At 59.1% G+C, this 57671-nt stretch carries 47 protein-coding genes, 4 tRNA genes and 1 pseudogene (1 of these 52 cut by a window edge); 35 read left to right on the forward strand and 17 right to left on the reverse strand.

Annotated elements, in window-relative coordinates:
* Positions 1–568 carry the 3' portion of a DUF6682 family protein gene (locus EIC84_RS00870; RefSeq protein WP_003066355.1) on the forward strand. 107 nt of this gene lie to the left of the window's left edge, so only the last 568 of its 675 coding nucleotides appear in the window; the start codon falls outside the window, past its left edge; the stop codon is at positions 566–568.
* An 8-nt stretch (positions 569–576) separates the two neighbouring features.
* Positions 577–2352: a hypothetical protein gene (locus EIC84_RS00875; protein ID WP_003066356.1), complete on the forward strand. Its 1776-nt coding sequence runs from the start codon at positions 577–579 to the stop codon at positions 2350–2352.
* Here EIC84_RS00875 and EIC84_RS00880 read toward each other — a convergent pair.
* On the reverse strand, positions 2349–2780 hold the full coding sequence (locus EIC84_RS00880; RefSeq protein WP_003066358.1) for a hypothetical protein: 432 nt from the start codon (positions 2778–2780) through the stop codon (positions 2349–2351). The two genes, EIC84_RS00875 and EIC84_RS00880, sit on opposite strands and share 4 nt — an antisense overlap.
* Positions 2781–2875: 95 nt before the next feature.
* Between EIC84_RS00880 and EIC84_RS00885 the strand changes: the two genes are divergently transcribed.
* The 20 genes from EIC84_RS00885 (at position 2876) to EIC84_RS00980 (ending at position 27052) form a co-directional block, all read left to right on the forward strand.
* On the forward strand, positions 2876–10669 hold the full coding sequence (locus EIC84_RS00885) for a PLxRFG domain-containing protein (RefSeq protein WP_003066360.1): 7794 nt from the start codon (positions 2876–2878) through the stop codon (positions 10667–10669).
* A gap of 195 nt (positions 10670–10864) precedes the next feature.
* On the forward strand, positions 10865–11635 hold the full coding sequence (locus tag EIC84_RS00890; protein ID WP_131361336.1) for a hypothetical protein: 771 nt from the start codon (positions 10865–10867) through the stop codon (positions 11633–11635).
* Between the two features lie 133 nt (positions 11636–11768).
* Positions 11769–12569, forward strand: coding sequence for a hypothetical protein (locus EIC84_RS00895; protein ID WP_003066362.1), 801 nt, complete (start codon positions 11769–11771; stop codon positions 12567–12569).
* A gap of 16 nt (positions 12570–12585) precedes the next feature.
* A complete protein-coding gene (locus EIC84_RS00900; protein ID WP_003066364.1) occupies positions 12586–13815 on the forward strand; it encodes a hypothetical protein in 1230 nt (409 codons plus the stop codon).
* On the forward strand, positions 13812–14690 hold the full coding sequence (locus tag EIC84_RS00905; protein ID WP_003066366.1) for a hypothetical protein: 879 nt from the start codon (positions 13812–13814) through the stop codon (positions 14688–14690). Before EIC84_RS00900 ends, EIC84_RS00905 begins: the two co-directional genes overlap by 4 nt.
* Positions 14684–15853, forward strand: a complete 1170-nt coding sequence (locus EIC84_RS00910; RefSeq protein WP_003066368.1) for a hypothetical protein — start codon at positions 14684–14686, stop codon at positions 15851–15853. The genes EIC84_RS00905 and EIC84_RS00910 overlap by 7 nt, the downstream gene beginning before the upstream one ends.
* Positions 15846–18113, forward strand: a complete 2268-nt coding sequence (locus EIC84_RS00915) for a hypothetical protein (protein ID WP_003066371.1) — start codon at positions 15846–15848, stop codon at positions 18111–18113. Before EIC84_RS00910 ends, EIC84_RS00915 begins: the two co-directional genes overlap by 8 nt.
* Positions 18114–18117: 4 nt before the next feature.
* Complete coding sequence (locus EIC84_RS00920) at positions 18118–18555, forward strand: hypothetical protein (protein ID WP_003066373.1); 438 nt, start codon at positions 18118–18120, stop codon at positions 18553–18555.
* A 1-nt stretch (position 18556) separates the two neighbouring features.
* Positions 18557–20377: a hypothetical protein gene (locus EIC84_RS00925; RefSeq protein ID WP_003066375.1), complete on the forward strand. Its 1821-nt coding sequence runs from the start codon at positions 18557–18559 to the stop codon at positions 20375–20377.
* Positions 20378–20429: 52 nt separating this feature from the next.
* Positions 20430–20795 carry a hypothetical protein gene (locus EIC84_RS00930; protein ID WP_003066377.1) on the forward strand — a complete coding sequence of 122 codons (366 nt, stop codon included), beginning with the start codon at positions 20430–20432 and terminating at the stop codon, positions 20793–20795.
* Positions 20788–21369, forward strand: coding sequence for a hypothetical protein (locus EIC84_RS00935; RefSeq protein ID WP_003066379.1), 582 nt, complete (start codon positions 20788–20790; stop codon positions 21367–21369). Before EIC84_RS00930 ends, EIC84_RS00935 begins: the two co-directional genes overlap by 8 nt.
* 3 nt (positions 21370–21372) lie before the next feature.
* Entirely contained in the window at positions 21373–21903 is a 531-nt protein-coding gene (locus EIC84_RS00940; protein WP_003066381.1) for a hypothetical protein, read from the forward strand.
* A 26-nt stretch (positions 21904–21929) separates the two neighbouring features.
* On the forward strand, positions 21930–22847 hold the full coding sequence (locus EIC84_RS26575; RefSeq protein ID WP_240701967.1) for a collagen-like protein: 918 nt from the start codon (positions 21930–21932) through the stop codon (positions 22845–22847).
* Positions 22844–24046, forward strand: a complete 1203-nt coding sequence (locus EIC84_RS00950) for a hypothetical protein (RefSeq protein WP_003066386.1) — start codon at positions 22844–22846, stop codon at positions 24044–24046. The genes EIC84_RS26575 and EIC84_RS00950 overlap by 4 nt, the downstream gene beginning before the upstream one ends.
* A complete protein-coding gene (locus EIC84_RS00955) occupies positions 24043–24612 on the forward strand; it encodes a hypothetical protein (protein WP_003066387.1) in 570 nt (189 codons plus the stop codon). The genes EIC84_RS00950 and EIC84_RS00955 overlap by 4 nt, the downstream gene beginning before the upstream one ends.
* 50 nt (positions 24613–24662) lie before the next feature.
* A complete protein-coding gene (locus tag EIC84_RS00960) occupies positions 24663–24956 on the forward strand; it encodes a hypothetical protein (protein ID WP_050788973.1) in 294 nt (97 codons plus the stop codon).
* Positions 24956–25591, forward strand: a complete 636-nt coding sequence (locus EIC84_RS00965) for a lysozyme (RefSeq protein WP_003066391.1) — start codon at positions 24956–24958, stop codon at positions 25589–25591. The genes EIC84_RS00960 and EIC84_RS00965 overlap by 1 nt, the downstream gene beginning before the upstream one ends.
* Positions 25579–26073 carry a hypothetical protein gene (locus EIC84_RS00970; RefSeq protein WP_003066393.1) on the forward strand — a complete coding sequence of 165 codons (495 nt, stop codon included), beginning with the start codon at positions 25579–25581 and terminating at the stop codon, positions 26071–26073. The genes EIC84_RS00965 and EIC84_RS00970 overlap by 13 nt, the downstream gene beginning before the upstream one ends.
* Positions 26070–26471: a hypothetical protein gene (locus tag EIC84_RS00975; protein WP_003066395.1), complete on the forward strand. Its 402-nt coding sequence runs from the start codon at positions 26070–26072 to the stop codon at positions 26469–26471. The genes EIC84_RS00970 and EIC84_RS00975 overlap by 4 nt, the downstream gene beginning before the upstream one ends.
* Positions 26472–26515: 44 nt before the next feature.
* Complete coding sequence (locus tag EIC84_RS00980) at positions 26516–27052, forward strand: hypothetical protein (RefSeq protein WP_003066396.1); 537 nt, start codon at positions 26516–26518, stop codon at positions 27050–27052.
* A gap of 13 nt (positions 27053–27065) precedes the next feature.
* Here EIC84_RS00980 and EIC84_RS25890 read toward each other — a convergent pair whose 3' ends face one another.
* Positions 27066–27239 carry a hypothetical protein gene (locus tag EIC84_RS25890; protein ID WP_160162813.1) on the reverse strand — a complete coding sequence of 58 codons (174 nt, stop codon included), beginning with the start codon at positions 27237–27239 and terminating at the stop codon, positions 27066–27068.
* 168 nt (positions 27240–27407) lie between these two features.
* Between EIC84_RS25890 and EIC84_RS00985 the strand changes: the two genes are divergently transcribed.
* A complete protein-coding gene (locus EIC84_RS00985; RefSeq protein WP_237704457.1) occupies positions 27408–28202 on the forward strand; it encodes an AlpA family phage regulatory protein in 795 nt (264 codons plus the stop codon).
* Between the two features lie 191 nt (positions 28203–28393).
* On the opposite strand, the gene EIC84_RS00990 is transcribed toward EIC84_RS00985, so the two are convergent.
* A complete protein-coding gene (locus tag EIC84_RS00990) occupies positions 28394–29158 on the reverse strand; it encodes a LuxR C-terminal-related transcriptional regulator (protein WP_370456482.1) in 765 nt (254 codons plus the stop codon).
* Between the two features lie 592 nt (positions 29159–29750).
* Here EIC84_RS00990 and EIC84_RS26140 point away from each other — a divergent pair.
* The 3 genes from EIC84_RS26140 to EIC84_RS01020 all read left to right on the forward strand — a co-directional run bounded on the left by EIC84_RS26140 (position 29751) and on the right by EIC84_RS01020 (position 33306).
* Positions 29751–30374: a hypothetical protein gene (locus EIC84_RS26140; RefSeq protein ID WP_237704459.1), complete on the forward strand. Its 624-nt coding sequence runs from the start codon at positions 29751–29753 to the stop codon at positions 30372–30374.
* A 250-nt stretch (positions 30375–30624) separates the two neighbouring features.
* Positions 30625–31191 (forward strand): hypothetical protein, encoded by a 567-nt coding sequence (locus EIC84_RS26145; protein ID WP_003066408.1) that lies wholly within the window; start codon positions 30625–30627, stop codon positions 31189–31191.
* Positions 31192–31953: 762 nt separating this feature from the next.
* Positions 31954–33306, forward strand: a complete 1353-nt coding sequence (locus EIC84_RS01020) for a hypothetical protein (RefSeq protein WP_131361338.1) — start codon at positions 31954–31956, stop codon at positions 33304–33306.
* A 994-nt stretch (positions 33307–34300) separates the two neighbouring features.
* On the opposite strand, the gene EIC84_RS01025 is transcribed toward EIC84_RS01020, so the two are convergent.
* A complete protein-coding gene (locus tag EIC84_RS01025) occupies positions 34301–34609 on the reverse strand; it encodes a hypothetical protein (protein ID WP_131361340.1) in 309 nt (102 codons plus the stop codon).
* A gap of 332 nt (positions 34610–34941) precedes the next feature.
* Between EIC84_RS01025 and EIC84_RS01030 the strand changes: the two genes are divergently transcribed.
* Positions 34942–35244 carry a hypothetical protein gene (locus tag EIC84_RS01030; RefSeq protein ID WP_003066420.1) on the forward strand — a complete coding sequence of 101 codons (303 nt, stop codon included), beginning with the start codon at positions 34942–34944 and terminating at the stop codon, positions 35242–35244.
* A gap of 246 nt (positions 35245–35490) precedes the next feature.
* Here EIC84_RS01030 and EIC84_RS01035 read toward each other — a convergent pair whose 3' ends face one another.
* The 3 genes from EIC84_RS01035 to EIC84_RS01045 all read right to left on the reverse strand — a co-directional run bounded on the left by EIC84_RS01035 (position 35491) and on the right by EIC84_RS01045 (position 37789).
* Positions 35491–36684, reverse strand: a complete 1194-nt coding sequence (locus tag EIC84_RS01035; protein ID WP_003066422.1) for a diguanylate cyclase — start codon at positions 36682–36684, stop codon at positions 35491–35493.
* Positions 36685–36971: 287 nt separating this feature from the next.
* Positions 36972–37283 carry a hypothetical protein gene (locus tag EIC84_RS01040; protein ID WP_223305633.1) on the reverse strand — a complete coding sequence of 104 codons (312 nt, stop codon included), beginning with the start codon at positions 37281–37283 and terminating at the stop codon, positions 36972–36974.
* Between the two features lie 155 nt (positions 37284–37438).
* Positions 37439–37789, reverse strand: a complete 351-nt coding sequence (locus tag EIC84_RS01045; RefSeq protein WP_131361342.1) for a 3'-5' exoribonuclease domain-containing protein — start codon at positions 37787–37789, stop codon at positions 37439–37441.
* A 599-nt stretch (positions 37790–38388) separates the two neighbouring features.
* Between EIC84_RS01045 and EIC84_RS01055 the strand changes: the two genes are divergently transcribed.
* The 3 genes from EIC84_RS01055 to EIC84_RS01065 all read left to right on the forward strand — a co-directional run bounded on the left by EIC84_RS01055 (position 38389) and on the right by EIC84_RS01065 (position 40644).
* Positions 38389–40287 (forward strand): SurA N-terminal domain-containing protein, encoded by a 1899-nt coding sequence (locus tag EIC84_RS01055; RefSeq protein WP_003066426.1) that lies wholly within the window; start codon positions 38389–38391, stop codon positions 40285–40287.
* 65 nt (positions 40288–40352) lie between these two features.
* Positions 40353–40428: transfer RNA gene (locus tag EIC84_RS01060), tRNA-His, on the forward strand.
* 140 nt (positions 40429–40568) lie between these two features.
* Positions 40569–40644: transfer RNA gene (locus EIC84_RS01065), tRNA-His, on the forward strand.
* Positions 40645–41250: 606 nt separating this feature from the next.
* Here EIC84_RS01065 and EIC84_RS01070 read toward each other — a convergent pair.
* The 4 genes from EIC84_RS01070 to EIC84_RS25895 all read right to left on the reverse strand — a co-directional run bounded on the left by EIC84_RS01070 (position 41251) and on the right by EIC84_RS25895 (position 44575).
* Complete coding sequence (locus EIC84_RS01070) at positions 41251–41694, reverse strand: DUF1641 domain-containing protein (protein WP_003066428.1); 444 nt, start codon at positions 41692–41694, stop codon at positions 41251–41253.
* Between the two features lie 34 nt (positions 41695–41728).
* Positions 41729–42919, reverse strand: a complete 1191-nt coding sequence (locus EIC84_RS01075) for an FAD/NAD(P)-binding oxidoreductase (RefSeq protein WP_003066430.1) — start codon at positions 42917–42919, stop codon at positions 41729–41731.
* 71 nt (positions 42920–42990) lie between these two features.
* The gene (locus tag EIC84_RS01080) at positions 42991–43626 is read right to left on the reverse strand and encodes a TetR/AcrR family transcriptional regulator (protein WP_237704460.1); all 636 of its coding nucleotides are present in this window, start codon (positions 43624–43626) and stop codon (positions 42991–42993) included.
* A gap of 799 nt (positions 43627–44425) precedes the next feature.
* Positions 44426–44575, reverse strand: a complete 150-nt coding sequence (locus EIC84_RS25895; RefSeq protein WP_003066434.1) for a hypothetical protein — start codon at positions 44573–44575, stop codon at positions 44426–44428.
* Positions 44576–45513: 938 nt separating this feature from the next.
* Here EIC84_RS25895 and EIC84_RS25900 point away from each other — a divergent pair.
* From EIC84_RS25900 to EIC84_RS01090, 3 genes and pseudogenes are all read left to right on the forward strand, one after another.
* On the forward strand, positions 45514–45666 hold the full coding sequence (locus tag EIC84_RS25900) for a hypothetical protein (RefSeq protein WP_003066436.1): 153 nt from the start codon (positions 45514–45516) through the stop codon (positions 45664–45666).
* A gap of 259 nt (positions 45667–45925) precedes the next feature.
* Positions 45926–46106 (forward strand): annotated as a pseudogene (locus EIC84_RS26265) (CsbD family protein).
* A 184-nt stretch (positions 46107–46290) separates the two neighbouring features.
* Positions 46291–46367: transfer RNA gene (locus EIC84_RS01090), tRNA-Met, on the forward strand.
* A gap of 530 nt (positions 46368–46897) precedes the next feature.
* On the opposite strand, the gene EIC84_RS01095 is transcribed toward EIC84_RS01090, so the two are convergent.
* A tRNA-Pro gene (locus tag EIC84_RS01095) sits at positions 46898–46974 on the reverse strand.
* Positions 46975–47045: 71 nt separating this feature from the next.
* A complete protein-coding gene (gene infA / locus EIC84_RS01100; protein WP_003056533.1) occupies positions 47046–47303 on the reverse strand; it encodes a translation initiation factor IF-1 in 258 nt (85 codons plus the stop codon).
* A gap of 411 nt (positions 47304–47714) precedes the next feature.
* On the opposite strand from infA, the gene asd reads away from it, so the two are divergent.
* Positions 47715–48578 (forward strand): archaetidylserine decarboxylase, encoded by an 864-nt coding sequence (asd, locus tag EIC84_RS01105; protein WP_003066437.1) that lies wholly within the window; start codon positions 47715–47717, stop codon positions 48576–48578.
* Positions 48579–48643: 65 nt separating this feature from the next.
* On the opposite strand, the gene EIC84_RS01110 is transcribed toward asd, so the two are convergent.
* The 3 genes from EIC84_RS01110 to map form a co-directional block, all read right to left on the reverse strand.
* Complete coding sequence (locus EIC84_RS01110) at positions 48644–48904, reverse strand: hypothetical protein (RefSeq protein WP_003056528.1); 261 nt, start codon at positions 48902–48904, stop codon at positions 48644–48646.
* Positions 48905–48978: 74 nt separating this feature from the next.
* Positions 48979–51621, reverse strand: coding sequence for a [protein-PII] uridylyltransferase (locus EIC84_RS01115; RefSeq protein ID WP_050788977.1), 2643 nt, complete (start codon positions 51619–51621; stop codon positions 48979–48981).
* Between the two features lie 190 nt (positions 51622–51811).
* On the reverse strand, positions 51812–52624 hold the full coding sequence (gene map, locus EIC84_RS01120) for a type I methionyl aminopeptidase (protein WP_003066441.1): 813 nt from the start codon (positions 52622–52624) through the stop codon (positions 51812–51814).
* Positions 52625–52803: 179 nt separating this feature from the next.
* Here map and purL point away from each other — a divergent pair, with 179 nt between their 5' ends.
* On the forward strand, positions 52804–56814 hold the full coding sequence (purL, locus tag EIC84_RS01125; protein ID WP_134737287.1) for a phosphoribosylformylglycinamidine synthase: 4011 nt from the start codon (positions 52804–52806) through the stop codon (positions 56812–56814).
* A 132-nt stretch (positions 56815–56946) separates the two neighbouring features.
* On the opposite strand, the gene EIC84_RS01130 is transcribed toward purL, so the two are convergent.
* A complete protein-coding gene (locus tag EIC84_RS01130) occupies positions 56947–57213 on the reverse strand; it encodes a hypothetical protein (RefSeq protein ID WP_003069720.1) in 267 nt (88 codons plus the stop codon).
* Positions 57214–57671 lie beyond the last annotated feature (458 nt).

Here is a 57671-nt window from a genome sequence, read left to right on the forward strand (position 1 = left end):
GGACGAGGCAGCCGTGCGCGGCCGCCTGCTGCTCGATGACAGCACACCGGCGGTGACCACCATTGCCGTGAGCGCGGGTCAGGCCTCGTATCAGCTCCATGCCAAAGTTTATGAAATCGCGCATCTGCACTGGCAGCCAAGCGCGGCAGGCCATCGAGCCAAGCCGGTGGAGCTGGTGACGCGGGAGTGGCTGGACCGTCATCACCCGGATTGGCGCGTGTGCTTGGACAGCGATGCGATGTACGCCATCCAGACCGAGGGCGCGCTGCGCCTGGTGCCCACACCGCGCGAGGCTGGGGTGCTGACGCTGGAGGCCTATCGCCTGCCGCTCAAGCCATTGGCCAACGATCCGGACAAACCGGAGATCCATGCGGCCAGCCATCCCTATCTGGTGTATTGGGCACTGCACCGGGCTTTCAGTCAGCCCGATAGCGATGGGTTCGACCCACAGCGCGCGGCCACGGCCGAGGCGGCCTTTACGGGCTACTTCGGCGCGAGGCCCGACGCTGATCTGCGCCGAGCCACTCGGCACGATGTTCCCCAGGTCAATGCGACCTACATTTTTTAAGGTGCCGCATGTTCGGACTGTCCAAACCCATCCCCAAAGACAAGGGCGCGAAGCTGGCACAGGCCCAGAACCAGGCACCCGACAGCATTCCTGGCATGTTCAAGCCGGGTGAATTCGTGCTGCCACCTGATACTGTGCATGCCATGGGCGGTAAGCAGGCACTTCAAGGTGTGGTGGATGCCACGCATACACCAGTGGCTGCATATGGCCTGAATGCCCCGCGCGCCAGCGGCCCGCTATCCAAGGCCGCGCCAAAGCTGGGGCTCAAGCCCGAAGTGTTCTTTGCCAATGGCGGCGCGCCAGAGGACCAGCTGCGACAGCCCGGCCTGGGCTTGACGCCAAGCGCCTCCCCAAGCCCGAGCAATACTTTCCCTGGCAACCGTCTGCCGGGCAACAGCGGTTTCAGCAGCGCGCCACCCAGCGCGCCCGCGGCCAGTCCCACACCAGCGCCAGCTGGCATGACGGACGGTCAGCGCGCTGATGCTTTGGCCCAGATCCCAACTGGTGGCCCCAAGGCACCTGCCGCTGATGGCTCGCAGGACTCCTGGAGCAATACGGAGGCGGGGCGCAACGTAGGCAACGCCGTGGCTGCCTTGCCAGGGCTGGGTGGAGTAGGGCGTGTTGCAGCGACCGGCGGCGCGATCAGTCGCGGCCTCAACGCTGCATCCACCGCAGTGAACAACGCCGGCCGCGCGGTCAATGCTGCTCCTGCCATTGCTGCAGGACTCTATGGCGGAGCTTCGCCGGCCGCGGCTGCATCGCTGGCTGCTTCTCCACCCGCCACATTCTCTGCCGGCGCCGGCCGGGGTACATCCAATCCTGCTCTTGTGAGCCCGAACGCATCGACTCCTCAAGCAGGTTCAACGGCGGACGCTCCGAGCAACCAGCTGATGGACGGCGTGTACAGCCATGGGCGCGGCCAGTACAGCGACCAAGCAGGCGGCATGGGCTTCCCGGCCGGATTCACGGGCAAGCCCAATGCGCGGAACATGGCTGCCGCTGACAATCTGGCGGCCTCTAATGCTGCAACTGCTGTTGGTAGTCAACCCGAAGATGGCGGGTTTGGGCTCCGTGCTCCCGCAGTTGCGCACAGCGGTAACGACTGGGCTGCGCGCCAGCGGCTCAAGAATCTGGAGACTTCGGCCAGCTCCATCATGAACACCCAACGCTGGGGCGGAAAAGGCGCGGCCCACAACCCGGCAGCACAGAACTTCTTGGACGCAAGTCGCGCCGACCTGGCCGCCCAGGGCAAGGTGCCCGATATGCAGCTGCGCACCAATGAAGTCAATGCCAGCATGCAGCGCGCAGCCATGGCCGAGGCCGGGGCTGATCGCAGAGCTCAAGGGCAGATCGGTCTGGGGCTGGGTCAGTTGGCCCTAGGTGCCCAGCGCAACCAACTCGATGCCCAGCGCATCAACAACGACGAGCGCCTGCGCGCGCCTCAGATCCGGGCGGCCGAGCGTATGGGGCAGATGCAAGAGGATCTGCTGAATGCCCAGACTCCGGAAGAGCAAGCTGCGATTGCGGCTCGGATTCGCGCCTACTCAGGCAAGAATGAGGGGCGCTGGAAGGCCGTCGCGCTGCAAGGTGGCACGGATGCTCAGGGCAACAAGACTGAGAGCATTCTGGGTGCTGTCAATGAACTTGACGGCGAAATGAAGCGGATGGACAGCTCTAGGAAGCCACCTGCTGTGGATAGCCCAGAGGTGCAGGCCATCAGAAACAACACGGCGCTGACAATCGAGCAGCGCCGCGAAGAACTCAGAAAGCTGGGTTTTAACTAGCGCGCAGGTTGATAGGCGGGGGCGTCTTTCAGAATCTCGTCTATCTGACTGCCCTGCTGCGGTTGTGCTGAAGGAGTGCGTTGAGTGTTAACTGCTGCAGGGATTGAGGCTTGATAGGACGCTTTTGAAGTGCTCGGCTTGCTAGACCACTGTCCAATCAGTAAAAGGCCAAGGAGCACCCAAGCGAGCATAAAGAAGCTGTTGGGCCAAGCGCGTTTGGCGCGCTCCGACATAACCACTGCGTAAATTCCATAGACAACAAGCGCCAGAACAAACGGGGCAGCCCAAGTGACTAGCCACATACCGATAGGTTGTGAGTCGTAGTAAATCAGTGGATTTGCCAGCGCCACAATCACCATGCCGATCAAGTGCCGAGCAAAGATGACAGGCGTGGGTGAAGTCTGTGCGGTCGTTGTTGCTGTCTGCATGCTTTCCTCCATTAAGGAACTGTAGCAGAGCAGGTTTTTGGAACATGCCCCCGCTAGGGTTCGACGTAAGGGCTGGGGTGAGGTGTCATTGGCAAATGAGTGACATCGACAACATCCTCAATGGCGCGCCCGCACACCAGCCCGGCGCTGCTTTGCCTTCCAATAATTCTGCGACGCAGAAATCTGGGATCGATGAAATCCTGAAAGATGCCCCACCTCCGGATCGCGGCATTAAGGGCTGGGCGCAGGATCTGGCCGCATGGGGCTTGAAGGGGGCAATAGCCGTACCAGAGGCCGCTGTCGGAGTTGCGGACTTGGTTTCTGGCGGCAAGGTGGGCAAGGCGTTAGAGAACGAAGGTGGCAGCTTTGGACTGCGCTTCAAGCAGGCAAAGGAAGTTGCCAACGACTTTCACTCCGACACCTTCAAAGCGAAGCAGCGGGAATTCCAGAGCGCCGATGGCATCGTCGATAAGGCAAAGGTTGCCCTGCAAAACCCCGATTTGATTGCAGGCGCTGTTGTCGAATCCTTGCCGGCAATGGCCGCAGGTGGCGCAATCGGGCGGGGCGCCATGGCTGCCACCCGCCTGGGCCAGATGGGTGCCAAGGGCGCGGCCATCGCTGGCGCTGCTGGTGAGGGCGTGGTGGGCGCTGGCTCCGCCGCTGAGCAGATCCGCCAGGAGACTGCAGACGGCGAGTTGACCGCCAAGCAGGCCGCGCTGGCCGCCGGTACCGGTCTGGCTACCGGTGCGCTGGGCTTTGCTGGCAACAAGGTTGCCAACCGTCTGGGCATTGGCGATGCGGACATGATGCTGGCCCAGGGCACCAAAGGCATGGCCAAGGATGCCGCAGAGCGCGCCACGGCCGCAGCCGTCAATCCCCTGGCACAGCCAGCACACAAGAGCATCCTGCGCCAGATGGGTGAGGGCGCGATTACCGAGGGCGTGCTCGAGGAGCTGCCCCAGTCTGTGTCCGAGCAGATCCTGCAGAACGAGGCATTGGGCAAGTCTTGGAGCGAAGGCCTGGATGACGCCATTGTGATGGGCATCCTGTCGGGAGGCGCCATGGGCGCGGGCGCGGCTGGCTATCGTGGCTTCAAGGACAAGCAGATCGATGGTGCGGCGGCCAATGCCAGGAACGCCGCTGCCAATGCCCCGGGCGCGGCCCCTGGGCAAGATCAGGCATCCGCTGCTGCTGCCGTGTCGCCCGCTGCATGGACGACCTCGGCTGGCGCGGCTGCCGAGATGGAGCCCGGCACAGCTCCGGCATCGCCGGCCAATGCTCCAAATCTGGATTATGAAACCCTGCCCGGCGCGGCGCCCGAGGCCCAGGGCAATGAAATCGACTTCACGCGCGACTTTCCTGCCCCCGAGTGGGGTACGGAGTTGGGCGCTGCTGGCCAGCAGCCTGCCGAGACAGCCGCACCAGAGCTGACCCCTTCTCAGGCCATGGGTCTGGATCCGAACGCGGGTGCACTTTCCAAGGCTGCGGCCATGGCCGTGGACTCCGGAGCTTCCCCTGTGGTGCAGTCCCAGGTGGCGCCCATGGCAGAGCAGCTGACCGAGCAGCAGCAGGCCGCCCCGCAGGTGCCTGCTGGCGTGGACCCGGATACCGGCGAGGTATCGCTGCAAGCCCAGATGGACGAGCTCAAGAGCCGCATTGCCTTTATGCAGCAGCAGGGCGCGGCCCAGGGCTGGGACGGCAATAGGGCTGCCCAGCGCAATGCACTGCAGACCCAGCTCACCCGACTGGAGCTGCAGGCCGCCGGCGGTCAGGGGCGCGGCGCTTCGACCGCTGGTGCGCCTGCGCCCGTGCAGCTGACAGGCATCAACCAGATCCTGGCCAAGCAGATCCCCGACATGAACGAGCAGGAGCTGCAGCAGGCCATTGCCCATTACGGGCCCACCCACAAGCGCACCAAAAAGCTTGAGAAAGCGCTTCAAGCGCTTGCGCAGAAAACGCTAACAGCTATTGAATCAGGAGCGAATGCCAATGTCTCTGAAGCCGATAAAGCCCAGCAAGGCAGCGCGCAACCTGCGCAAACAGGAGCAGCGCAAGCTGGCCAAGATGCAGGCGAGGGGCTAGGCAATGGCACCACCCCAGCTGCGAACCATGGAGCGCAAGAGCAGGGCGCGAGCCTTGCGAAAGCTCAAGCGCAAGTCTCGCAAGCAGCCGGCGCGGCCCAAGCGGCCGTAGGCAAGGCGGCGCAGATCGCGCGTGAAGGCAATGCCGAGCGTGAAGCCCAGCGCCAGCGCCAGCTCGATGCCAGCGAACGCTGGACGCGCATGACCACGGCGGAGCGTCAGGCTGTCGCGGCCACGGCCCCTGGTCTGACCGTCATCGCACGCAAGAACGTGCACACCCGGGCATGGCCGGACCTTGGCGAGAAGATCCGCGAAAAGCTGCTGGATTCGCTGGTAGCACCGCTGGTAGATCCCACAAGTAAAGCGCCTGCAGCTATTGAAAATGCAGCAAAGCCTGCGCCAAAAGCCGTTTCCGGAGACGCCCTTCCGAAGCCTGCGGCGCAGCCCGTGGGCGATGAAAAACCGTTCGCGGCAGAGACAGGCACGCTGGGTATCCCGCGCGCCGAGATGCCGCAGGTGCCCACGGCCAACCATGGCGGCCTGGTCAAGCACCTGAATGCCCAGGGCATTGCGCACGAAACCACGACCGTGGATGCGGCGCAGCTCAAGCCGACCCAGGCTGAATACTCCCCGTCCAAGGTGGAAGCGGCCAAGAGCGCCACGGGCGACCGCGCGGTGATTGTCTCCAGCGATGGCCACATCATTGACGGCCATCATCAAGCCGTCGCGGCAGCCGAGGAGGGCAAGCAGGTCAAGGCCATCGTTCTGGATGCGCCCGTGGAGAAGGCGCTGGCTGCCGTGAAGGCTTCGCCCAGCGCCAATACCGAAGCAGCGTCAGAACGCTACGAGTACCCAGCCATAGGAAATACCAAGCCTGCCCAATATGAGCTGCAGAAGGCAGCAGTTGACTATCTCAATGGCGATGTGGGTAAGTCGGAGCTTGTCACCAAGGCGGCGCAGGCCTTGCGTGACGGTGTAACCCTTGGGCAGGTGCACGCCCTGTATATGCGGACCTCGGATTTCACCACTGGCGATGGATATGCCGCGGTTCGCGCATCCAGCCCTGAGATGGCAAGGGCGTTGGACATCGTTCAGGACGGAAAGGTATCCAAGTGGGCAGCAGTCAAGCAGATTGCAGCGCTTGGGCTCAAGGGCTCCCAGCTCAAGGCCGTAACGCAAGACGGGTATGTGTTTGGTAAGGACTTTTCAGACGCTGACCTTGAGGTGATGCAGGCCAACGTGGCGCCTGCGGCACCCGTGTCTGCGCCCAAGTCGGTACCGCAACGCATGAGGGACGCCAAGGCTGCCAAGGAGGCAACGACTAAGCCCGCACCCAATGGCGGACAGCGCAAGCAGGATCTGACTCCGGCGCAGGAGCTGGTACAAGGACAGATTGAGAATCGTGAGCGCCAGAGGAATGAGGCGTGGGCCAGGGTCAAGCAATTGCGTGCCGCCGTAAAAGAGGGCACTGCCAACCGGTTGCAGTTGCTCAAGGCCGAGGATGCCCATCGCCATTTGGTGCGCGAAGTGGAGGGCATGCGTGCAAAAGAGGATCCGCGCTTCCGCCGGCAGGAGTCCGAGCAACTGGCAGGCGCGGCCTTTGATGTGGCGAGCTTTCTTCAGAGCATGGATGAGGGGCAGTCGGCCAATGTCGCTGCAGCTGCTGCCCTAGCAGTGAACGTGCGTCCCAGCTATTCGCCGGCGGCCCGTGCCGAGGCAGTGCGCGCCGTCAAGGGCACTGCCGATGCCATCCGCCAGGCCTGGGCCAACGGTCCCGAGGTCATCGTGGCCTTTGACATGCAGGACGCTGTAGTGCCTGAGAGCGCGCGCCGCGCCGACCTGAAGCAGCGCAGCGGCGGCGCCCGAGGCGCTCCGGAGGGCTTCTATTACCAGGGCAAGGTGTACCTGATGGCGTCCAAGCTGAAGACGCCCAATGACGCCGCCCGCGTGCTGTTCCACGAGGCCTTGGGGCATCACGGCCTGCGCGGCCTATTCGGCAAGGACCTGGGCCTGATCCTGAATCAGGTGGCCACCATGCGCAAGGCCGAGGTGGACGCGAAGATTGCCGAGTACGGCCTGCGCCGCGTCAACAGGCTGGATCGCCGCATGGCTGCCGAGGAAGTGCTGGCTGAGATGGCGCAGAACACGCCGCAGATCGGGTTTGTGCGCCGCGCCGTGGCTGCAATCCGCACCTGGCTGCGCGCCAATGTGCCGGGATTCAAGTCATTGGCGCTGACCGATGATGAGTTGATCCGCAGCTTCATCCTGCCAGCGCGCGCCTGGGTGGAGCGTGGTGGTACTGACGGCGGTAACAAGGCTGACGCAACTTTCAGCCGAGAGGCTGCGCCCGAGCTACGCATCGCCACCAACTTCACCGAAGCGCGCGAGGCCGCGAAGGAATTCCAGGGCAAGGCACTGCGCAATGAGGAAACTGGCCTGGAAGCCCGTGTATCCCGCAATACCCTGGACAAGATGCTGAGCCGAAAGGCAGTGGAGCAGTCCACGAATGCGCGTGATCAGTCCATGGCTGTGGCCAATGTGGACCGGCTCTATGAAGCGGCATTGTTTGGGTGGAGCAAGGAGGACCGCGATAGCAACTCCAACCTGAAAGCGATTCATCGCTTTTTTGCTCCCATCGAGGTGGATGAGCGCATGCTGCTGGCGAAGTTGACGGTCAAGGAAACCGTAGACCCCACTCACGGTAACCCGCTCTACACAGTCGAAACCGTGGAGTTCAACGAAGAAACCCCCGCAGCTCAGTGGGTGGACGCATCTGCCAAGGCCGATGGCCAAGACCTGACTTCCATCCGCTCTGCGGGGGCACTGATAAGTCTAGCCGAAGGTCTGGAGCAGCGCAATGCAGCCGGTGGCGACAGTGCTACGGATGAGCCGATGTTCAGCCGCTCGCGCTTCATGGACCTCAAAGACAGCGCCCTTGACCAGCTGACCAAGACTTTCACGCACGAGGGAAAGGTATCGCTCTGGGACAAGTCCGTGGGTACCATGCGGCACCTGGCCGAGCGCGCGCCAAGCTTCAAGCCTGTCTATGAGTCTGCCCAGCAGAACATCGACGATGTGAGCATGCTGGCCAATGACGCGGCCGACATGGCGCCGCGCATCCTGCCGCGTGTGGAGTCGCTGGGCGACCTCAAGAAAAAGCCGGTCTCTGCTGCTGACAACAAGGCCGTGGCCCGGCCGCTGTTTGAGGGCACGCTGATCTGGGCGCGCGATGAGAACGGCAAGCCCACCCTGGTCGACGACCTGCAAAAGCGCTATGCCAATCTGTCGGCCCACAACAAGGCGGCCATGCTGCTCAAGCACGGCAAGATCAAATCTGAGGTGCTGGCCATGTGGCAGGGCCTGCCCGTGGCCCAGTTTGAAAAGAACATCAACGCGCGCTTTGAGAACAAGATGCTCAAGCCTGGCATTGTCTGGACCGATGCGGAGCTGCAGGCGCAGTTCGGTACCGATGCCAATCAGATCAGCCTGTACCGCGAGGCGCGCGCGGCCATTGATCGCTCCATCGACATGACGGCGCGCACCGACATGCTGCGCGTGGTGGGTGAGAAGTACGAGCCCATGCGCGATGCCGTGCTGGCGCAGCCATCCGTGGAGGCCGCAGCCCAGTTGCTGCTGGATACGCTGGAGCAGGATGCCAAGGCCGACCCAGACTCGCGCGACCGTCTGGCCGGATATATGCAGCTGATCAACCGCCGGCTGGATACGGCCGTGGATCTGCAGCAGGGCGGCTATGCCCCGCTGTCGCGCTTTGGTCGCTACACGGTGGATGTGGTGGATGCCAACGGTGAGCGCCTGTACTTCGGCATGTACGAAACTGCACGCGACTCCAACCGGGCCAAGATGCAGCTCGAGCACGAGTTCAAAGGCGCGACCGTCACCACTGGCACGATGAGTGCCGAGGCCTACAAGCTGTTTGCGGGCGTGACGCCGGAAACTCTGGAGCAGTTCGGGGAGATGCTGGGCCTCAAGGCCGAGGGCAACGAAGCCCAGGACAAGGCTTTTCAGGAGTTCCTGAAGCTGACCAAGAACAACCACAGTGCCATGAAGCGGCTGATTCATCGCAAGGGCATTGCCGGCTTTAGCGAGGATGTGGGGCGAGTGGTGGCCAACTTTGTCTACTCCAACGCACGCGCCGGGGCCATGGGCCTGAATGCGGGCAAGATGGAAACGGCCATCGGCAAGATCCCCAAGGAGCAGGGCGAGCTCAAGGATCTGGCCATGGGCCTGCGCGACTACATCCGCGACCCACAGGAGGAGGGGCAGGCCGTGCGCGGCATGCTTTTTGCGCAGTATCTGGGCGGCTCCATCGCTTCGGCCTTTGTGAATACGACCCAGCCCTTTGCGGTCACGCTGCCCTGGCTGAGCCAGTATGGCGGCATGAAGAAGGCCGGGGCTCAAATGGCCCGAGCACTTAACGATATGAGGCGCTCTTGGACGGATAAGGGCTTCAAGTACGAGGCCGATCTGGCCAAAGCCCTGCAGTCTGCCGAGGATGACGGCGTGGTCAGCCCCCAGGAAATCCACCAGCTGATGGCCCAGGCCCGCGGCGCGGGCATGCTGCGCTCGGGCGACGGCACCAAGGCGGGCGACCTGCGCGCCAAGGCCGGTAACTTGTGGGAGCAGGGCAAGGTGTTGTGGGGTCAGCCCTTTGCGCTGGCAGAGCAGTTCAACCGCCGTAGCACCTTTATCGCGTCCTACCGCATTGCCAAGGACCAGGGCATGGCTGACCCGGCGGGCTTTGCGCGCAAGGCGGTGCTGGAAACACAGTTTGTTTACTCCAAAGCCAACAAACCGAAGTGGGCACGCGGTGCGGTGGGCGGGACTTTGTTTACCTTCAAGACCTATTCGGTCAGCTATCTGGAACTGATGCAGCGCATGTGGACCCAGGGCGGCCCAGAGGGCAAGCGCGCGGTGGGTTGGGCCCTGGCAATGCTGCTTTTGATGAGCGGCGCCGGCGGCGTGCCCTTTATGGAGGATGCCGAGGACCTGATTGATGGCGCTGGCCAGATGATGGGCTACAACATCAGCGCCAAACAATGGCGCAAGGAGCTGCTGGCCAACGTGGTAGGCAAAGAGTTGGCCGAGTTCATGGAGCAAGGTATCTCTGGGCTGCCGGGCGCGCCCATCGATGTGTCCGGCCGCCTGGGCATGGGCAACCTGCTGCCCGGTACCGGACTGTTCCTGGAGAAGCCCAATCGTGAGCGGGACATGACGGAAATCATCGGGCCTGCTGGTGACCTGGTGGCGCGCGGCTTTTCTGGCGCGCGTGATGTGATCAAGGGAGTCGTGAACGGCGATGCTGCAACCGCTGGCAAGGGAGTTCTTGAATGGGCGCCCACGGCAGTGCGCAATCTGGCTAAGGGTCTGGACATGGTGGCCACGGGCATGTACCGCGATACCAAGGGCTACAAGGTGATCGATACGACCCTGGCCGAAGCCGCGGCCAAGGCTATTGGCTTCCAGCCCAAGAGCGTGGCCGAGGTGCAGGAGGCCAATAGCTTCATGCAGCGCAGCAAGTCGTTCTATACCCAGACCAGCTCTGACATCAAGGCGCAATGGGCAGACGCGCTATTCCGCAAGGACGAGGCCGCTGTGCAGCGGGTGCGCGAGCGCCTGGCTGCCTGGAACCGCGACAACCCCGAGCAGCCCATCGTAGTGAAGATGCCCGATGTGTGGAAGCGCGTGCGCGAGATGGGTAAGGACCGCAGCGACCGCATTGCTGACACGGCGCCCAAGGCTCTGCGCGCGCAAATGCGAAGTGTGGCAGCTGGATCAAGTATTTTGTAGGGCCGCTTAAATTGACGCGCACTGCGAACACCCCCCGCTTGTGGAGCGGAGTCCTCTGGCACTACACGGTTCTTCGCTTTTAGGACTCAACACAGATGCAGTTGAGGCAATGGTCTCACGGGATGAGCATTTAGCCTTGACGTCAGCGATAAATTTGACACTTTGGCATAACATTGAAGGCTGCTTGGGGGAGTTATGCCAATTTCAGAATGCGCGCTTTGTTTGCAAGTTAAAGACCTAAAGCGCTCACACGCGATACCGGATTCGGTTTTTAAAGTGATATTTAGAAAAAATAATGGGAAAGCTATTAGTTTTGATACTGATGATATTTCTCCTGTGGCGTATTCTACTGATAGCTGGTGGGAGCATCAGCTTTGTGAGTGTTGTGAAAGACACTTGAATCTTAGCTACGAAACTTACTCCCTCTCTGCTATTAGAGGCAAGAAAGGGAAAGTTGTTAAAAGTGAGCTTGGAGTGAGTATTTCAAATGTTGATGCGTTAAAGCTACAGCTATTTTTTTCATCTATTCTATGGCGCGCGGGAAAATCAAAAAATGACGCCTATAAGAAAATACGAATTCCAGATGATTTAGACGAAACACTTAGATCTCATATCCTTGCCAAGTCACGAATTCCGTTGAGAAAATTGACGGTAAGGGTATCAAGATTGATTGATCGCAGCAAAGACGGTGCCTTCAGTATGGATGTTCTGCGCAATTTTGTTTGCACCCCATTTGTTAGATGTACCTCTTTAGATGCCTTCGTTTTTTGCTTCCTTTTTGAAGGATTTTTTATTGAGTTATCCGTGCCGGGATATAAATTTAAAAAAATGTCAGAGTTTGGAGTCATAAATCCTAAAAATAAAATACTTATGATTCCTTATATAGATGTTTTTGATATACCAGAGATTGTTGGTGCTCTTTTGATGGGGTATAGGAAGAACAAAGAGGGTAAGGTGAATCTATAGAATAATTTTAGGAGCCTTCCTTTAACTAATTTTTACTCCAGTCCTTGGGGAGAAGCGGATCATAAGCACCCCTCTAGGGTTCGCCAGCGAGCCCTGATTCTTGGACATTGGCTGCAATCTCTGGAGAGCAGCCATGTCCAACACCGCATACCCCAAGGGTGCCGAGAAGATTCTTTCGGGCGCCATCAACTTTGCCGCAGCCACCATCAAGGTGGCGCTTGTCTCTGACGCCTATACCTACAGCGCAGCCCATGAGTTTCTGTCGGCCGTCACCCGTGTGGGTACCGACCAGACGCTGACGGGCAAGAGCGTGACCGGCGGCGTGTTCGATGCCGCGCCAGCGGAGTTCGGCATTCTGGCGCCAGGCAACAAGATCAAGGCCGTGGTGCTCTATATGGACACTGGTAGCCCATCGACCTCGCCACTGCTGTTCTATATGGACTCGGTGCAGGGCCTGCCCATGGATACCAACGGTGGCGAGGTTCGGGTGCCCTGGGATACCGGCCCCAACAAGATCGCGGCCGTGGGTCTGCCGTTCTATCCCAAGGCTGGGCAGCGCCTGCTCTCTGCCGAGCTGCCCTTGACCGGCGCGACGCTCAAGGCAGTCATGCTGCCTGGCAGCTATGTCTATGACCCAGCCCACGAGTTCCTGCCTGACCTGGGCGCGGTGGTGGGCTCGGCGGTCACCTTGACCGGCGTGACGGTGGCCGGTGGCGTGCTGGATGCCAACGATGTGGACTTTGGCGCGGTGGCTGCCGGCTCCACGGCGTCTTTCATCGCCCTCTATGCCGACACGGGCACGGCGGCTACTTCCCCGGTGGTGCTGTATTTGCCCAGCGTGGTGGGCTTCCCCATGACGACCAACGGCAGCGGCGTGGTGGTGCAGTGGTCGAACGCTGCCGCCAAGATTGTCAGCCTGCTGGGCACGGCGTAAGAGGGAGGGGAGCGCCATGGCCCGCAAGATGCTTTTTAGCAATAGCGCCGAAGCGGCGCTGCAGACCCCGTTACTGGACACCCCTCCACCGTATTACACCCTCTTGCCGGATGGCAGTCAGTATGAAGAGCTGCCGGAGTCCTGGGTTCCCGGTGATGGCAGTTACTACGTATTTGAGGTGAGTGATCCAGCGCATGCGGACCTGTTTGCAGAAGGTACTGGTCAGCTGGATCGCGCCCAGCCCGTCACGCTCACCCATGACAGCATGCCCGGTGTGTTTGAAATCGTGCATGTATACACCCGCTTTACCAATGTATTTGAGGTGTTTCGCGCCCAAGAGGGGACCTTGGTCAGGGCGTGGCCTGTTGGCACCAAGGTCAGCGCCAATGTGACTGCCGGCATGCTGGAGTCGTTCTTGCAAGACGATGGCACGGTGGCGCGCATTGGTGGCGAGAACCAGTCGGTATTGCTCGGTGCTGTGGTCGAGGCTGCCGAGAAGCGTCCCGCAGGAACCAACAGTTTTGTGTTCAGGTCACGTTCGCTCGTCGATTGGGCGGTGCAGTTCGGCGCCTACCCCGTACTGCAGCCCTTGCCAGCCCAGCGCCCGAAAGAAAGAGAGTACAGCGGTAACCATTACCGGATCTGGCAGGACCTGGCGCTGGCGCACGAGAGTACCGGAGGCTTTTGGCCGGCAGACATTGGGGTGCCCAAGGCTTGGGCTGCTGGTGGCTATAACAACTTCAAGCAAGGCGCAGTGTTCACGCCTTCCACGCCCAACGGCTATCAATACTGGGCCGATGTGGTGGTCGAGAAAGCGATTGATTCCCTGACCTTCAGCGAAGAACCTGCATTGATCCCCGGCGAAATTTTGTCGGTGCTTGATACCGATGACAACTCGCTGCGTGGGAACCTGGTGCCGCAGGTCATGCCGGTGGTGCAGAGCACCAACTTTCGCCACCCTCTGATGGTGACCGAGGTGGGTTTTATGGGGCGCGCGAGCATGGATGTGACGCAGATGCCCGTGGTTTCCATTGGTACCGAGGCCGATCCCACCCGCTTTGCCAATGCCGTGAGCCTGGATTCGCTGGTGGCCAGCGGCGACTTGAGCGTCCACCGCATCCCGATTGCAGCGGGTGGCGCGCTGGTCGAAGACATTAAAGTCACAGTCACTCAAGCCGGCGTCGGAGGCCCCATCCCTGGACGCTTCTATTGGCGCGGTGTCTTTATGGTGGATGGCGGGACATGAGTTATCCGCTCATCAATGGCGCTTCCATCAATAGCTCGGGGGGCTCGTCCGAAGCGCCGCTAGTACCTACGCGCGGCATTCCCATGGCGCTCAGCGGCACGCAAACCGCTGCGCGGGTACTGCTGGTGCCATCGGCCGACGCGCTGGCGCTGGGCGCACTCAGGATTCAGATCCCGATTCGGCCGTCTTCGCTGGCGCTGGCTCAGGGCGGCGTGCCCACGGCCAAGTTTCAGGCCACGCTGTACCCGGCACCCTTGCCCATGGCCGTCGAGGGGCAGGCCCAGCTGGTGCTGACGGTCTTTCCTGAGTCTGCCGACGCGCTGGCGCTGGGCGCGGCCAAGGTCAAGACCGGGACCGATGTGGAACTCAAGTCATGGGGCTTGGGCATGTGCGTGGCCGGCCAGGTGACCGCGACTCAGACCCAGCCGCAGCCCTCGGTGACCTACCAAGTGCCCGGGGCGCGCGCGATGCGCTACGGCGCGGCTGCTATCGAGCTTCCTTCCATTGTGCTCAAGCCGCAGGGCTCGGATGCATTGCGCATGGGCAGTGCCCGGATGGTGCAGGTAGCCAAGGCTGCACCGAGCCAGGCCATGGCCTTTGGTCAGCCGCGCACGGTACAGATCGTCAAGCCAGCCAGCGGGCACGCCCTGACTCTGGGGCGGCCGGGCGTTCGCGCGGGCTTGCGGCCTGTGGGCATCGCTCTGGCCGTGGGTGGCGTGCCTTCCGTCAGCCTGGCGCAGAGGGTGCTGCAGGTCGAGTCGGCAGATGCCCTGCAGCTGGGCTATCCGGGCCCGCTGGCCTACGCCTTCCATGTGCGCCAGAGCTTCGCCCTGGAGCTGAGCCGCCCGACCGTTGCAAGGACTCATCAATGCTGACCTTCAAGAGCTTTACCGGTATCAACAATGTGCAGCCCGAGCATCGCCTGAAGGCTTCGGACTTGCTGGCCGCCAAGGATGTGGACATTGGCCTGGATGGTGAGGTATCGCGCCGCGGTGGCTTCACGCGCCTGTCCGAGGTCTGCCATAAGAACCTTTGGCCTGCCGCCGGATTTCAGCTGGCGACGACCGAGGGTTCTCTTGTCTCCATTTCTGATGACGCAGGCACGAGAGTGCTTTGGCCCAATATCGGCACCGAGCGCGTCTGGTACTGCAATCTGCCCGATGGGCGCACGCTGTTTTCTACAGGGTTGCAGCGCGGCATCACGGACGGGCTGACGGCCCAGATGCTCACGGTGCCGGAGCCGGCCTCTCTGGGTGCCCTGGATTTTGCCTTTGGCGAGCTGGAGCCCGGGCAGTACCGCTATGGACTGAGCCATGTGCGTCTGAGCGACCACGCCGAGGGGCCGGTGAGGGTGTCCGAGCCGGTGTCGGTGTCTCAGGGTGGCCTGCGCCTTGATGGGCTGCCGCAGCTGCCGGGCCATGCCCTCAATGTCTACCTGAGCGGGCGCGACGGCGAAGGCATGTTCATTGCCGGTACTGCGGTGGAGCGCAGCTTTGAATTCGGCGGGCGCAATAGCTCTCTGGTGCTGCCGGCCCGCACGCTGGGCGCCCGGGTGCTGCCCGATGGCACGCTGATGGCCTTCTGGCGTGGCCGTGTGCTGGTGGCCCAGGGCAAGGTGCTGTGGGCCAGCCGGCCTGCTGTGCCGCATCTGAGCGACTGGCGTGACTTCAAGCCCATGACGGCTGACATCACGGCCTTGGTGCCCGTGGATACGGGGATCTATGTGGGCACGACCCAGGATCTGATTTTCCTGGGCGGGGAGACTTTCGACAGCCTGATCTATACGGCGACTATGCGCGGCCCGGTGGTGCTGGGCTCGGGCATAGCGGCGCCGGGCCACCGCCTGGCGCTGGGTGACGGTACCGGGGCGGGCGAGGCCATGCTGTGCATCGCGGGTGGCGAGGTGGTGGCTGGCTTTGATGGCGGGCAGACCACTAGCCTGACGGCCAACCGCTTCAAGACGGCTGCCAAGGAGGTGAGTGCGGCTTTCCGTGAGGTGAACGGCATTCCCCAGTACATGGCGGTGCCGCATGGCTGAGATGTTCAATCCCTTCAATCGCAGGGTGACGGGCGAGCCCTTCAATGGGCTGGCGCCGGTGCAATTGCGCGTAGAGGAGGGCACTGCTTCGCGCGACCAGGTGAGGGCGGTGCAGGATGCCTTCGCGCGCTTTGCGCGGCGGGCGACTTTTTCGCATGTGCCCAACCCCACCGAGAGCGGCGTGCTGGGCGATGGCAGCCCCTACCGTATCACCACGGTGGGCAATACCACCATCGTGCAGCTGTGGCCTGAGCAGCCGGATCTGGAAAGCGGGGATCGGGGCGTGCTGGTTCGCACTGCGGCCCAGCTGTACCTGGTCGGCTATCACGCCGGCCGCTGGCGCTACCGCAAGGTGAACAGCGCATTCGGCGGCACGGGGGCCTGGATCTCCAGCCGCAACCCGCGCTATTTCACGGACGCGGTGAGCCGAGGGGATCACATTGAAGAAATGCCCAACCGCAAGCATCGCCTGCGCGACTCTGTGGTGCAACAGCCCCGCAGCGCGAGCAGCATTGCTCTGGGCATGGCCTACGGGGATGCCAATGGAGGTCTGGGATTTATCGGTACCCATGGCGCCTATGTCCAGGCGGCACTGAACAAGCAGAGTGTGAGTGTGGCCGAGGCACCGCTTGTGTCCGATGCCTCCTTTGCCATCAGCCCGAATGACGTGTTTGCAGTGCCCGAAGTCGTCGCGACCTTTACGCCCGTGCTCCCTGCTGAGGCCGTGATTGCTGATGTGAACGGGGTGGCGCGCTGCAGCCGGCTGCGCGGCGGTACCGGCGTGAGTGTGGGCGTGGTGAGTCCCAATCAGAGCATCGGCCTGAATGAATTGCCGACCCTGGCGCAGAAAAAGTGGATTGCCGAGCAGGCACTAACCCACGAGCTGAAGCTGCGCATCAACTCGGCCGGCGGCTATGAGCTGGATACGGTGGCGGTCGGCTCTGCCAGCATGACGGTGGTGATACCGGCTGGCGTGAGCTTCCCGCCCACCGCTCCCCAATGGCGACAGTCTTCGCAGGGCTCCATGCGGTCGCGTCCATCCGGCTTATTCGTGATTCCGTTCCGCGAGGGCGGCATCGCCCCGGCGCAGGTGAATTTCACCAACCAGGTGGCCTGGGATTGGGTCTATCAGTATGAGTTCACCCGCAGCGCGCCGGTGCTGCTGGGCTATGGCTGGAGCGATGAGCGACAGGTCTTCAGCCTGAAGTCTCAGGACAGCCAGCATGTCACTGTGCGCCTGGATCGACCGGAGACGGATACGGAGGCCTTGGCGCGGGCAGACGGTATCTATTTCTACCGCTATATCAACGTCGAGAATATCGAATCTCCCCCGGAGGGTGGCAGCGTCAGTCTCTTGTTTCAGCTGCCCGAAGGCGAAGCAGGTACCGCTCTCTTGCAGGATTGGCGCGACTTCATTGCCAGTGCAGCGATCAGCCAGGCGGCGGTCAAGACGCGCAGCGGCCAGCTGGTTTCCAAAAAGCAGCTGCAGACGCCCTGGGGGGCGATAGCCCTTCTGGATGTCGATGTGCAAGTGGTCACCGAATATCGCTACGAGGTGCGCCACAACAACGAGCTGCTGCAGCCGGAGCTGTTCACTATCCGGGCCGTCGAAGGCATCGCGGCACGCAGGCAGTTGCTCTATATCGATCCCTTGCTGGAATTCGTGGCCTATTTGGAGGTGGTGACGCAGGCCTTTGTGCCTGCTGGTGTCAATGATGCGAGCACAGTCACGACCAGCGGCACCAAGGCGGCGGTAGTGTTTGAGCGCAAGGGGCAGGTGTTTTTTCGTCAGGCGCTTGCCGGAGTTTCCGAGGCATCGGTGACTGGCGGCAAAGGCTCTTGGCTGGACACCCAGGATCTGGAGCGGTCCGTGCCGCCTGAATACCAGCCCATGTCCGAGAAAGGGCAGCTTCCCGCAACGGGGCCCGAAGGGGAGCAACTGCTTGTGGGCTGCGATGTGCCTTATTACGTGCCCTCCTACGACGTGCCGCTGGAAGTCGTGACCAATGGCGCCGCGCTCACGCCCCAGAACTACCCCATTCCCTGGCCCAGTTTGGAGGCCCTGCCATCGCTGGCGGTGCGCGCCGCCATCGATCCTGGGAACTGGCAGGGCAGCAGTGCCGCTGGCGTTGTGGAGCTACTGCAGGAGGACAAAGTGATTGCGGCCTGGGCGCTACCGCCCCGAGGCTCGCCCGTGCCGCTGGCGTCCATCGCCCCCATCAACCCGGCCCAGATGACCGGATTCATAGCCTCCGCCTAGACCCATGAACACCATTGTTTGCAACACCTTGAGCGGCGCCATCACCGAGTACACGCGCCATGAATTTGATAGCGTCACGGCCACGCACTACGCGGGTGTGGATGGCCTTTTTGAATTTGGCGGCGACAACGATGCAGGCCTGCCGATCACGACCGAGCTGCGCCTGCCGGCCACGCTGCGCGAGAACACCCTGAAGCAGCAGATTGCCATGGTCTATCTGTCCATGCGAGGCCAGGGCGAAGCGCGGTTTACGGTGTACGGCCCTGGCCAGAGCTGGAGCTATCCCTTCCCACTGCGGGAGAGCGATCAGACGCGCTGCCCGGTGGGCAAGGGCATCCGCGAGAACTATCTGGGCTTCGGCCTAAGCACCCCAGACGGCCAAGCCTTCACGCTGGACCGCGTGGAGGTGATGAGCGTCAAGTCCAAAACACGGAGAGTTTGAGATGGCAGAGTTTGATTTCAACGGCCCGGCCGAGATTGTTCAGGATAAGTACCAGCGCTCTATCGCTCTGGCCGACCAGGCCTTGCGCGAGTCCAAGTCCATGCAGGACGCATTCAACAACCTGGTGCTGCCGACTCCTACCATCAGCGTGCGCTGGGGCACGATCGCGGCGCCATCCTTGCCCGAAGTGCCGGACCTGCCCGAGCTGCCCAAGGTCGGCTTTACCGCCCCGGGCGATATGCCGGGCGATCTGGATCTGGCCAGCCTGCCCGATGTGGAGGTACCTGGCTTTGATCTGCAGCCACCGGCCATGGACTTTGGCGCCGCGCCTGAGCTGGTGATCGGCCAGGCCCCGGCCTTGCCCCAGATGCGCGAGGTGGCCATCCCAGACGCGCCCGATGTGAGCCTGCCCGATGCGCCGGCCTTTCTGGCGCTGACCACGCACAGCTTTGGCGGCGTGAATCTGCACGAGGATTGGCTCGACAAGCTGGACGACATGCCCGAGCTGCAGCTGCTGGAGCCTGCGCCCTTTGAGTTCAAGCGCGCGCCGGGCTACGCATCTGGGCTGCTCGACAACCTGAAAGCCGTGATTGCGGCTCGCATTCAGGGCGGTACCGGGCTGAAGCCCGAAGCAGAGCAGGCCATCTGGGACCGCTCGCGCGATCGTGAAACGCAGGTGGCGCTGGCGCGCGAGCAGGAGGTGATGCGTTCGGCCGAGGCGCTGGGATTTCCACTGCCGTCCGGGGTGCTGGTCGGTCAGCTGGCCGATGCCCGGCGCGAGTTCCACGACAAGCTATCGGGCCTGTCGCGCGACATTGCCATCAAGCAGGCCGAGCTGGAGCAGAGCAACGTCAAGGACGCAATCACCCAGGGGCTGGCGCTGGAAGGCCAGTTGATGGACCAGGCCATGCAGCTCGATCGCCTGTCGTTTGAGGCGGCCAAGGCGACGGCAGACCACGGCATTGCGACCCATAACGCGGCGCTCGAGCGCTTCAAGGCACTGCTGGACGGCTACCGTGCCAACGCAATGGCCTATGAAACCGTGATCAAGGCAGAGATGAACAAGGTGGAGGTCTACAAGGCCATGCTGCAGGCCGAGCAGACCAAGGCGGACATCAACCAGTCGCTGGTGGCGCGCTACAAGGCAGAAATCGATGGGCGCATGGCGGCCGTGGAAATCTACAAGACCCGCGTGCAGGCGGCCCAGACCCTGGTGAGTCTGGAGCAGACCCGCATTCAGGCCGGCGGCGAGGCAATCCGCGCCTTTGTGGCGACCCTCAACGCCGAGACATCCAAGGTGGAACTGTACAAGGCGCGGGCCCAAGGCGAATCCATCAAGCAGGACGCCTACCGCTCTCAGGTGCAGGCCTATAGCGCCTTTGCCAGTGCACAGGCCGAGCGTGCCCGGGTGGCGATTGCCCAGGCCCAGGCCAAGATTGCGGCCAAGGGTCTGGAGTGGGACGGCTGGAAGGCGCGCCTGTCGGCCGAGGTGGCCAAGATGGACGCAGCGGCCAGGCAGTCTGCCATCTTGGTGGACGGCTATAAGGTGAGCGCCAGTGCCATCGAGGCCAAGGCCACTAGCTTCATGCGCCGCTGGGAAGCGGACATCAAGCAGTATGAGGCAGGCTCCAACATCAGCCTGCAGACGGCCAAGCTCAATGCCGATGTAGCGATCCAGAGCAATGCCGCGCGTCTGGAGGCGGCCAAGATTGGCCTCACGACCTCGGCGCAGCGTGTGGCCAGCGCCTGGAGCATGGTGTCGACATCGGCGGGCATCTCTGGCGGCGTCAGCTGGGGCTACAGCGGATCGCTGGATCAGTAACGCACCCCGCTAGGGTTCGACGAGGTAGGGGCGGTCACTCACACTGCCGCCCATGCCTGCCCATAAAGTCAAACTTGAAATCGACCAGGGTGCCACGTTCGACAAGACATTCACTTGGATGACGGGCACCAACAAGGCCAATGCCGTTCCCGTGGATCTGACCGGCTGCAAGGCGCGCGCTCAGTTTCGTGAGGAAGTCGAAAGCAGCGCCGTGTTGCTGGAGCTGACCACGGACAACAACCGCATTCAGCTCGGCGGTGCTGCGGGCACGATCCGCCTGCTGATCAGCGCTGCGGACACCGCTGCGATCGCGTGGCCTTCTGCGGTGTATGACCTGGAGGTCGAGTTTTCCGATGGCACCGTGGTGCGCCGCATGGCGGGCAGCGTGGTGGTGTCGCCGGAGGTGACGCGTGACTGACCTGCTGCAAACGACCCAAGAGCATCTGCTGCAGGAGCAGGTTGAGACTCTGGTGCTGCTGGAGCCTAAGGGCTCTGATGACATTGTTGAAGTGGCGATCGAGCAGGTTTTGCTAGAGGAAGGTCAGGACAACACCCTGCTGGAGACGGTGCAGGAGGTGGTGGTGCTGACTGAGTGCCAGCAGGGGCCGCCCGGGCCTCCCGGTGTTCCTGGCCCTGCAGGCGGTCAAGTGCTGCAGCGCATGGCGGGCATGGACACAAGCGCGCTTCTCGTGGTCTACGAAGACCTGTTCGGCGCTGTCTGGCCGGCTGATCCTGATGTGGAAAGCGATGTGCTGGCGTTGCTGGGCGTGACGGTGAGTGCGGCCGCTGGCGGCCAGCCCATCAACGTGCAGCGTATCGGCCCCGTCGATGACGACGCTTGGCAGCTGGAGCCGGGCAAGCGTGTATTTCTTGGACGGCAGGGGCGGCTGACGCAAGAGCCGCCGCAGGGCGGTTATGACGTTCTGATCGGCACGGCCATCACCGCGACCCGACTGCTTCTCAATATTCAAGACCCTATAGAACTGGAGTAAGCCATGGCAACACAGCCCACCCAAGGATTTTTAGCCCGCGTGTCGGGCAAGACCAAGCAACTGTTTGGCCTGGCCGTTTCTGCCGGCGCGGCGGATGCTGGCAAGCTGGTTGCGACCGACTCGGCGGGCAAGCTGGATATGAGCCTGATGCCCGTGGGTATTGGCGCCAATACCATCATCGTGCCGGCCAGCGAGGCCATCGGTGCGGGTAAGTTCATCAATTTTTATAGCAACGCAGGCGCCATGAATGTGCGTCTGGCCGACAACAGCAATGGCCGGCAGGCGGACGGTTATGTGAAGGAAGCCGTTGCCAATGCCGCTGCGGCCACGGTCTACCCGCTGGACACCACCAATACTGCGCTCACGGGGCTGACCCCTGGCGGGCGCTATTGGCTGGGCACTGCGGGCGGCGTGATTTCAGCCGCGCTCGACTCCACGGATACGGCCAATGTCGGCAAGCTCTGCCAGGAGCTGGGCGTTGCCAAGAGCGCCACCGAGCTGGTGACGGACGACCTGGGCTATATCACGCTGTAATGGTAAACCGCCGACCATTGGCCCGAGTGAACGGGCGTACCCGTCAGCTCCCCGCCGGTGATCAACTCGACTCGGCGGTGCTGTCCAATGCCATCGCAGTGGTGCTGACCGGACTGGTCACCAGCGACAAGTCGGCCGTCGCGGCCACCGATACGGTGCTTCAGGCCATCGGCAAGCTGCAGGCCCAGGCCTCTCTAGCACTGACTGCAGAGCATGTAGGTACGGCTCCGAACCAGATCCCGGGCGTAACGCATCTGGGCGCGCTGGCCTTTGTCGATCAAGTCGGAGCCACGATGGTTCTGAGGCATACGCCGGCATCAAGCCCCGGGCATTGGTGGCGGGAGTACATCAGTAATACCCAGACCGCTATCAAGTTCCACGGGTTCGATGACATCGTGCGGACTGTCTCTGAGGTCGGGCCACAGGGCCCCCAGGGGGCGACAGGGCCAGTTGGCCCCACTGGAGCCACAGGTGCCACCGGGCCGGAAGGGCCAGCCGGACCAGCCGGACCAGCAGGAGCGGCAGGAGCGGCAGGAGCGGCAGGGGCAACCGGTGCGGCTGGTCCCCAAGGCCCAAAAGGGGATACCGGGGCCACGGGGTCTCAGGGGCCGAAGGGAGACAAGGGTGATACCGGTGCCCAAGGTGTGCAGGGCATCCAAGGCCCAAAGGGGGATACAGGCGCAACTGGCCCCCAGGGCGCAAAGGGCGACACCGGGACTTTTGACACCGGACAGGTCGGCAGTGCCCCAAATCAGCTGCCTGCGGGCACGCACCTTGGCGCCCTGGCCTCCATGGATGAGGTCGGAGCAACCATGGTCTATCAGCACAGCCCTGACCTACCACCGAATGCGGTGTGGCGTGAGCGGGTCAGCAACACCGAGACGACTTTGAAATACAGGGGCAGCGATGGCGTGATTCGCAGCCGTCAGGAGCTTTGGACATGAGCGTGATTGCAGATCTGCCGGATATTCGGCCCAGCCTGCTGCTGGACTTTGCCAACAGCCGCCGGGTGCATCCACTGATTCAATGTACGCGGGCCAGCACTGCAACATGCTACGGTCCAGATGGCGTGCTGCGCACCGTGGCTAGCAATGTGCCTCGCATTGACTTCGACCCCCTCACCGGCAAGTGCCTGGGTTTGTTGGTGGAGGAAGCTCGCACGAACTTATTGCTCAACTCGGTGTTTGCGGGAGCGGCTTCGGGGGCGCCAGGGACTGCTCCCACAAACTTCCCTTTCTCTGTAGCGAACGGCAGTACAGAGGTCATTGCAGGAGGTCTTTACACCACATTGCGACTGTCGACAGCGACTGCAGCAAGGCATTTCCTCACGCAGTTGAATACTCCTGTAGAGGTCGGTCAGTACGCCTTCTCCCTGCCATGCAATTTCTATGTGGCCTCGTCCGTTGGTAACTTCCTTGGTGCATCGGCTGGAACTGCGGTGTTCACGGCTCGCTACTTTGTTGACGGTGTTGAGATTGCTTCTGGCACTTCTGTCGGGACAGGCAAAAAGACAGTGTCAATGCTTCTGGACGTGACAACGGCTGGCACTATTTCAATGCGCTTCGGAGTCGGTGTTGTTGTTTCTACAGTGGGGGATGTTGAGTTCAGTCTCCCTCAGCTAGAAAAAGGTGCCTTTCCTACTTCACCAATTCTCACTACCACTGCAGCTGCTACGCGTGCAGCAGATCTGCTGCACATCGACTACACACTCCCCACCGTTGGTGCCATCGTTGCATCCGTTGCTGGCCTGGCATCGGCCAACACTGCAAATGCGTACCTGTGGAGCGCGGCACCCCCTGTTGGCTCGGGCGCGGACCACGCATACTGCTACTTGTCTAGTGCACCCAACCGCGCAAACTGGTGGGTCAACAAAGGAGGCGTTGGCCAATCTGGCGGCAACATCGTGGGGCGGCCCCCTAGCGTAGGCGTGAGTTTCGACGCCACTGCCAGGGCTGCCGCAATTGCATCCGGCTCACTGCTCACAAAAGACACGATCCGACCACGCGACTTCCCTGCCAATCTCTCCCAGCTGCGCCTGGGATGCAATAACGTGAACAGCGGATTTTTGGGTGGTTGTATCTCGCGCTTGGCGGTCTACAGCGGTCGTATCACAGACGCTCAACTCCAAAGGCTCACAGCATGACGACCTTTCTCCAGTTCGGCAGCGAAGTTACCGCCATCGATGCATTCGCGCCGTGGCTGCACGATGGCGCAATGCCTGCCTATATCGGCTCGGTGGCCGTCGATGTGGTCGGCGTTATCCAGCGGCCGACAGGAGAAGTCCTGCAGACAGGGGACGGGGAGATCCCTGTGCTTGCGCCGCTGCCAGGCTGGCACATCAATCTGAGCGAACCTGTGCCCGAGTTGGCGCAGTTTGAGATTGAAGCGCCGGCCACGCCCGCCCGTGTCTTTGCGGGCAGCGGCGCTGTCGAAGTGCAGCGGGTGCCGGTCGAGGTTGCGCGCTGGCAAGCCAAGCTGGCACTGATGCACCAGGTGGATGAGCAAGGCGTCACTCTTTGGGATCGCCTGCTGCAGTTGCGTGAATCGCTCGCGGATACCGAGCAGCAGACCATGCTGGATGCGGCCATGAACGAGGTGCTGAACTGGAAGCGCTACAGCCCCACGGTCCTGTGGGCTGCCGAGCAGCTCGATCTCACCGCCCTGCAGGTGGATGAGCTCTTTATCTACGCGCACGCGCTGGAGCTTTGACACCCCTCTAGGGTTCGACCGTTGGGCGCAGCCCCGGAACACTCCGGGGTATGAAAAAAGCTCTCGCATCAATGCTGGCGCTGCTGGGCATCCACCAGCATCTGAGTGCCGAGCAGAAACAGGACATCGCCACGGCGGTCTTTCAAGCCACGCCTGGGGCTGTCACCGCCGGTGGCTTTCGCCTGGCAGGCCTTCCATTGAGTGACTGGCTTGTCTTAGCTTCCATTGCTTTTGTAGCGTTGCAAGCAGGCTATCTGGTCTGGAAGTGGCGTCGCGATTACGTGCACGAGCAGGCCCGCCAGGAACTGCGCGAAAAGGCCAAGGCCGCCGTAGGAGGCGCGTAATGAGCAAGATTCCCTCGCAACTGCGCGCGAGCATCGGCGCCTTGCTGGTTCTGACCGGCTTGGGAAGCGGCACCTACTACGTGGACCAGGCCGCGACGGCCGAGGCCCAGCAGAATCAATATATCCAGGCGGTGGCGGCTGACCCTGACATGCCCGATGGCATGCGTATCGCCATGGTCATGGCCGCGTTCTATGAGTCCAGCAATCGCCACATTGGCACGCCCTACGTGGACAAGGTGGGCAAGGGCCAGCCGCTGACGGTCTGCAACGGACTGACCGGCAAGGATGTGATCGCCGGCAAGTGGTACAGCCCTGCCGAGTGCTTCCGGCTGGAGAAAAAGCGCTATGTGCAGTATGAGGTGATCGCAAAGCGCTCACTGACTTACTGGGGCGGCTACAACCCCTTCCAGCAGGCCACGTTCTACGACTTCCTGCACAACAAGGGTGACGGCAATTTCCAGACCAGCACCATGAGGCGCGACGCGAACGCGGGCAACTGGGCCAAGGCCTGCCGCGAAAACGTGCGCTGGAACAAGGGCACGGTGAATGGCGTGTCCATGGTGCTGCCCGGCCTGAAGATCCGCGGCGATGCGAATGCTGAGCTTTGCGAGTGGGGGCTGGCATGGCCCGGCTGACCCTCTACACATCCCTGGCGTCCGCTGCTGCTGGTGCTGCCCTGGCTTGGTATTTCCAGGCCGCGCGCCTTGGAGCCGATCTGGCCGACGAGCGGCTGCAGGCCAGCCAGTACCGCGAGCAGATCGCTGATGAGCGCACGGCCGCCGGCCGGCGTCTGCTGGCCGTGGAACGCACGGTCAACGACAAATACCAAGGAGCCCTGAATGACGCCATCCAGAAGCAGGCCGGCTTGCAGGCTGCTGCTGATCGCGCTCGCCGTGAGCGTGACGGCATGCAGCACAAGCTGTCCGATGCCGAGCAGCGACTTGCTGACGCTTCCCCCAGTGCCTGCATCGAGTACGCCTCAACCCTCAATCGCGTATTCGGACAGTGCAGCCAGCGATACACAGAGCTGGCAATCCGAGCTGATGGCCACGCAGCTGATGCAGCAACCTGCCGCGCAGCCTGGCCAGTGATTCCCCAAACCAAGGAAAACCAATGAGCAAAATTGCGATCACCGAGCAGATGGTCGGCCGCTTCCTGTCCTGGCCATTGCCGGCGGACTTCGCGCCTGACTGCGGCATTACCTTCACCCGCTCGCCACACGCTGGCATGAGCCCCACGGGCACGAACCTGCTGCACTTTGGCCAGGCCAAGGCAATGCTCGAGCACTGCATGAACGGCGGCACTGCCAGCGCCGGCGCTTTGCCGCCCCACCAGCAGCGCGTGCTGGATGAAAAGCAAGAGCTGGACATCCGAATCACCAGGCTGGACGAGTTCATTCTGCGCAATGCCTTGTTCCGCGAGCTGGACCCCGAAGAGCAAGCCCGTATGCGCCGTCAGCTCGATGTGATGCGCGAGCTGTCTGTGATCCTGGGTGAGCGCATCTCTGCTTTCTAAGCCTTCCGGCCCGCACCGGCCGGCTGCCGGATTCTGGAGTAACCATGCAATTCATTAAGAGACACTTTGCGGCAATCCTCTTTGTTGTGATCGCTGTGGCCCTGGTGGTCTTTGGCAGTCGCCTGTTGAGCGAGTCGGCCAGGATGATCGACGTTCTGCTGTTCGGCTTTTTCTGTTCTGCGTTGCTGGTGCTGCCCGTGGTGGAAGCTGGCGACAAGATTCTGAAAAAGCTCAAGGAACTGGAGCCCAAGACAGGCGGCACACTGGGCCCGAATGTGGTCGGGGTGCAGCGCGATCACCGCAACGACCTGGAGTATTCCCTTGTGCATGCGCTGGCGCCTCATTTGGTGAACACCAAGAGCGCGCCCGAACTGGGGGCATTTATCCGGGATGTGGTCAACTCAATTCAGGGCCGCGGCTGTCAGGCGCCTACAAAGGTTTGCACATGTGGCCCGAATGCCGGCTGCACCAATTGCCCTGGTGGTGGCTGTCAGAGTTTGAATGCCGCCCAGGATGGACTGTCGCAATCAGCCGCAAGGACAGCCGAGGCTTGGGCCGGAGTGCTGGGCAAGACTTCCTGAATCAGCAGATTCCTCAGTAGCCTTCGACCAAAGGCATTTCCGTCCCATCGACCGCAATCATCACGCCCGTGGTGTTGGGGTCGATTTCAATTGGGACGCCCCACATTTCATTGGGCTTGCCGAAGGAGTTGAAGATGTTGAACTTCCGCAGCTCTTCCGGCGGCAATAAGCAATACCGGAAATGCAAATCGTTCTTGCGCTACTCCCGTGTTAGAGTGTTTCCTACATTGATACCAACTATTAAGAATCAATATCTATTGCATTGATTAACTATGGTGCGAGCACCTAACACCCGAGTTCAAGAGGCCATATGTCTAGGGAGAGCGCGTCACGTGTCACTAAACATGTCATCCCTATGGATGAGGTGTTGATTCGGACAGCGCTATCAAAATCGATGCTCTACAAGCTCTTGCGGCAGGACAAGTTTCCTCACCCAACGCCGATGAGCAATAGAAGCATTGGCTGGTTCGAGGCTGATATCGAAAACTGGCTACAGGCTAGAAAAGCGGCTCACCAAGTCGATCTCGCACTCCCCCTCGTCTACATGGCGGGCAGGATGGGAGAGTCTGTAGACAACAAAAAGCCAGGCGGGGACTTTTCTTGCTGGCGAATCTTCGATGTCTCCAAGTCCAATGCCCTCGGTGATTTAGAAACGGAAAGCTCGGAAGCTGACGTACTGATCGCGCCGCCGCAAGAAATGGTCTTTTATGGAACGCGCACAAGGTTCATGTACTCGGGTCCATGGAAGACCAGAGGCAGCGACCACGGGTACATGCATGGAGTGACTCCGTGCTCGCCTGACAGAGCACAGAACGCCGCATACCGTGGAGCGCTCCAAGGCATTTCTCGGGCTGATGTAGTTGTGGCCTATCTTGAAGATCTGGAAGCCTACGACACTCTGGTTGAGATTGGTTACGCCAGGGCGGCCGGTAAGAGGGTGATAGTGATTACTTCACCGGCACTTCATAAGCCACCGCTTAACGATAGTTGGAGTCGCAGGTTCTGGTTTGCTATCCGGGCTGCGGATCGGCACATTGAATTGCCAGACCGCCCCGGTAGCACGTCAAAGGAGCACTGGCAATTGGCTCATGCACAAGCAGCAATGCTGGTTGCGGAGTGGTATCCAAACACTATGGTCTCTACCACCTAAAGCCTTGCCCATACCCAGGTTGCGAAGGCTTTTGAACATTACCAAACAGGGGCTGCACAATTGAAAGCAGTCAGGTAAAAATAGTCTGTGACCCTACGAATAAATTCTCTTGTCAAAGATAATTAATCAAAGAATATCGGTAAGAAAAATTCCATTTATCTTGAACTTGAAATTCAGATAAAAAAGAGAGTTTAAATAATACCTGTCAGCATCGCATATCTGACAGCTTGTGCTCTGGTTCTGACCTGCATTTTTCCGTAAATATTTTTTACATGTGTTGCCACAGTCAATGGGCTGATTTCTAAGTAGGACGAAATCTCTTGAGTAGTTTTTCCTTGAGCTATCAACTTCAATATATCTATTTCTCTTTCGGTCAGTGACTCAAATTTTTTATGCGTGAAGATTTTTTCTCCCTGCATAGCTGCATTGAATATTTTTGGAATGATTTTTTTCGCCACCCGGGGAGATATCGCAGCTCCACCATTGGCTACTTCCAGCACGGCCTGCAAATAGCTTCCAAACCACGAATTCTTCACCAAGTATCCAACAGCGCCTCTCTTAAGAGCATCCATGGCGGCATCATCGTTTTCACTTGCAGAAATTGCGATACAAAGCACGTCAGGCCTTTTTAGCTGGATCGACTCCAGCAGCTCAGCACCTTGGCCTTCGCCAATAGACAGGTCGATGAGGAGCACATCGAACTCTTGTGAAAAGACGTTCTTACGAGCTTCTTTGTAGCTGGAAGCCTGCCCTACCAGAAGAGTGCGCGGGTCACGCATGAGCTCCTGCGCGATCACGTTCCTGATGTGTCTGTCTTCATCGACCAGAAAGACCCGCACAGGTTGGCTCTGCTGACCTTTCATGTCAGACGGCCACATGCCACCGAAAGCAATAGATGCGCCTTCAGCTCTGCCGACGTCAGACCGCGAACTCATAGATGCGTCGGATAGATACATGTGACACCCCAGCAAGTAGATAGATTGGTTGGAAGTCACGCGAAAAATAAAATTTCCCTTTTTTAAAATCCACTAAAAGTAAATAAAGAAATACGTAGTTTATATTTTTACAAATTAAAACTCTAATATGTGGTATCGATTGAAGTAGATGCGTGAAAAATAGATATAAACCCTTCGTTATTGAAACATTGGACATGGAAAGTAAACAGAAATACAGATTACTTTTTTTAACACTGTAAGAATTTTCCCATGGGCGCTATTTCTTCAATAGCGCACCATGTATAAAACACAATAACTTAATCAGTTTTTGATTGAATTAATTTAGTTAAGAAAATATTTTTAAACAGGGTATTACTGTTTCTTAGTCATTTTCTGAAACTGGCCTTACCGAACGCCTGTTTTGGAACGTAACTAAGCACTCCGGAACTGGTTGACGGTTAACAGGAGCCTTTTGCAGATCTGCAAATGGTCTTTTGCTCACACACACTCTCTCTTTCACTTGTCTGAAAACTCGCTATTTAAAGGAACGATCATGAAAAAGTCTGTGATTGCCATGGCGGTTATTGCGTTGGCTGGTGTTGCATCTGCTGCTGTGAGCAGCTCAAGCATTGCTGCCACCAACACGACGTCGAGCGCATCGTCTGCCACGATGTCGGGTGCGGCCAGCTCGGGCAACGGAAGTGCGCTGAGCATGAATAGTGCAACCTCCGGTGCAACGTCGAATGCAAACGCTGCTGGCGGCGCTATCGGCGCAGGCGGTTTTGGCATCGGTGGGGCAGCTGTCGGCGGTAGCGCAACTACTTTCGGTAATGTGAAGAGCCTTTCCGCCACTTCTGGCAACGGTGTTGCGGGCGGCGTAGCGGCTACCAATGCCAATGCGGGCTCAGCTGCTGCTGCCGGCTATAACGCAGGACCCGTCAACGGCACAGCCTTCGGCGGCGCCTCTTCTCAGACCGCGAATGTTGCTGCAACTGGCGCCGGCCCTGGCGGCGGCCTGGCCTACGTCCACAACAATGCAGGCACCACCTCTGGCTACAACGCCACATCGGGAGCCGTTTCCTCACCTTGGGGCTCGTTGACCAATACCACCTCTAATGCCGGTTCTGTGGGTACCGTCCATCAGAATGCCGGCGCCTGGGGTAACGCTGGCTACCTCTCCAACGGCGGCGGCACCTCCGGTACTGCCGGTGCAGGCTCTACTGCCAATGCCAACTAAAGCAGCTGTCTCAGGATAGTTGTGTTTGTCCCGGGCCTGGCTGCCTGGCCAGGCTCGGGCAACGTAGGAGCAAAGCATGAAATTCTCAATAGCTCTGTTAAGTCTTTGCGTTCCTTTGTGCAGTTATGCGCAAAGTGCCGACAGCAGCGCGCAAAGCTCCTCCAACTCCTCATCAGTAGGGGCACAGCAGAACCAGTCAGTCACCATTGTCAATCCAGTTGCATCTCCGGCAGAGAGCCGATCAACGGCCATGATGGAAAGTCGATCCACGTCAACCTCCGACCAGAACATCACAACAAACGGCACGACCACTCAGAACCTGAACAGCACGGTGTCCGGGACGTCCAAGAACATCGTCGAGTACACCGGTACATATACACTGAAGAACGTTCCCAGCGTGGGCGGCCCCAATCTCACGACCAGCAATGACACCTGTATGGGCAGCAGCAGCGGCAGTGCCAACGGCCCTGGCTTTGGCGTGAGCTTCGGTACGACCTGGACGGACGAGCATTGCAAGCGCCTGAAAATGAGCCGCGAGCTCTGGAACAAGGGCATGAAGGCAGCTTCGCTGGCTATGGACTGCATGGATCCTGCCGCTCGCGTGGCACTGGAGATTACGGGTTCGAAATGCCCGCAATCCATGACCGCAGATGAGCGCCGCAACAACTACGGGCCGGATGCTTCGGCACAAGGTAGCGTAACCCCTTCCGTGCCGCCCTCAGAGGCTCAGTCAAGCTTTGCGCCTGAGGTCACTCGCCCCACGGCTATCACCTCTGTGATGGATGACCCAAGTACAGCACGGCTGTATGGCAATTAGTGGGCGTGATTCCTAATCTAGGAGGCCGCTATGGGCAAGACTCTAGCTCTTTTAGCGATTGCACTATGCTGCGCTTCGTCTTTGGCTGCACCCGACTCCAGGGCCATCAATGAACCGTTGAGCATTCAACGCCAGATCTTCGGAAGTGGCGAGCAAGGGGCAGCAGGCTCGCAACAAGCAGAGCCAGTGGGTGACTATGGCGTCTGGCATGTGCCGCAGTACCTGCCTGGTTATCCGACTGCAGCAACGATATGGCCCCGCGCTATCCCTGTGAAATGCAAGGACAGACAGTGCGACGGCTATGTGATTACCCCGCAGATGGGGCCAGGTGAGTACCTGTTTTTCGTGCCTACAAGTGAGTAGGCAGGTCAAAAGAGAACAGGGCGAAAGCACTTCATTCGTGCTGACAGCAACTCACCTAACAAGGGCGGCCTCATGCCGCCCTTGTTGATTGCAGACTCACATCCCTGATGAGTCGCATGCACAAGCCAGGCCACAGGTTGCCGGCGGACCAGCAGGACAAGCGCAGCGTGATCCCGCTTGAGATGCAGGATGTGGATCAGTGGCTGGCCGGGACAGTAAGGGAGGCTGGGCAACTGCTTAGATTGCCCTCGGTTTGCGTGGTTGATGCCACCCCGCTGGCCTCCTGAAGCTTGCCAAGTACTTGTGTTACATGTAAACAAATGATTCAAAAAATGGTTGCTCCGCCTATCATGTCGGCGTCTTAGGTTAAGTCAGCCGAGCATGTACTGGAGGGAAAGTATGCTGAAAACTCTTGGGTTGGGAATGTCTGCTTTGGCTCTTGCAGGACTTTCCGGATGTGCGGCTACTGGCTCGGATTTTGTGGAGTACGCTGAGAGAGCTTCGGGCTGCAGCAGTAGCGTTAGCTTCTACGGGACCGCGATTGGTGTAGAAAAGCGAGAGGGGCGATTTGACTCCAGCACAATGGATAAGGCCATTGCAGGAATCAAGACAACTGCTTTGGGATGCAACGCTGACATCATAACGACCATGTCGAACCTGGGAAGCGCCGTGTCTGACCTTCGTGAGAAGCGTCCGAAAGATGCCCTGGATATAGCTTTGCTGTCATTGCATGTGGCAGATGAGAACCCAGATCACTTGTTCCAGATGTATTACGCATCAGCATATCTATCCCTGGCTGCTTCCAACCAAGATGAGGCTCTGTGGAATCGTGTCATGACGTTGTATCTGGATCGCGGTTATTGGGATCCGCGGTTGCCCTTGGGTTCTTCTCTGGAGCCGTACGCAACTCCCGATATTCGGCAGCGCATCGATACGCTTCAAGGAGCGATGGCGAAAGCTGCGGAGGCGGCTAAGTTAGCGACGGGCATTGACTGCAGCTCTCTTCAATACTGCCAGCCGCCGCAGGGTGCTCGTTCATTTGTTGAGGCGGATTACTACGATGCCTATGCTGAGACTCTTCGTCAGGTGGGCGAGCCACGGAGAGCCAGTCTTGTGGAGAGTCTTGCTAAAGATACGCGTCGGAAGAAAACCAACCTTGTTGCCAAATTGCAAGCGGAAAGCACGGCATCTGCTTCCCCAACTAAACGTGCTACTTCAAGCAGCAGTATTCAGACAAGCACGCTAAGTGCACTCGTTCAAGCTACTGGTCAGATTGCACAGGCCGCCCGTGGTTCTGGCAGTTCTGTGCGTAGCCAGTCGTTAACCGGGGCCTCTGCATCAGCATCTCGCTCAGCCTCACAGGCGGGCTCTGGGGCTGCAGCCATGGCGAGCAACAATTTCAATTCAAGGTCAAGCACGGCTTCAGCACCGAATTCCTACACGAGTAATTCGCAGCCAAGTGCCGCGGATGGCAAAGGGTACAGAGACGGTCAGCAGTGCACGAAACTTAGCAACAACAGCGATAGCTTTCAGAACCTTTGCACTTTCCCCGTCTGGGTCTCTTTTGTGAACCAAAATGGTCAAGGTGCCGCTGGTCCAATCAAGCCAGGAGGCCGGGAGCTCATCACCAAATCAACCAGGATTCAGTGGGCGGCATGCGAATACCCGAGTTCACCGAAATTGCAGCCGACGCTCTCGGGCTCACCGTGGCATAACAGCCCGGGGTCTCGCTATTACTGTGTGGGACGCTAGTCAAGCAGCGGTCTTTCCACAGTTTGCTCACATTCAGAACTGGCCCTAAAAATGCTGCCCGAATGTGCCCCAAAGTTGTATTTGTGGCCGGTTAGCGCGAAATGCAGAAATCGCTCGCTTTGGCGACTTGTGGCGGCGTGTTGTTGGTTTCTGCATGAATAGGCATTCGGAGTTGGTGTGGTAGGTTGGTGTGCTTTGTAAGTCTTTGATTTATAAATTAAGTGTAAACCTTTACACGGAGTAGGTCGGCGGTTCGAGACCGTCAGGACCCACCACTAAAAAACTAAAGAAATCAAGGGCTTAGAGCGATCTAAGCCCTTTTTCTTTGCCCTCTCTACCAACCGAAATCGTTGCTTGCCAAGCTGCCTGAGCCTGGCTTGGCGCCCGGCAGGAGAGCTCATGGCCGCTTGAGAAAAGCTCGCGGCGGCGGGCCGGGGTTACATCTTTTCGGGCTTCTTACGCTCTCGCTCTCATACCTGCTTTTCAAGTGTCTCTGGAGTTTTCTAGATTGGTGTCTCGCTCATCGGACGGGCATAAATAAGGTGAAATCAGAGCGAATGCTGATGAGTGTCTCAGGGTGTGAGTTTTGCAAAATTGGCTCCATTTCGCGTAACTGCTCGGCCTAGCATGCTCATGTGTTCTATGACAGGAGGCCAATCATGAAATCGCTATCTGCTATCGCGTTGCTGGTGACCGCTGGCGCGCTGAGCGCCTGCGATGACAAAGCACCAAAGCCTGAACTGGAAACGCGGCCGCCGGCAATGGAGGGAATACAGCGACCACAGCCAGATCCTGGAGCAGCAGTCCCGAGGCCTGAGCCATCTCCTGCGAATCCAAATCCACGGCCTTAAAGACTGGGACTTGGATAGGACTGCTAGGAGTCTGCTCATTTGGTTGTTTGTGCGGGCTCGCTTCGTTGCTGTTCCCGGCCACGATCAGCCAGAGGGTTGATGCTGTTTCCGGCCGCTCGCTCCCGGGCCGTTTTTGTGGAAGGCTAGTCTGCAGCCGGGTGATCGATGATGTAGCTCGGCGGGAAGTCTTGGACGCTATAGCGCTCGCGCTGCATGAGCATGCGCAGCACTATGTCTGCGGTTACCTCGCGCTCGCCCTTGGGCCGGGTACGTTCAGCAGGTCTACGGCTACCCGCCTGTAGCTTCGCGCGGCATATCTCCCGAATGTCCGCGCGATAGTGGCAGGTCTTCGGGGGGGCGGTGTTGGCATCGTGTGCGCCGATTGCGTCGGGGTCATGGTTGATCCCTGTGTCAATGGAGCGGCCCAATGCCTGTGCAGGCATCACAGGCACCGATCAACAGGCCAATCATCAGCTTGGCAGGCAGTGCCCGCTCGAATTGAGGTGTAAGCATGAGCTCCAGAAAACGAGCCTGCTTGGTGGCTGGCTGTTCAGCTTGAAAAGTTGGAGATTGCTGGTGCTGAAGATTCCAGTCCAGCGGTTTTGTTCATTGGGCTCATGGTGTTTGGTAGCGCTCACTTGTTGCGGGCTGAGCAGATGCGGTACCTTATAGATTGGGGCAACTGCGAGGGGATGGCTGATTTGATGGGGTGTTCCGAGAGGATCGGAATATCAACCAATTTGGCAGGACTCTTCACGCGACGGTCCCTAGCTAGGAGGTCGCCATGGAAACGATAGAACAGATGGCTGAAAGACACATCCGCGAGTCTGAAGCGGACTTGGTTCATATCGATGTGTTGATGAAGCGTGCACAGAAAATGAGTGCGAACGCAGCCGATCAAGTGGAAGCTGAAAGGCTTTTGGATCAAGCCATGAGGCAGCGCGCTAAGTTGGATCTGCATCTCGCGGCCCTAAAGAGCAAGCAAGAGTCCGATTGTGAGCAGCTGGCCGAGGAGGGCAAGCGCTTCAAGGAGACGCTTGAAAAAATACGCTCGAATATTGAAGTGATGCTGGCTTCCTGGCTTTGACCGCCAAGCGGTTGCAAGGATGGACGACCTCCGAACGTTCCTGTGTGGAGCCGCAGTCGGCAAAGAAAGTCTGTTGCGGGGTACATCCTCCTGCACCTGTAGATCGCCCTGCCAGTCGATGGCAATGCACTAGATGATCATGTTCTTGAGCATTGCTCCCCAGAACGCCAAAAGTCCGCTCAGTGGCGGCTGGGAAAGCTCCCGCTACAGGGTTTTCATAAAGCGCTGCGGCAGGTCATCTTGCAACTATGGGTCGAGGCTGGGATGAGTGCTCTCGATAGAGATATCTGGATAACTCACTCCCGATACATGCACTTGATCACGTCCAGCATTTTTTGCCTGATAAAGAAGCTGATCGGCTTCTCTCAAGGCATGGTCCAGCTGGGACGGATCGGTGATCGATGAAATCCCAAAGCTCATGGTCAATTTTGTGCCAGAGAGAAGAAGGTCTTTATTCGACCGGAGGTCTTGTCGGATGCGTTGAGCAATTTCTTCTGCATCTCGCAGTGCGATGTCGATCAACAGAATCACAAACTCTTCACCACCGAACCGTGCGACGAGGTCGCGCTCTCGTACATGGTTTTGCAGAGTCGCGGAGACAAGCTGCAGCACCTTATCGCCATATTCATGACCCCAGGTATCGTTGATTCGTTTGAAGTGGTCTATATCACAGGCCAGCACCGCCATGGGATAGAGCCTCATGTCGGTTAAAATCTTCAGGGCATATTCATGGAAGGATCTGCGATTCAATATCTGGGTCAAAGTATCAAGGTCACGTTCTTTCTGTAGTTTGCCAACGGTTTCCTTTGCGGCAATGACGGTCATGACCACGGTAAAGAGTATCGCGAAGTTCAATATGCTCACCAGTGTCAAGAGCCAATACGGCGATCTTGGAAATGACCGCGGATCCGGGTATCCCAGCAGCGAAATAATCATGGGTCGAGTAAGAGTGTAGGCTGTGAAAATCATGCTCAGCCAGAGCAGTGACTTGTCGAGCCAGTCAAATGAGCTCTTCCTTGAATAGACCTGGAGGATAGGTAGCAATAAAACAAGGCCTGAACCAACACTGAAGGAGTTCACTCGTGCCCAGACGTTGGGGCTGATCCGGCTAAAGTAATACAGCGCAGCTAACGTGATACCGGCAATCAGTAGCGCTACAAGTGGCTGGGCCGATACACGCCATCTCTCTGCCCAACTTTTCGCAAGGCACCAAGCGCTCAGCAGGTAGAAACTGCCAAGCAGGGGTGCGTAGCGAGTGAGCTCCTCCAGGGGCATCAAGGTTTGAGCTGCGAGAGGCAGTGCAGTGAGTGAATAGGCGCAAGATTGCCAGAGCAGAAAGCGCTGAGATCGTTGGGCGAGCCAGGCAGCGACCAATATGACTGCCAGAACAAAGATCGCCAAAGGTGGCGTCAGAACCAAGAGGTCGTTATTCGCGAACATATGACCAGAGCCTCCTCGATCGAAGAGCGGTAACGCCTGTTCCTTGAGCGCAGAGCGACAATCTACTTGCACCGTAAATGTGTTCCGCTATTGGCGTCACAATTTATTACAGCGTGCGTCCTCCCTCATCCATGTCAGCCTGCTTCTTGTTTGGAGTGGTAAATCAGTCAAAAATTGTCAATGCCAAGACTTTCTTCCATGAATGAAAATCGTTCCCAGTTATTGATTCGCATTCATCGCTGGCATGTAGCTTCCGTGCGATTTTTGAAGCTTATGCAGTGATCTTTTTAATCTCCTGAATCTGAATGCCAGCCTGCTTCTATGGTCAGCTCCTTGCATTGCTGGGCGCCCTTTTGAAGGATGTACGGCTGGCTTGCTGCGTACTGCAGTGCGAAGCCATGAGGCTTTGCCGAAGGGCTTTGGTGGCTTGTCGTCTGCCTTCTGTGCCATCTGGCAAAGCCGCTCATGGGCCTGCCTTGCCTCATCCAGCTTCCCGGGCCGGATGCTGGGAAAGATTGGCTCATCTGCTTGTGCGGGAGTGCTGGTCGGCCCATGCAGATGGCGGCGGTCAGGATCAGTCCTGCAACGAGATTTTTCATGGTTTCGCTTCGTAGCGCTTGTCTGTAAAGCGCAAGCAGCTATCTCAATTGAGTCGATCGCACTCACATCGGCCAGGCATCTGGCGTCTTGGCGTTCACCACGGGCACGCCAATCAGGCAGAAGAAGCCAAAGAGGGTCAGCGCGATCAGTGGCTTTATTTCAGGGGCGGGCTATCAGAAGCGCGAGGGCTAGGGTGCGGGTGTGCGGCCATTTCACAGGTCCCCTTGGCAATCAGGCTTTGGAGCAAGGTGAGTGACTTTGCCAGTTGCTTGGCCTCATGGCTTGCTTCATGCAGGGCGTAGTGCTTTACGTCCACAAAGCCGCCCACAGCTTTTGCTGCGGGATGAAGGTCGAGGATGGCTCGCATGTCGCGGTCAAAGAACCATTCCCAGGGTAGTTGCTGGGAGAACGTGTCGTAGAGACTGCGCAGGATCACGTTGTCGAAGCCAGCCCTTCGCATCGGGTTGTCAGGGTGTCGTCCTTGAGATGCCGACGACGAGGTCAAGGAGGACGCCGGACGGTATTGGATCAGGGGATCTGCAAGCAGTTTCCGGTGCCTGGACCGGGCGTCAAACAGCGCATGCAGCAGCAGTCGTGTGCGTGTGCGTGTGCGTGTGCATGTGCATGTGCATGTGCATGTGCATGTGCATGTGCATGTGCATGTGCATGTGCGTCATCCTCGAGTGTGGCTGGGAAGGAAAGCTGGAGACCACTGCAAGTTGCGGATATTGATGAAGATATAAGCCTTCGCGCAGAGTGGCTAGGCGGTTCGAGACATTCAGTACCCGCCCCTACAGCGCAAAGAAGGCTTGGAGAGCTCAAAGCCTTCTTTGAGTTTTGGCGTCTATTGCTACTGGAAGTGACGGTTGTTCGGGGTATTTCTATGCAAGATGCCCTGGCTAGACAGCGGCAATGGAAAAGCTGGCAGTTAGAATGGACAGGATTAGCCTAACCCTGTTGGTGGAGGTTGGATGGCAGTTCTGTAGAGCATCAGTGCCCTGTAGAGGCCCGGTCGGTGGCGCAAGCGGGTCGCACGGCTTTCACCATTGTTAATGAGGCGAACGCAAGTTCGCCTTTATTTTTGCTGCCGCAGAAAGATTGACCATGTTCGAATCCATCCGCAAGCATTCCAAGTTCGTGATGATCTTGTTGTTCTTGCTGATCATTCCCTCTTTCATTTTTGTCGGAGTCAACCAGAACTACTTCACCGAGTCCAGCCAGACTGTGGCCCGCGTGGATGGGCATGACATCACCCAGCAGGACTGGGACAACGCTCACAGGGCTGAAAGCGACCGCCTGCGTGCGCAGAATCCGACCATGGATGCCAAGCTGCTCGACTCGCCAGAGGCGCGCTATGCCACGCTGGAGAAGCTGGTGCGTGATCGCGTGCTGGCAGCTGCTGCCGCCAAGATGCACCTGACAACGCCCGATGCACAGTTGGTGCGTACCTTGCGCGAAATCCCCGCGATTGCGTCCTTGCAAAAACCCGATGGCTCGCTGGATGCAGAAGCCTACAAGGCTCTGGTCGGTTCGCAGGGCATGACTCCCGAAGGGTTTGAAGCCAATCTGCGTCGGGAACTGGCACTCAATCAGGTACTGGGTTCCGTCTCTTCGACAAGCTTCACGACTGCCGCGCAGTTGCAGCAGGCCATGGACGCCCTGTATCAGCGCCGAGAAATTCAAGTTGCCCGGTTTGATGCCAGTGCCTTTGCAGGCAAGGTCCAGCCCACGGAGGCCGAGCTCAAGGCTTTCTATGAAGCACACACCAACCAGTTCAAACAGCCCGAGGCAGCAACGGTGGAATATGTCCAATTGGATCTGGCCGCTGTACAACAAGGCATTGTTCTGAGCGAAGACGACCTGCGCACCTATTACAAGGAAAATGCCGCCCGTCTTGCTGGTCCCGAAGAGCGTCGTGCCAGCCATATCCTGATCAATGCGGCCAGGGATCTTCCGGCTGCCGAGCGTGAAAAAGCCAAGGCCAAGGCTGAGCAATTGCTGGCCCAGGTGCGCAAAGATCCCAAGAGCTTTGCCCAGGTAGCCAAGGCCAACTCGCAGGATCCCGGCTCTGCTGCCAATGGCGGTGATCTGGGTTACTTTGGCCGCGAGGCCATGGTCAAGCCATTTGAAGAAGCCGTTTTCAAGATGAAGCAGGGCGACATCAGCGATGTGGTCGAGTCTGACTTTGGCTTTCACATCATCGAGCTGACCGGCATCAAGCAGCCCAAGGTGCCCTCGTTCGAGGAAATGCGCCCCAAGCTGGAAGCAGATCTCAAGCAACAACAGGCTCAGCGCAAGTTTGCAGAGGCGGCCGAAGCCTTCTCCAACGCCGTTTACGAGCAGTCCGAAAGCCTCAAGCCTGTGGCCGAGAAGTTCAAGCTGAGCATTCACAAGGTCGAGAACGTGACGCGTGAGCCAGCCCCTGATGCGCAAGGTCCTCTGGCCAACAAGCGTTTCCTTGAGGCATTGTTCTCCGCAGACTCTCTGGAGAACAAGCGCAATACCGACGCAGTGGAGCTGGCCCCCAGCAACCTGGTGGCTGGTCGTGTGCTGAGCTATGCTCCTGCGCACACCCAGTCCATGGATGAAGTGGGTGAGAAGCTCAAGCAGCTATATGTGGCGCACCAGTCCGCAGAGCTGGCCAAGCAGGAAGGCAAGGCCAAGATGGCCGAATGGAAGGCCAAGCCTGAAGCAGCTCAACTGCCTGCGGCTGTCGAGGTGGGTCGCGATCAAGCCAGGGACCTGCCGCGTGAAGTGCTGGATGCGGCATTGCGCGCCCCCACGAATGCCCTGCCTGCATGGGAGGGTGTCGACCTTGGCAATGCAGGTTATGCCGTGATCAAGGTCAATCGCATTGCTCAGCGTCCTGCGCAAGATGCTCAGGTGCTGGAGCAGCAAAAGGCGCAGTTCACGCAGTGGTCTTCCATGGCTGAAGTCATGGCCTACTATGAACAGTTGAAGAAGACCTTCAAGGTCCAGATCAAGGTGCCGCGTCCTCAGTAAGGCATTTAAATCAGGCATGAGTTTATTTCCGGCCTGATTTATGCATTACAATAGATGCTTCTACGGTGGCTGTAGCTCAGTTGGTAGAGTCCAGGATTGTGATTCCTGTTGTCGTGGGTTCGAGTCCCATCAGCCACCCCAGAATTTCAAAAACGCTCTGCAGCGCAGAGCGTTTTTATTTGATGAGAGGTGTTTGCCTTGAATCGTTGCTAGTTCAGTGTTTATTGCTCTCAATTTTGATTTGATGGCTCAAATTCTGAAGTAGAATAGAGACTTCTACGGTGGCTGTAGCTCAGTTGGTAGAGTCCAGGATTGTGATTCCTGTTGTCGTGGGTTCGAGTCCCATCAGCCACCCCAGTTTATAAAATGCCCCACAGGTTTGCTTGTGGGGCATTTTTGTTTTTTGCAGCTCGCTGCTATGCAGCGAGCGCAGACTGTTTTGAGGCTCTACTTTCTCGCTAAACAGGCTGCCCGGTGCTTGAAAGCCTCGTGACAGTGGTCGGGCTTTTGCATTGCGCTACCTGCATGCAGTCAGCGGCGCGCACCTTCAAGTGCTGTCAGGGCAGAGCTGCGGCTGCCCCGCCAGCAGACGGTGTGCGGCATCACTACGACAAGCGCAGCGCCGTGCCAGCCATCCTTTCCTGCGGTTCCGAGGGGCGCTCGCTCGTCATCCGTGGTGGATTTGTAAATGTGTGGCAGTACCTCGGCGAATGAACTCGGTGGACATGGCGGCTTGAATGCAAAGGTTTTTGGCTCATCTGCTTCACGACTGCAACTGATGGTGCAAAGTGCTCTGCCAGTGCCTTGCTGATCTGTCCAAGGGATTCGGCGGGGGAAGGCTTGGCGTTGCACAGGCGGCACAACTATTCAGGAGGCAAGGCCTCATAGATTGATTGCCTCTCCAGAAAAGAAAGACCGGCTGCGGCGGAGGGGGCTGGGGCCAGAACTGCTAAGAACTTGCCTTCAGTCCGCTGTGTAGTCGATAGGGTCATAGGCATGTTGCCGGCCCAATGCTCCAGCCATGGATAGCAGGAACGCCAACCCACGGCGCACATCTGGCTCACCCGCCATGCGAAGAAGGCCAATTAAAGTAGGTGTTGTCTCGAGTCGCTCCATGCGGGCTGCGGCCATGCGGGCCGCGTTTCCGGCTGACCATGCTGCAGATACGCTTTCTTCAAAAGCTCTGGCCAGCTTTTCGACCATGTACGCATCGCTCATCTCGACCGCATCGGCAGCCGCGGAAAGCATGTCTACGACACGGTTCAGGCGGCGCCCTGCCAATAGAGGCTCGAGTTTGCTCATGAGTTCGGCCAAACCCTGAAGAGCGGCATCGTCGTTCAGCAGGCCTGCACTGAGTTTCATGGCAGATTCGTGCTCGGCCATCGGAATATCGGTAGTGCTATTCATCTCGAATCTCCTTGTGTACATCCATGAAGCTGGCTTAGACCAGGGCGCGTGCTACCGCCCAGTACAGGCCTCGATTGAAGCCCTTGCGCATCATTCCGCCGATCTTGGTGGGAGGCGTTGGCTTGACATCTACTTTGTAGTCATACCAAAGAGGCATTCCGTCATCGAGTCCCATCTGCGCGATGGCCACAACTCGGCCGTCGTATGCATCGCAAGTACGGTCGAAGCGGATTTGCGATGCGATGTTGTTGACGACAACAGGTGACTGGCTGTGGCAGGAGCCACCGGCCTTGCTGACAGGAAGATCCACGGTGTCGCCGAGCACGTAGACATTCGAGGTGCCTAGCATTTGCATCGTCTCGTGGTCAGTGGGGAGCCAACCTTCGCCATCTTGTGCCTGGGACATACCGCTATCGCGTACGGCCTGTACTGCGCGAATGGGGGGTGTGGCCATGAGAATGTCGAAGTCTTCTGATTCGCCCTCTTCCGAATAGGCGATCTTTGCGTCGGGGTCCACGTGCGACAACGTGAACCCGCGCTGATAACGTATACCGCGTTGCTCGAACACCGTGGGGAGGATCTCGCAGGTATCCCTCTGAAGGAACAGGCAGTTGCGCAGCAATTGCGATACCGTTGGGTAGGTATAGATGATCTCCACTTTGTCTCTCACTCCGCGGCGGCGCAACAGATCGTCGAGCATCAGAGTCGTCTCGATCGGTGCGATGCCGCACTGGTGGGGGACGTTCGGGGTCTTGGGGAAGGTCACGGTGATGAATATTCGACCCTTCTCGATACGAGTCAGCTTGTCGGCCAATTTGCGGGCAGGCCCATGCTGGTAGAAATGGTCGCCGCCTTCGGTCAAGCCGGCAATGCGCTCTGGAGAGGGAACGCAGCCCGTGGATATCACAAGATGGTCGTAGTTAAAGCGTTTTCCGCTTTTGCATTGGACTGATTGAGCCGAAAAATCAAAGCTCTCCACTTCCTCGACTTGAAAGTCGATTTCAGGCCTCAGCAGCTCGCGCTGTTTACGTCTCAGTTCATCCCGGAAGAATGCATTGAAAGCCACATACATAAAGGCTGGCTTGTAATAGTGCCAAGGAGAATTGGAGAGCATGGTGATGCGCACCTTGCCGCTTAGCAATTCCGGATATAACTTGATGACCAGATGATTGGCCGTCATGGTTCCGCCAATGCCGCCGCCAATGATCAATATGTGATGTGCCATCCTGCTACTCCTCTTAACATTCAGTCGAAAAATGGCCGGCACCTGACAGGTGTCGGTTCGTGAAACCAAATTCAATTGGGCCGAAGTGAGCGCCATACTCCTTCCCACAAGGAGTCAAAGAGTTGTTCGAGCGGTGTGTCCACCAATCCGTCAAGGCGCAGGCAGATAATGCGGATTGCACTGCCATACATCAAACTGGCGGCAACCATGGGTTCCATTGAGCGAATCTCGCCGTCTTTCATGCCGGAGAACACAAAGCCGCGCATACGGACAAATGCGGAAGCGGAACAGATCGCTTGCTCCTCTGGCAGAAACTCGCGGTGGCGTGCATTGACCACAAAACCCATTGCATCAGGCTCGGCTTCAGCCAAGGCGAACAGCATGCGCAGTACGGCTTCACAGCGTTCGCGGCTGCTTGCGTGCTGCGCTTCTATGACATCCAGCAGCGCATTCATGCGGGAGAGCAGGTGTCGATAAAGCTCCCTGGCAATGCCTTCTTTATCAGTGAAGTGGTTGTAGAAATATCCGATAGAAACTCCGGACTCGGTGCATAACTCTTGGATTGAAGTGTTAAAGAAGCCATTTCTTACAAAAAGCCTCAGAGCCACACTAAGCGTTTGAATATGGCGGGAGCCGGAATTTGGAAAGAATGTCCAAGTTTCTTTTTGCATTGTAAAAATAGAATGAATCTTCGTTCTATTTTTCACGTAATGATGATATGGAAAACAGGGGTAAACCCTGTTTGCAGAAAATCGAAATTTCCAAATCTTTGGAGATTGCAATTTGGCTGGGCAGGTCTCTCGCCTTTTGCTTTTGCTTTTTGTGTATGGAGAGGTCGAAGCTCTATGGGGCTCTCATATCTGATGAGTTAACTTTCTTGCGTCTGGCCACCCGACGGGTGAATGCGTTGGCCATATCAGTTGGCTCGAGTCTTTTGAACTATCTGGCAACGCCGCTCTTGGGCATGCTTTGTGTCCTCCTGCTTCCAGGGCTTGATACCCGAGACGCGCAAGCGGCGCGGTATCGGCCTGGTGACAAGGCACTTCTGACGCTTGAGCCTCATCCCAGGGCTCGTATCGCAGCCATCCTGGTCCTGGAAAGAGGGGCTGTGGGCTGTTGGGGTTCACTAAATTCGAGGCCACATGAGGCTACAGAAACAACAGCCAGTTCAAGGCCGGCTAAGCATGGCAGGAGCTTCACTTGCTTACACATCGAATACCCGTAAGCGATTGAATAACCTAGACTTATTGCTATGAAAAAGTTACTTGGAGTCTCGGCATTTGCGCTGTTCTTGTCTGGCTGCTATGCACATCACGGGCATGGTTATGGGCACCGTCACCATGATGGGTACTACGGGCATCCGCACGGCCACAAGCATCATGGCCATCGGTCAGGTGGTCATGGAGGTGGGCATAAGCACCACGGCGGGCGTGGGAACGGTCGGCGCTAGACCTGAAACGCAAACAAAAAAGCCACCTTCGGGTGGCTTGGTTTATCTGGAAACCGTTAGAAAGCGTCGGCGCTGTACTCGCCTTCGGGTGGGGTCTGGGACAGTATCCGCAGAACCTCTTCGGGAGAGTGGGGGTCAGGCATTGGCGTCATGATCTCTTGATTCGTCGCTTTGAGTTCGGGATAGGCGGCGTACAGGTAGGTCATGGCTACTCCTTGCAGGGTGGATGGAAGCTGATGAGTCCCTTTTTAATGCTTGACTGTGTCAGTTCGTTGACAGGAATGTAAGTTGTGAGGTGTGCTCGCGAATTCTCAAACATGCATTGCACGGTCTTGTTGTCCAGTCGCTAGCCTGTTTGCACGGACAGGAAAAGGCAGTTGCGTGCAGCGATTCGGATCGCACTGCCAGAGAGGAATGAAGTTGCGGAAGGGGGTATCCACCCAAGCCGGGTCAGTGGCTCATGGTATCGCGGCAGCGGAGGGGCGGGCAGCAAGCGCGATGGTGCCAAGTGGTTTAGCCATGGGTTTTCCTCCTCTTCGGGATCGTTGCCGCAACGCAGGGCGGTGGATCAGTAGCGGTGATGGCCGGGTTTTGCTGGATGCTTGCCGTCAATCTGGTGCAGGACTCTGCCAGCCACATGCGGTGCGTGATGGCGCAGTCGAGAAGCTCTGGCCGGTGCTCCAGCCGGGAGACAGGCTTGTGATTGCGCAACGGTATTTGGCCGTGCTGCTGTGGCTGACGACTTGATTGGCTCGATCGTGGAAAAAAGGCTTGGCTAATAGGAGAGGGCCGCTGGCTAGCTAAAACGCTGCAAGCCCCTGCTTGTCAGCGCCCCACGATGAAGAGGCGGTACAGCGACTCGCTGCACCATGGGGTGAATCATAAACGCAATTGAGAATCGTTTGCAAATAACCGTGTAATTCTCAGGACTATAAAAAGAGAGGATCGATGCCTGGAGGCATGAAACTGAATGGCACCAAGAGTTGCCGGATAGATGCGGGCGCTGGGTTCAGGGCGGTTGGAAGAGGCTGCGAGGTGTCAGTGCCGAGGAGCGGTACCAGCCTCTGCGGCAGGAAGATGAGCCATTGCCTTCAATTCCGGACTGGGTGCTAGACAGGCTCAGCTTGTGCTGCAAGCCGCGTCCATGAAGCTCCATCACGTGCTGTTTGCAGCCTATGTCCTGGAGAAGGAGCACTTGAACTCTGTGCGCTGGCGTCTGGTCAGGGCTGGCATGATGTCGAATCCATGGTTTGCGTTCCCTCTGGTCGATATTTCGGATGCTGCTGACGTATCTTGATAAGGAACGCCCCGATAGCTGCCATTCATCGCAATATTGAGGCGTATGCCCAGGCTGCCTAGGGTAGCCAGCGGCGTGACCATAGTTTCAAGCATGATCAGCGGGCGCCTTTGTTTTGCGTTTGCCGTTGTGAGCAATTGATGGCGCGCAAGGGTTTGCATCACATGGATGCCCTGGCAGGTCCCGCGGCCGTAGGCCTCACTAGCGCTTAACTTTGACTCAAGCCGCATTTCGCGGCTTTGTTCATAAGGAGGGTGTCATGAATACTGATCAAGTCAAGGGCACATGAAGGATGTGGCAGGCAGGATTCAGGAGAGGCTTGGTGAACACATAGACAGTCCTGAGCAAGAAGCCAGGGGATCGCAACGCAGGTTGAAGGCACCGCTCAGAAGAAGATAGGTGATCTGAAAGAAGCGATTCAAGAGGCGACCAAAAAGTAAGCTGCACGAGCTCTAACGAGCAAAGTCCGCTAGGTTGGCCAACTGACTTTTGTGTTGCTTCCCGAGGGGATTCATTACTGAATATCTATTCATGCTGTAGATTTATACATATGTGCTACAATACAAGCGTCGGGGAAATCATGCAGGCGCCTAGGAATGGTGGTCGGCCCCCGACGCGGAATATCGCGAGGTGGAGCAGTCTGGTAGCTCGTCGGGCTCATAACCCGAAGGTCGTTGGTTCAAATCCGGCCCTCGCAACCAATAAAGCCCTGGCCGGAAACGGTCAGGGCTTTTTGCCATCTGTCTGTCATATTTCGAGAGCAAGATACGCATCGCTAGGTTCAGGTTGTAGCACTGAAAGATGGCTTAACCCCTGGCGCCAATTCCAAAGCCCTGGCCGTAGCAGCCGGGGCTTTTTCTTTTGCCTGCCGAAAGCTGGTTGCTGCGGCCCTGGTTCTGCCTCGACGGCTTTTCTTATTCCTTTGAGCCAGTCAAGGCCACGCCTGGGTGGCATGTCGCGCGGATGATGCGGGCTGCTTCATCGCTCACGGAGAGCTCTTGCATGTGTCACTTTGGGCCGAAGGAGTGCAAGCTCGAATTAGGAGGGAGGCGTCAGCCTTCTTGCCATGAGGGCGCAAAGCATCGATGCTTCGTGCCGGCCTCAAAGAGGGTTAAGGCGGTTCTTAGTCTGCCAAGCCGCAAATAGATATGATGGCGCGTATAAGCCGGCAAGGTCGAGAAGCCTAGATAGACAAAAGGGGTTAGATCTTTCGATCTAACCCCTTGTCATTTGGTCGGAGCGGCGGGATTCGAACTCGCGACCCTCTGCTCCCAAAGCAGATGCGCTACCAGGCTGCGCTACGCTCCGAAGCCTCTATTCTAACTACAAAAAATTGCGCATCTTTTGAAAGTGGCGAATTTTTGATGATGAGGCGCTATTTATTTTGAACGAGGTGTCGTGGGGGCCGGGCCACGGTTGGCCAGGTGGCGGAAGGTAATACGGCCCTTGGTCAGATCATAGGGCGACATTTCCAGCGACACCTTGTCGCCGGCCAGAATGCGGATGTGGTGCTTGCGCATCTTGCCGCCGGTGTAGGCAATCAGTTGGTGACCGTTGTCCAGCGTGACGCGAAAACGCGAGTCAGGCAGGACTTCCGTCACGGAACCTTGCATTTCAATCAGTTCTTCCTTGGCCATTTGTTCAATCTCTTAGAAAAGGTCAGTTGCGGCGCTTGCTCGTCATCACCACGGAAAAGGCCTGAGCAGAACAACTGCTCAGGCCTCAATGTGGCAAGGGCGCTGCGCTGTTTGCGCAGACCGAACAAAAGGCCGATATCCAATCAAGCCGTGCTGTGAAACAGCATTCAGCTAAACATTGGAATTGTAGCGTCTCGCCTTCGCTTATGCCCTCATAAAGGGGTAAAGCGTCGCAGCGATGAGACGGGGGCATGGGTCTTTGTCATGACGCTTGCATCATTGAGATATCGAGCCTGGGCGGTGGCCTGGATGGGGTAAAACGCCTGTAGCCCCCAAAGACAGCCGCCGCTGCCGTGGTCTTGGCTAGAATCCTGTTCGACAACTCTATAACTTTGATAGCAAAATTCCATTGTGTCTGATCGACTCGCCGTACTTTCCCAATATTTCTTGCCCAAGCAGGCGCTGACCGCGCTGATGGGAAAACTGGCGCAAGCCGAGGCCGGCGGATTGACGACGGCAGTCATTCGTCGCTTTATCCAGCGCTACCAGGTGAACATGGCCGAAGCGGCCAATCCCGATCCTGCTGCCTACAAGACCTTCAATGCCTTTTTCACACGTGCGCTCAAGGACGGTGTTCGTCCTCTGGCGCAGGCGGACTGGATTTGCCCGGTAGATGGTGCGATCAGTCAGTTCGGCAGGATAGAAGGCGAGCAGATATTTCAGGCCAAGGGGCATCAATACAGTGCGACTGCCCTGGTGGGAGGGGATGCGGCTCTGGCGCGCCAGTTCGATAACGGCAGCTTTGCCACGATCTATCTGAGCCCGCGCGACTATCACCGCATTCATATGCCCTGTGCCGGCAAGCTGCGCAGCATGACCTATGTGCCAGGGGATCTGTTCTCGGTGAACCCGGTTACCGCACGTGGCGTACCCGGCTTGTTTGCGCGCAACGAGCGCGTGGTCTGCGTGTTCGATACCGATCATGGGCCCTTCGTGCTGGTGCTGGTGGGAGCGACGATAGTGGGCAGCATGGCAACGGTGTGGCATGGCCTGATCAATCCTCCGCGTCCAGGCCATATCAAGACCTGGAATTACGAAGGTGCCGAAGCGGTGACGCTGGCTAGAGGCGAGGAGATGGGCCGCTTTCAGCTCGGCTCCACGGTGGTCATGCTGTTTCCTCAGGCTGCAGGCCTGCAGTTCAATCCGCAGTGGCAGCCGGCGGCGCCGGTGCAACTGGGCCAGATCATGGCCAATGCACAGGCCAAGCTGGGCTGATAGCCGGGTTCCATAGAAAAAGCCGCTGATGCCATGAGCGTCAGCGGCTTTCTTGTTTCGAGGGATCAAAGAAACCAGGTCAGTGGTTCAGGCCGGCGTTCGGTGGTGAACACCGTGGGGGCAAGACTCAGGCGATCGGGTTTGACCGGGTCGTCGTGACCTCGGAGGTAGACCATCAGTTCGCGTCTGCGCAAGATGACATGACTGACGATTTCGCGTCGGCCATTCTGAGTGACCTCGGTGCCGGGGCGAAACAACGGCATATGAAACAGGCCACTGCGTGTGGTGGGCGGCGATGCCGCAACTTCATTGGAGGCGAGCTGCATGGGCTTTCCGTAGTAGTGGTGACTGCTTATCGGCAGCGAATCATCAAACTAAAGCCCGAATTGCCGGGCCTGGTTCAACCGGGCTGAGCCAGGGCCTTGAGCAGCTCGGTCTCCATGCGCAACTGGCTGTTGTTGTCCTGCAGCTCAGGGCCTTCGATGAGGAAGCTGTCTTCCACGCGCTCGCCCAGGGTGCTGATCTTTGCCAGGTGCACGCTGATATGGTGCTGGGCCAAAATGCGGGCAATGATGTAGAGCAGGCCGGCGCGGTCTGACGCGGAGATGGACAGCAGCCAGTGCTGGGCTTTTTCATCGGGGCGCAGGATGACGCGCGGGGCGAATGGAAAGCTTTTGACGCGGCGCGACAGCCGTCTTTGCGAGGGTGTGGGCAGCGGGCCGCCCCGCAGCAGTGTCTGCGTCAGATCGCTTTCCACCATGTGCATGAGCTCGCGGTATTGCTCCTGCATGGTGGGGGCGACGACCTGGAAGGTGTCCAGCGCGTAATCGTTGTTGGCCGTGTGCACGCGCGCATCGAGAATGGAGAATCCGGCCCGGTCGAAGTAGCTGCAGATGCGGGCAAACAGATCGGGCTGGTCGGGTGCATAGACCAGCACTTGCAGGCCTTCGCCGGCCAGCGAGCGCCGGGCGCGCACCACGGGCTTGCCAAGGCCCACATGGCGCGAGAGATGGCGGGTATGCCAGGCGATGTCGGCCGCTTCATGGCGCATGAAGTAGCTCACATCCAGTGTCTCCCAGAGCTTCTTGTGGGACTCAAAGGGTTGGGCAGACAGGGCCAGTTGCACCAGCGCCTCACGCTTGCGGGCTTCGATTTCGGCGGCGGCATCCGGGGCGCGACCACCTAGCACACGCAGGGTCAGGCGGTAGGTGTCTTCCAGCAGCTTGCCTTTCCAGGCACTCCAGACCTTGGGGCTGGTGCCGCGAATGTCGGCCACCGTCAGCAGGTACAAGGCAGTGAGCTTGCGCTCGTTGCCAACGCGTTCGGCAAAGGCACGAATCACATCGGGGTCGGACAAGTCCTGCTTCTGGGCCACCTGGCTCATGGTCAGGTGCTCGCGTACCAGAAACTCGACCAGCTCCGCATCGGCCTTGTCGATCTGGTGGGCGCGGCAAAAACGCTTGACTTCGACGGCGCCGATCACGGAGTGATCGCCGCCTCGGCCCTTGCCGATATCGTGGAAGATGGCAGCCAGATACAGAATCCAGGGCTTGTCCCAGCCTGCGGCGAGCTGGGAGCAGAACGGATACTCATGAGCATGCTCGGCCATGAAGAAGCGCCGCACATTGCGCAGCACCATCAGTATGTGCTGGTCCACGGTGTAGACGTGGAACAGATCGTGCTGCATCTGTCCCACGATGCGGCGGAAGGGCCAGAGATAGCGGCCCAGTACCGAGGTCTGATTCATCAGCCGGATGGCATGGGTGATGCCGCGCGGCTGCTGCAGGATTTTCATGAAGGTGGCGCGATTGACCGGGTCGCGACGGAAGGCGCTGTCCATCACGTCGCGGCTGGCATACAGCGCACGCAGCGTGCGTGTCGACAGACCTGTCAGCCCCTCATGCTGCTCATACATGAGAAAGGTTTCGAGAATGGCATGCGGATCGCGCTCGTACAGATCGTCGCTGACCACCTCGATGGTGCCGGCCTTCTCACAGAAGCGATCATTGAGCTGAATCAGCTCGTGCGAGCCGGGGTTCAGGCGCTCTTCGATGCTCATGCGCACGATCTGGCACAGCTGGGTCACCGCCTTGGCGGCCCAGTAATAGTGGCGCATCAGGGTCTCGCCAGCGCGCATGGCCAGCTTGCGGCCCTCCGGCGTGGTGGAGCGGTAGCCGAAGGCTTCGGCCACGGCAGTCTGCAGGTCGAAGACCAGCCGATCCTCATGGCGGCCGGCAACGGCATGCAGGCGTGCACGGATCAGGCTGAGCAGGGATTCATTGGATTCGAGCTGCTGGACCTCGAAATGGGTGATCAGGTCTTGCTCGGCCAGCTCATGCCAGCTGTTGCCGAAGCCAGCGGCCTTGGCCAGCCAGAGCATGGTGTGCAGATCGCGCAGCCCGCCGGGCGATTCCTTGCAGTTGGGCTCGAGCGAATAGGGCGTGAAGTCGTATTTGGCGTGGCGCTGGCGCATCTCCAGCAGCTTGCCTTCGACAAAAGCCTTGGGATCGAGCTGCGCGCGGAACTGCTGCTCGAAGTCGGCAAACAAGGCCTTGCTGCCGGTGATGCGGCGTGACTCCAGCATGGCGGTCTGCACCGTCAGGTCCTGCGCGGCCTCCTGCAGGCATTCGGCAATGCTGCGCACGCTGGAGCCGATTTCAAGGCCTGCATCCCAGCAACTGCTGATGAACTGCTCGATGCTGGCCGCCAGTTCCGCAGCCGGCGGTGCACTGCTTTGGGGCAGCAGCACCAGCACATCGATGTCCGAGTAGGGGAAGAGCTGGGCGCGCCCATAGCCGCCGACGGCCAGTAGGGCCGCGCCTTGCGGCATCTGCGCGCGTTGCCAGAGGGTGCGCAGCAGACCATCGGCCAGTTCACTGAAATGGTGCAGCACTCCGCGCACGCTGCGTCTGCCCAGCGTGGGGTTGCGCAGCAACTCCATCTGCCGGGCCTTGGCCTCGCGGTATTGCTCGCGCAGGCCCTGTAGCGAGGAGAGGTCGGAGACGTCGGCAGAGTTGGCGTAGGAGTGGGCAGAGGAGGTCATGCGCAGTAGAAAAAAGCGTTTCAACAGGGCAAGTGCTTGAGCGTCACCTTAACCCAACTGACTTGGGCTTGAGGCCTGTGATGGCAAAAAGATGAGCGCATGGCGCTTGCAGCACAAGGTCTACAAGCAAAAAATATGCCGCATCCGGCTTTGGCCAGATGCGGCATGCAGGTCAGCGGCAGCAATGCGCTCAGGTGCGGATGGCCGTGATGAAGTCGGGCGGGGTGGGCGAGCCATCGGACCAGGTCAGCACGTCATAGCCGGTCTTGGTGACGGCCAGCATCAGCTCCCACTGGGCGGTCAGGCTGCGATCCTTGGTGACCACGGTCCAGCCGTCGGGCATGGCCTTGATGTCGCGCTTGCCCAGATTCAGCATGGGCTCGATGGTGAAGACCATGCCTTCTTCCAGCACCACGCCTTCGCCGGGGCGGCCGTAGTGCAGCACCTGGGGCTCGTCGTGGAACACCTTGCCGATGCCGTGGCCGCAGTATTCACGCACCACGGACAGGTTGTTGCTCTCCGCATAGGTCTGGATGGCATGGCCGATATCGCCCAGCGTGGCACCGGGCTTGACCTGGGCGATGCCCTTCCACATGGCCTCGAAGGTCAGCTTGGACAGACGCTTGGCGGCAATCGTGCCTTCACCAATGATGAACATGCGGCTGTTGTCGCCGAACCAGCCGTCTTCGGTGATGATGGTCACGTCGACATTGACGATATCGCCCTTCTTCAAAGGCTTGTCGTTGGGGATGCCGTGGCACACCACATGGTTGACCGAGGTGCAGACATAGGCCGGGTAGGGCGTCATGCCTGGGGGCTGATAGCCCAGGCAGGCCGTCTTGGTGCCTTGCTCGGCCATGCGCTTGGCGCACAGATCGTCGATCTGCTGGGTGGTGATGCCGGGCTTGATGTGGGGGGTGATGTAGTCCAGCACATCCGAAGCAAAGCGGCCTGCAACGCGCATGCGCTCGATGTCTTCGGGAGTCTTCAGTGTGATGCTCATGGTCGCAATTATCCCATTGCGCGCTTGAACATGCAGGGCTTGTGGGTGTGAGCATTCGGACTAACCCCGAGGCACGGTAAAATCCGAGGCTCACCGAATTCAGCGCTTTGGCCAGGTCCTCTCAGGCAGGGGATTGACCAGGACGCTTTTCAACAGCCTTCACATAAACAGGCCGCCACGTGACATTGCATCTGACACAGTTTGAGGGTGGAAACGCCCTGAGCTCGTTCCGCGCCCAACAGCTTCTGACCGATCTGGTCGCCATCCACCCCAAGATCACCGGCGTATCTGCACGCTTTGTGCACCTGGTTGCCACCGAGGGCGCAGTTGCGCCCGGATTGCAAGAGCGCCTTTCGGCGCTCTTGACTTATGGTGACCCCTATAAGGGCAGCGTTGAAGGCCTGGCCTTCATCGTCACTCCCCGCCTGGGCACCATCTCGCCCTGGGCCTCCAAGGCCACCGATATCGCGCGCAACTGCGGCCTGAATGTGTTCCGTGTGGAACGCATGACCGAGTATCGCGTGGACGTGAAGTCAGGCCTGCTGGGCGGCAAGCCCGAGCTCTCGCCGCAGCAGACGGCTCAGATTGCCGCCTTGCTGCACGACCGCATGACCGAGTCCGTGTTTGCGACACGTGCCGAGGCCGAGCAACTGTTCACCACCCTGGCGGCACAACCCATGGAGTTTGTGGATGTGCTGGGCGGTGGCCGCGCAGCACTGGAAACCGCGAACAAGCAATGGGGCCTGGCCTTGGCCGAAGACGAGATCGAGTATCTGGTCAACGCCTTCAACGATCTCAAGCGCAATCCCACGGATGTGGAGCTGATGATGTTCGCGCAGGCCAACTCCGAGCACTGCCGCCACAAGATCTTCAACGCCAAGTTCACCATCGATGGCGTGGAGCAGGAAAAGTCGCTGTTCGGCATGATCCGCAACACCGAAGCCTGCTCGCCCCAGCACACCGTGGTGGCCTATGCCGACAACGCTTCCATCATGGAAGGCCACGAGGTCGAGCGATTTGTCGCCAAGTTCGATGCCAAGGCAGACGCAGTCAGCGCGCCCAGCTACCAGAAGCAGGCGGCTACCAACCATGTGCTGATGAAGGTGGAAACACATAACCACCCCACGGCGATTTCGCCCTTCCCCGGCGCCTCGACCGGCAACGGCGGCGAAATCCGTGACGAAGGCGCAACCGGCCGTGGCTCCAAGCCCAAGGCTGGCCTGACCGGCTTCACCGTCTCCAAGCTCTGGGGCAGCGAAGTGGGCAAGCCCGAGCACATCGCCAGCCCGCTGCAGATCATGATCGAAGGCCCTCTGGGTGGCGCGGCGTTCAACAACGAGTTCGGTCGCCCCAATCTGACCGGCTATTTCCGCGAGTACGAGCAGCAGGTCGGCGATATCACACGCGGCTACCACAAGCCCATCATGATCGCCGGCGGCCTGGGCGTCATCGATTCCGAACTCACCAAGAAGATCGAGTTCCCGGCGGGCACGCTGCTGATCCAGCTGGGCGGTCCCGGCATGCGCATCGGCATGGGTGGCGGTGCGGCAAGCTCCATGGCTTCGGGCACCAATGCAGCAGAACTGGACTTCGACTCGGTGCAGCGCGGCAATCCCGAGATCGAGCGCCGTGCGCAGGAAGTCATCAATCATTGCTGGCAGCAGGGCGCAGGCAACCCCATCCTGGCCATCCACGACGTGGGTGCCGGTGGTATCTCCAATGCCTTCCCCGAGCTGACCAATGATGCCGGGCGCGGTGCACGCTTTGACCTGCGAGCCGTCAAGCTCGAAGAGTCCGGCCTGTCGCCCAAGGAAATCTGGTCCAACGAATCGCAGGAGCGTTACGTACTGGCCATTGCCCCCGAATCGCTGGAGCAGTTCACGGCCTTCTGCGAGCGCGAGCGCTGTCCGTTTGCCGTCATCGGCACGGCCACCGAAGAGCGCCAACTGGTGCTGGAGGACACGGCGGTCGAGTCCGGCGACCAGAAGTTTCCCGTGGACATGCCCATGAACGTGCTGCTGGGCAAGCCGCCCAAGGTGCACAAGGATGTGAGCAGCGTGGAGCGCGAGCTGCCCGCCATGGACCTGACCGGCGTGCCGCTGGAAAAGGCTGTGATCGAAGTGCTGGCCCACCCCACGGTGGCTTCCAAGCGTTTCCTGATCACCATTGGTGACCGTGCCGTCGGTGGCCTGACCCATCGCGACCAGATGGTCGGTCCCTGGCAGGTGCCGGTGGCCGACGTGGCCGTGACCCTGGCCGACTACAAGGGCTTCAAGGGTGAAGCCATGGCCATGGGCGAGCGCACACCGCTGGCCGCCATCGACGCACCCGCCTCGGGCCGCATGGCCGTGGCCGAAGCCATCACCAATATGCTGGCCGCCCCCATCGAGCTGTCCAAGGTGAAGATGTCGGCCAACTGGATGGCCGCCTGCGGCGAAGCCGGCGAAGACGCTGCGCTGTACGCCACCGTCAAGGCCGTGGGCATGGAACTGTGCCCCGCGCTGAACATCTCGATTCCCGTGGGCAAGGACTCCCTGTCCATGCGCACCCAGTGGAGCGAGAACGGGCAGACCAAGAAGGTCACCTCGCCCGTGAGCCTGATCATCACCGGCTTTGCCGCCATCGACGATGTGCGCACCACGCTCACGCCCCAGCTCAACGCCGAGGTGGAAGACAGCACCCTGGTGCTGATCGACCTGGGCCGCGGCAAGATGCGCATGGGCGGCTCCATCATCGGTCAGGTGCTCAATCAGTCGGGCAACGAGGTACCGGATTTGGACGAGCCCAAGGATCTGATCGCCATGGTGGATGCAGTGAATGCGCTGCGCGCCAAGGGACTGATCCTGGCCTACCACGACCGGGGCGACGGCGGCCTGCTGGCCACGGCCGCCGAAATGGCCTTTGCCGGCCATGTGGGCGTGGCCTTGAATGTGGACATGCTGATCACCGAAGGCGATGGCATCTCCGACAGCCGCATGGACAGCGGCGAAGGCAAGAACTGGGGCAAGCAGGTCTCCGGCCGTCGCGAAGACCTGACCCTGCGCGCGCTGTTCAACGAAGAGCTGGGCGCCGTGCTGCAGATCAGGACCGAGGACCGTGCCGAAGTGCTGCAGGTGCTGCGCGAACATGGCCTGATCCAGTGCAGCCATGTCATCGGCAAGACCCGTCCTGCTTCGTCCCCTGTGGACGCCGGCAAGGGCGAGCTGCAGGTGTGGCGCGATGCGAACAAGGTGTTCGGCGCAAGCCTGTCCGATCTGCACCAGGTCTGGGATGCCGTGAGCTGGAAGATCACCCAGCAACGCGACAACCCCGTTTGTGCCGACAGCGAGCATGCTGCGGCGGGCGAGCCTGCCGACCCCGGCATGCATGTGCATCTGACCTTCGACCCGCAGGAGAACGTGGCAGCGCCCTTCATCAACGTGGCTGCCAAGCCCCGCGTTGCGGTGCTGCGCGAGCAGGGCGTGAACTCCCATGTGGAAATGGCCTACGCCTTCACCGAAGCCGGCTTTGATGCGGTGGACGTGCACATGAGCGACCTGCAGTCCGGTCGTGCGCAGCTCAAGGACTTCGCCGGTGTGGTGGCCTGTGGCGGCTTCAGCTACGGCGACACCCTGGGTGCGGGCATTGGCTGGGCACGTTCCATCACTTTCAACGACCGTCTGTCCGAGCAGTTCCAGGCCTTCTTCGGTCGCAGCGACACCTTCGGTCTGGGCGTGTGCAACGGCTGCCAGATGTTCGCCGAGCTGGCCGATATCATTCCCGGTGCGCAGGATTGGCCGCGCTTCACGCAGAACCAGAGCAACCGCTTCGAGGCGCGTCTGAGCATGGTGGAAGTGCTGGAGTCGCCCAGCCTGTTCCTGCAAGGCATGGCCGGCTCCCGCCTGCCCATCGCCGTGGCGCATGGCGAGGGTTATGCCAACTTCCAGTTCCGTGGCAATGCCGAGCAAGTGGTCAAGGCCATGCGTTATGTGGACAACCACGGCCAGCCTACCGAGCAGTATCCGTTCAACCCCAACGGCTCGGCCGGTGGCCTGACAGCAGTGACGACGGCCGATGGCCGTTTCACCGCGATGATGCCTCACCCCGAGCGCGTGTTCCGCAACGTGCAGATGAGCTGGACCTCGGGCGACAAGTCTGAATTCAGCCCCTGGATGCGCGTCTGGCGCAACGCCCGCAAGTGGCTGGGTTGATTCCCTGGCACTGCTAGTGCAATCAAAAGGCTCTGCATTCTGCAGAGCCTTTTTTCATGGTTCATGGTCTTCCCGGAGGCCGACTTCAAGGATCGGATGAACTGCTTTCCGCGTCCTGTCGGAAGCGTAGGTCTAGATCGTCTCCAGTTGCTGCATCAGATGCTGGCGCATCAACTCGGCCATCTGCGCGGCTGGCTTCGCATCTATATGCCAGCGGCCATAGCTGGTAAGGATATTGAAGCCTCGCCGCATGTCCGGCACATGGTGGCTCAACGCATAGCCGATCAACTGCGCTTGGTGGCAGACAATCTGGGCTTGCGGCACGGTTGCCGGCACCAACGAAGCTGCTGCCGCAAAAGCCTTGCCATCGGCATGCTGATCGAAAATGTCCTGGCTCATGACTCAAAACTCCAGTCGGGCCTGATCTGCAGGTCCTGGCGTTGGTGTTGAATAGCGCATGCTTTCAGCTGCGCCGATTTGCCCGCGACAGTCGTGCATGGATAGCTGATGCTTTGACAGCATCAAGTCCGTAAACGCCGAATTCAGACAAAGGCTGAAATTGTCGAGCGCTACAGAACACATTCGTAGAGTGCCTGTTGTCGTAGCAGGCAAGATCCGTTGCCAACACTGCACCGGCTGTTGATGGGACAGCAGCTATCTGGACTGTTCCGTGTCCATTGGGCGACCGTAGGCCTTGGCTCTCAAGTCATGTGCGGGCCTGTGCTTAGGGGGCTGCTTCATGTCAGAATCTATCGATTGATGTGAATAGGTGTAGTAGCTCTGTGCAAAGGGCTGCTGCTTTTTTGCCTCTAGTGCAGTGTTGTGAAGCGGCACTAGCTTGGCTTTGGGATGACAAT

The sequence above is a fragment of the Comamonas sp. A23 genome, from assembly GCF_004522605.1.
GTDB classification, from domain to species: Bacteria; Pseudomonadota; Gammaproteobacteria; order Burkholderiales; family Burkholderiaceae_C; genus Comamonas; species Comamonas thiooxydans.

Excerpts from the sequence above, each read along its gene's own strand:
- EIC84_RS01110 (WP_003056528.1), bottom strand. The coding sequence starts at position 48,904 with ATGCAGCTCGCCTCCAATGAAGTTGCGGCATCGCCGCCCACCACACGC.
- EIC84_RS00925 (WP_003066375.1), top strand. The coding sequence starts at position 18,557 with ATGGCAGAGTTTGATTTCAACGGCCCGGCCGAGATTGTTCAGGATAAG.
- EIC84_RS00940 (WP_003066381.1), top strand. The coding sequence starts at position 21,373 with ATGGCAACACAGCCCACCCAAGGATTTTTAGCCCGCGTGTCGGGCAAG.
- EIC84_RS00905 (WP_003066366.1), top strand. The coding sequence starts at position 13,812 with ATGAGTTATCCGCTCATCAATGGCGCTTCCATCAATAGCTCGGGGGGC.
- EIC84_RS00990 (WP_370456482.1), bottom strand. The coding sequence starts at position 29,158 with ATGTATCTATCCGACGCATCTATGAGTTCGCGGTCTGACGTCGGCAGA.
- infA (WP_003056533.1), bottom strand. The coding sequence starts at position 47,303 with ATGGCCAAGGAAGAACTGATTGAAATGCAAGGTTCCGTGACGGAAGTC.
- EIC84_RS01030 (WP_003066420.1), top strand. The coding sequence starts at position 34,942 with ATGGAAACGATAGAACAGATGGCTGAAAGACACATCCGCGAGTCTGAA.
- EIC84_RS01020 (WP_131361338.1), top strand. The coding sequence starts at position 31,954 with ATGCTGAAAACTCTTGGGTTGGGAATGTCTGCTTTGGCTCTTGCAGGA.
- EIC84_RS00975 (WP_003066395.1), top strand. The coding sequence starts at position 26,070 with ATGAGCAAAATTGCGATCACCGAGCAGATGGTCGGCCGCTTCCTGTCC.
- EIC84_RS01040 (WP_223305633.1), bottom strand. The coding sequence starts at position 37,283 with ATGAAAAATCTCGTTGCAGGACTGATCCTGACCGCCGCCATCTGCATG.
- EIC84_RS01130 (WP_003069720.1), bottom strand. The coding sequence starts at position 57,213 with ATGAGCCAGGACATTTTCGATCAGCATGCCGATGGCAAGGCTTTTGCG.
- EIC84_RS00885 (WP_003066360.1), top strand. The coding sequence starts at position 2,876 with ATGAGTGACATCGACAACATCCTCAATGGCGCGCCCGCACACCAGCCC.
- EIC84_RS00950 (WP_003066386.1), top strand. The coding sequence starts at position 22,844 with ATGAGCGTGATTGCAGATCTGCCGGATATTCGGCCCAGCCTGCTGCTG.
- EIC84_RS00970 (WP_003066393.1), top strand. The coding sequence starts at position 25,579 with ATGGCCCGGCTGACCCTCTACACATCCCTGGCGTCCGCTGCTGCTGGT.
- EIC84_RS25895 (WP_003066434.1), bottom strand. The coding sequence starts at position 44,575 with ATGACCTACCTGTACGCCGCCTATCCCGAACTCAAAGCGACGAATCAA.
- EIC84_RS00915 (WP_003066371.1), top strand. The coding sequence starts at position 15,846 with ATGGCTGAGATGTTCAATCCCTTCAATCGCAGGGTGACGGGCGAGCCC.
- EIC84_RS01115 (WP_050788977.1), bottom strand. The coding sequence starts at position 51,621 with ATGACCTCCTCTGCCCACTCCTACGCCAACTCTGCCGACGTCTCCGAC.
- EIC84_RS00875 (WP_003066356.1), top strand. The coding sequence starts at position 577 with ATGTTCGGACTGTCCAAACCCATCCCCAAAGACAAGGGCGCGAAGCTG.
- EIC84_RS00920 (WP_003066373.1), top strand. The coding sequence starts at position 18,118 with ATGAACACCATTGTTTGCAACACCTTGAGCGGCGCCATCACCGAGTAC.
- EIC84_RS00880 (WP_003066358.1), bottom strand. The coding sequence starts at position 2,780 with ATGCAGACAGCAACAACGACCGCACAGACTTCACCCACGCCTGTCATC.
- EIC84_RS00895 (WP_003066362.1), top strand. The coding sequence starts at position 11,769 with ATGTCCAACACCGCATACCCCAAGGGTGCCGAGAAGATTCTTTCGGGC.
- EIC84_RS25900 (WP_003066436.1), top strand. The coding sequence starts at position 45,514 with ATGAAGCTCCATCACGTGCTGTTTGCAGCCTATGTCCTGGAGAAGGAG.
- EIC84_RS00910 (WP_003066368.1), top strand. The coding sequence starts at position 14,684 with ATGCTGACCTTCAAGAGCTTTACCGGTATCAACAATGTGCAGCCCGAG.
- map (WP_003066441.1), bottom strand. The coding sequence starts at position 52,624 with ATGAGCATCACACTGAAGACTCCCGAAGACATCGAGCGCATGCGCGTT.
- EIC84_RS26145 (WP_003066408.1), top strand. The coding sequence starts at position 30,625 with ATGATGGAAAGTCGATCCACGTCAACCTCCGACCAGAACATCACAACA.
- EIC84_RS00965 (WP_003066391.1), top strand. The coding sequence starts at position 24,956 with ATGAGCAAGATTCCCTCGCAACTGCGCGCGAGCATCGGCGCCTTGCTG.
- EIC84_RS00900 (WP_003066364.1), top strand. The coding sequence starts at position 12,586 with ATGGCCCGCAAGATGCTTTTTAGCAATAGCGCCGAAGCGGCGCTGCAG.
- EIC84_RS00980 (WP_003066396.1), top strand. The coding sequence starts at position 26,516 with ATGCAATTCATTAAGAGACACTTTGCGGCAATCCTCTTTGTTGTGATC.
- EIC84_RS01070 (WP_003066428.1), bottom strand. The coding sequence starts at position 41,694 with ATGAATAGCACTACCGATATTCCGATGGCCGAGCACGAATCTGCCATG.
- EIC84_RS01035 (WP_003066422.1), bottom strand. The coding sequence starts at position 36,684 with ATGTTCGCGAATAACGACCTCTTGGTTCTGACGCCACCTTTGGCGATC.
- EIC84_RS00960 (WP_050788973.1), top strand. The coding sequence starts at position 24,663 with ATGAAAAAAGCTCTCGCATCAATGCTGGCGCTGCTGGGCATCCACCAG.
- EIC84_RS00890 (WP_131361336.1), top strand. The coding sequence starts at position 10,865 with ATGCCAATTTCAGAATGCGCGCTTTGTTTGCAAGTTAAAGACCTAAAG.
- EIC84_RS00930 (WP_003066377.1), top strand. The coding sequence starts at position 20,430 with ATGCCTGCCCATAAAGTCAAACTTGAAATCGACCAGGGTGCCACGTTC.
- EIC84_RS01075 (WP_003066430.1), bottom strand. The coding sequence starts at position 42,919 with ATGGCACATCACATATTGATCATTGGCGGCGGCATTGGCGGAACCATG.
- EIC84_RS01055 (WP_003066426.1), top strand. The coding sequence starts at position 38,389 with ATGTTCGAATCCATCCGCAAGCATTCCAAGTTCGTGATGATCTTGTTG.
- EIC84_RS00985 (WP_237704457.1), top strand. The coding sequence starts at position 27,408 with ATGGATGAGGTGTTGATTCGGACAGCGCTATCAAAATCGATGCTCTAC.
- EIC84_RS00955 (WP_003066387.1), top strand. The coding sequence starts at position 24,043 with ATGACGACCTTTCTCCAGTTCGGCAGCGAAGTTACCGCCATCGATGCA.